Annotated in this window: 65 protein-coding genes (1 of these 65 cut by a window edge); 10 read left to right on the top strand and 55 right to left on the bottom strand. The window is 71.8% G+C overall.

Annotated features, from left to right (window positions below):
- The 3 genes from rplM to ACI797_RS20505 form a co-directional block, all read right to left on the bottom strand.
- Window positions 1–230, bottom strand: partial view of a 50S ribosomal protein L13 gene (gene rplM, locus ACI797_RS20515; protein WP_456539055.1) — the 5' portion only. Its footprint begins 214 nt before the window's first position; the window shows 230 of its 444 coding nt (coding positions 1–230); the start codon lies at window positions 228–230; its stop codon lies beyond the left edge, outside the window.
- A 163-nt stretch (window positions 231–393) separates the two neighbouring features.
- Window positions 394–1590: a DUF7373 family lipoprotein gene (locus tag ACI797_RS20510; protein WP_456860850.1), complete on the bottom strand. Its 1197-nt coding sequence runs from the start codon at window positions 1588–1590 to the stop codon at window positions 394–396.
- 48 nt (window positions 1591–1638) lie between these two features.
- Window positions 1639–2124 (bottom strand): beta-class carbonic anhydrase, encoded by a 486-nt coding sequence (locus tag ACI797_RS20505; protein WP_456860848.1) that lies wholly within the window; start codon window positions 2122–2124, stop codon window positions 1639–1641.
- 94 nt (window positions 2125–2218) lie between these two features.
- Between ACI797_RS20505 and moeA the strand changes: the two genes are divergently transcribed.
- The 4 genes from moeA to ACI797_RS20485 are packed head-to-tail and all read left to right on the top strand — an operon-like array spanning window position 2219 to window position 4726.
- A complete protein-coding gene (gene moeA, locus ACI797_RS20500; protein WP_456860846.1) occupies window positions 2219–3412 on the top strand; it encodes a molybdopterin molybdotransferase MoeA in 1194 nt (397 codons plus the stop codon).
- Window positions 3409–3882 (top strand): cyclic pyranopterin monophosphate synthase MoaC, encoded by a 474-nt coding sequence (moaC, locus tag ACI797_RS20495; protein ID WP_456860844.1) that lies wholly within the window; start codon window positions 3409–3411, stop codon window positions 3880–3882. The genes moeA and moaC overlap by 4 nt, the downstream gene beginning before the upstream one ends.
- The gene (locus ACI797_RS20490; RefSeq protein ID WP_456860842.1) at window positions 3879–4370 is read left to right on the top strand and encodes a MogA/MoaB family molybdenum cofactor biosynthesis protein; all 492 of its coding nucleotides are present in this window, start codon (window positions 3879–3881) and stop codon (window positions 4368–4370) included. The genes moaC and ACI797_RS20490 overlap by 4 nt, the downstream gene beginning before the upstream one ends.
- Window positions 4367–4726: a VOC family protein gene (locus ACI797_RS20485; protein ID WP_456860840.1), complete on the top strand. Its 360-nt coding sequence runs from the start codon at window positions 4367–4369 to the stop codon at window positions 4724–4726. The genes ACI797_RS20490 and ACI797_RS20485 overlap by 4 nt, the downstream gene beginning before the upstream one ends.
- 22 nt (window positions 4727–4748) lie before the next feature.
- Here the strand turns inward: ACI797_RS20485 and fdhD are convergent, their stop codons facing one another.
- Window positions 4749–5582, bottom strand: a complete 834-nt coding sequence (fdhD, locus tag ACI797_RS20480; RefSeq protein WP_456860838.1) for a formate dehydrogenase accessory sulfurtransferase FdhD — start codon at window positions 5580–5582, stop codon at window positions 4749–4751.
- A 42-nt stretch (window positions 5583–5624) separates the two neighbouring features.
- On the opposite strand from fdhD, the gene mobA reads away from it, so the two are divergent.
- Both mobA and ACI797_RS20470 read left to right on the top strand, forming a co-directional pair.
- Window positions 5625–6239 (top strand): molybdenum cofactor guanylyltransferase, encoded by a 615-nt coding sequence (mobA, locus tag ACI797_RS20475; RefSeq protein ID WP_456860837.1) that lies wholly within the window; start codon window positions 5625–5627, stop codon window positions 6237–6239.
- Between the two features lie 10 nt (window positions 6240–6249).
- Window positions 6250–6912, top strand: coding sequence for an NAD(P)H-binding protein (locus ACI797_RS20470; protein ID WP_456860835.1), 663 nt, complete (start codon window positions 6250–6252; stop codon window positions 6910–6912).
- On the opposite strand, the gene truA is transcribed toward ACI797_RS20470, so the two are convergent.
- The 36 genes from truA to rpsL all read right to left on the bottom strand — a co-directional run bounded on the left by truA (window position 6909) and on the right by rpsL (window position 29785).
- On the bottom strand, window positions 6909–7790 hold the full coding sequence (gene truA, locus ACI797_RS20465; RefSeq protein ID WP_456860833.1) for a tRNA pseudouridine(38-40) synthase TruA: 882 nt from the start codon (window positions 7788–7790) through the stop codon (window positions 6909–6911). The genes ACI797_RS20470 and truA overlap by 4 nt on opposite strands.
- Window positions 7762–8592 (bottom strand): 50S ribosomal protein L17, encoded by an 831-nt coding sequence (rplQ, locus tag ACI797_RS20460; protein WP_456860831.1) that lies wholly within the window; start codon window positions 8590–8592, stop codon window positions 7762–7764. The genes truA and rplQ overlap by 29 nt, the downstream gene beginning before the upstream one ends.
- Window positions 8593–8730: 138 nt before the next feature.
- Window positions 8731–9807 (bottom strand): DNA-directed RNA polymerase subunit alpha, encoded by a 1077-nt coding sequence (locus ACI797_RS20455; protein WP_456539067.1) that lies wholly within the window; start codon window positions 9805–9807, stop codon window positions 8731–8733.
- 143 nt (window positions 9808–9950) lie between these two features.
- On the bottom strand, window positions 9951–10577 hold the full coding sequence (gene rpsD, locus ACI797_RS20450; RefSeq protein WP_456539068.1) for a 30S ribosomal protein S4: 627 nt from the start codon (window positions 10575–10577) through the stop codon (window positions 9951–9953).
- Window positions 10578–10612: 35 nt separating this feature from the next.
- Entirely contained in the window at window positions 10613–11020 is a 408-nt protein-coding gene (gene rpsK / locus ACI797_RS20445; protein ID WP_014377968.1) for a 30S ribosomal protein S11, read from the bottom strand.
- Window positions 11021–11119: 99 nt separating this feature from the next.
- Complete coding sequence (gene rpsM, locus ACI797_RS20440; protein ID WP_448626859.1) at window positions 11120–11500, bottom strand: 30S ribosomal protein S13; 381 nt, start codon at window positions 11498–11500, stop codon at window positions 11120–11122.
- A 29-nt stretch (window positions 11501–11529) separates the two neighbouring features.
- On the bottom strand, window positions 11530–11643 hold the full coding sequence (gene rpmJ, locus ACI797_RS20435) for a 50S ribosomal protein L36 (RefSeq protein WP_012950458.1): 114 nt from the start codon (window positions 11641–11643) through the stop codon (window positions 11530–11532).
- A gap of 67 nt (window positions 11644–11710) precedes the next feature.
- On the bottom strand, window positions 11711–11932 hold the full coding sequence (infA, locus tag ACI797_RS20430) for a translation initiation factor IF-1 (protein WP_012950459.1): 222 nt from the start codon (window positions 11930–11932) through the stop codon (window positions 11711–11713).
- A 224-nt stretch (window positions 11933–12156) separates the two neighbouring features.
- On the bottom strand, window positions 12157–13014 hold the full coding sequence (gene map, locus ACI797_RS20425) for a type I methionyl aminopeptidase (RefSeq protein ID WP_456860828.1): 858 nt from the start codon (window positions 13012–13014) through the stop codon (window positions 12157–12159).
- Window positions 13015–13027: 13 nt separating this feature from the next.
- Window positions 13028–13633, bottom strand: a complete 606-nt coding sequence (locus ACI797_RS20420; protein WP_456860826.1) for an adenylate kinase — start codon at window positions 13631–13633, stop codon at window positions 13028–13030.
- On the bottom strand, window positions 13633–14943 hold the full coding sequence (secY, locus tag ACI797_RS20415; RefSeq protein ID WP_456539072.1) for a preprotein translocase subunit SecY: 1311 nt from the start codon (window positions 14941–14943) through the stop codon (window positions 13633–13635). The genes ACI797_RS20420 and secY overlap by 1 nt, the downstream gene beginning before the upstream one ends.
- Before the next feature lie 112 nt (window positions 14944–15055).
- A complete protein-coding gene (gene rplO / locus ACI797_RS20410) occupies window positions 15056–15499 on the bottom strand; it encodes a 50S ribosomal protein L15 (protein WP_456539073.1) in 444 nt (147 codons plus the stop codon).
- A gap of 13 nt (window positions 15500–15512) precedes the next feature.
- The gene (rpmD, locus tag ACI797_RS20405; protein WP_456860823.1) at window positions 15513–15695 is read right to left on the bottom strand and encodes a 50S ribosomal protein L30; all 183 of its coding nucleotides are present in this window, start codon (window positions 15693–15695) and stop codon (window positions 15513–15515) included.
- A gap of 1 nt (window position 15696) precedes the next feature.
- Entirely contained in the window at window positions 15697–16311 is a 615-nt protein-coding gene (gene rpsE, locus ACI797_RS20400) for a 30S ribosomal protein S5 (protein WP_456539075.1), read from the bottom strand.
- Window positions 16312–16345: 34 nt separating this feature from the next.
- A complete protein-coding gene (gene rplR / locus ACI797_RS20395; RefSeq protein ID WP_456860822.1) occupies window positions 16346–16753 on the bottom strand; it encodes a 50S ribosomal protein L18 in 408 nt (135 codons plus the stop codon).
- Entirely contained in the window at window positions 16753–17292 is a 540-nt protein-coding gene (gene rplF / locus ACI797_RS20390; protein WP_456539077.1) for a 50S ribosomal protein L6, read from the bottom strand. Before rplF ends, rplR begins: the two co-directional genes overlap by 1 nt.
- Before the next feature lie 15 nt (window positions 17293–17307).
- Window positions 17308–17712, bottom strand: coding sequence for a 30S ribosomal protein S8 (rpsH, locus tag ACI797_RS20385; RefSeq protein ID WP_456539078.1), 405 nt, complete (start codon window positions 17710–17712; stop codon window positions 17308–17310).
- A gap of 111 nt (window positions 17713–17823) precedes the next feature.
- Complete coding sequence (locus ACI797_RS20380; protein ID WP_113838243.1) at window positions 17824–18009, bottom strand: type Z 30S ribosomal protein S14; 186 nt, start codon at window positions 18007–18009, stop codon at window positions 17824–17826.
- Window positions 18010–18028: 19 nt separating this feature from the next.
- Window positions 18029–18613 (bottom strand): 50S ribosomal protein L5, encoded by a 585-nt coding sequence (gene rplE / locus ACI797_RS20375; protein WP_456539079.1) that lies wholly within the window; start codon window positions 18611–18613, stop codon window positions 18029–18031.
- 5 nt (window positions 18614–18618) lie between these two features.
- A complete protein-coding gene (gene rplX / locus ACI797_RS20370; protein WP_456539080.1) occupies window positions 18619–18987 on the bottom strand; it encodes a 50S ribosomal protein L24 in 369 nt (122 codons plus the stop codon).
- Window positions 18988–18989: 2 nt separating this feature from the next.
- On the bottom strand, window positions 18990–19358 hold the full coding sequence (gene rplN, locus ACI797_RS20365; protein WP_012950472.1) for a 50S ribosomal protein L14: 369 nt from the start codon (window positions 19356–19358) through the stop codon (window positions 18990–18992).
- 176 nt (window positions 19359–19534) lie between these two features.
- Window positions 19535–19843: a 30S ribosomal protein S17 gene (gene rpsQ, locus ACI797_RS20360; RefSeq protein WP_456860817.1), complete on the bottom strand. Its 309-nt coding sequence runs from the start codon at window positions 19841–19843 to the stop codon at window positions 19535–19537.
- The gene (rpmC, locus tag ACI797_RS20355; RefSeq protein ID WP_456539082.1) at window positions 19840–20073 is read right to left on the bottom strand and encodes a 50S ribosomal protein L29; all 234 of its coding nucleotides are present in this window, start codon (window positions 20071–20073) and stop codon (window positions 19840–19842) included. Before rpmC ends, rpsQ begins: the two co-directional genes overlap by 4 nt.
- The gene (rplP, locus tag ACI797_RS20350) at window positions 20073–20489 is read right to left on the bottom strand and encodes a 50S ribosomal protein L16 (protein WP_456539083.1); all 417 of its coding nucleotides are present in this window, start codon (window positions 20487–20489) and stop codon (window positions 20073–20075) included. Before rplP ends, rpmC begins: the two co-directional genes overlap by 1 nt.
- A gap of 5 nt (window positions 20490–20494) precedes the next feature.
- Window positions 20495–21412, bottom strand: coding sequence for a 30S ribosomal protein S3 (gene rpsC / locus ACI797_RS20345; protein WP_456539084.1), 918 nt, complete (start codon window positions 21410–21412; stop codon window positions 20495–20497).
- On the bottom strand, window positions 21412–21885 hold the full coding sequence (gene rplV, locus ACI797_RS20340) for a 50S ribosomal protein L22 (RefSeq protein WP_456860815.1): 474 nt from the start codon (window positions 21883–21885) through the stop codon (window positions 21412–21414). Before rplV ends, rpsC begins: the two co-directional genes overlap by 1 nt.
- 17 nt (window positions 21886–21902) lie before the next feature.
- Complete coding sequence (gene rpsS / locus ACI797_RS20335; protein ID WP_089402109.1) at window positions 21903–22184, bottom strand: 30S ribosomal protein S19; 282 nt, start codon at window positions 22182–22184, stop codon at window positions 21903–21905.
- A gap of 23 nt (window positions 22185–22207) precedes the next feature.
- Window positions 22208–23041 carry a 50S ribosomal protein L2 gene (gene rplB / locus ACI797_RS20330; protein WP_456539086.1) on the bottom strand — a complete coding sequence of 278 codons (834 nt, stop codon included), beginning with the start codon at window positions 23039–23041 and terminating at the stop codon, window positions 22208–22210.
- Window positions 23042–23084: 43 nt separating this feature from the next.
- Complete coding sequence (rplW, locus tag ACI797_RS20325; protein ID WP_456860813.1) at window positions 23085–23387, bottom strand: 50S ribosomal protein L23; 303 nt, start codon at window positions 23385–23387, stop codon at window positions 23085–23087.
- A complete protein-coding gene (rplD, locus tag ACI797_RS20320; protein ID WP_456860811.1) occupies window positions 23384–24349 on the bottom strand; it encodes a 50S ribosomal protein L4 in 966 nt (321 codons plus the stop codon). The genes rplW and rplD overlap by 4 nt, the downstream gene beginning before the upstream one ends.
- A complete protein-coding gene (gene rplC, locus ACI797_RS20315) occupies window positions 24346–25008 on the bottom strand; it encodes a 50S ribosomal protein L3 (RefSeq protein WP_456539089.1) in 663 nt (220 codons plus the stop codon). Before rplC ends, rplD begins: the two co-directional genes overlap by 4 nt.
- Before the next feature lie 15 nt (window positions 25009–25023).
- Window positions 25024–25329 carry a 30S ribosomal protein S10 gene (rpsJ, locus tag ACI797_RS20310; protein ID WP_014742859.1) on the bottom strand — a complete coding sequence of 102 codons (306 nt, stop codon included), beginning with the start codon at window positions 25327–25329 and terminating at the stop codon, window positions 25024–25026.
- Between the two features lie 125 nt (window positions 25330–25454).
- Window positions 25455–26648: an elongation factor Tu gene (gene tuf, locus ACI797_RS20305; RefSeq protein ID WP_456860808.1), complete on the bottom strand. Its 1194-nt coding sequence runs from the start codon at window positions 26646–26648 to the stop codon at window positions 25455–25457.
- An 89-nt stretch (window positions 26649–26737) separates the two neighbouring features.
- A complete protein-coding gene (fusA, locus tag ACI797_RS20300; protein ID WP_456540937.1) occupies window positions 26738–28837 on the bottom strand; it encodes an elongation factor G in 2100 nt (699 codons plus the stop codon).
- A 101-nt stretch (window positions 28838–28938) separates the two neighbouring features.
- Window positions 28939–29409: a 30S ribosomal protein S7 gene (gene rpsG / locus ACI797_RS20295; protein ID WP_456540938.1), complete on the bottom strand. Its 471-nt coding sequence runs from the start codon at window positions 29407–29409 to the stop codon at window positions 28939–28941.
- Window position 29410: 1 nt separating this feature from the next.
- Window positions 29411–29785 (bottom strand): 30S ribosomal protein S12, encoded by a 375-nt coding sequence (gene rpsL, locus ACI797_RS20290; protein ID WP_012950487.1) that lies wholly within the window; start codon window positions 29783–29785, stop codon window positions 29411–29413.
- Between the two features lie 581 nt (window positions 29786–30366).
- Between rpsL and ACI797_RS20285 the strand changes: the two genes are divergently transcribed.
- From ACI797_RS20285 to ACI797_RS20270, 4 genes are read left to right on the top strand one after another with little or no spacing between them, the layout of a single operon-like run.
- Entirely contained in the window at window positions 30367–31320 is a 954-nt protein-coding gene (locus ACI797_RS20285; RefSeq protein ID WP_456860805.1) for a hypothetical protein, read from the top strand.
- Window positions 31321–31344: 24 nt separating this feature from the next.
- On the top strand, window positions 31345–31563 hold the full coding sequence (locus tag ACI797_RS20280; protein WP_456540940.1) for a hypothetical protein: 219 nt from the start codon (window positions 31345–31347) through the stop codon (window positions 31561–31563).
- Window positions 31564–31622: 59 nt separating this feature from the next.
- Entirely contained in the window at window positions 31623–32663 is a 1041-nt protein-coding gene (locus ACI797_RS20275) for an LLM class F420-dependent oxidoreductase (RefSeq protein WP_456860803.1), read from the top strand.
- Window positions 32664–32665: 2 nt separating this feature from the next.
- Complete coding sequence (locus ACI797_RS20270) at window positions 32666–33334, top strand: SIMPL domain-containing protein (RefSeq protein ID WP_456860801.1); 669 nt, start codon at window positions 32666–32668, stop codon at window positions 33332–33334.
- 86 nt (window positions 33335–33420) lie between these two features.
- Here the strand turns inward: ACI797_RS20270 and ACI797_RS20265 are convergent, their stop codons facing one another.
- The 15 genes from ACI797_RS20265 to rplJ all read right to left on the bottom strand — a co-directional run bounded on the left by ACI797_RS20265 (window position 33421) and on the right by rplJ (window position 54315).
- Window positions 33421–37323, bottom strand: coding sequence for a DNA-directed RNA polymerase subunit beta' (locus ACI797_RS20265; RefSeq protein WP_456860799.1), 3903 nt, complete (start codon window positions 37321–37323; stop codon window positions 33421–33423).
- Between the two features lie 91 nt (window positions 37324–37414).
- Window positions 37415–40924 (bottom strand): DNA-directed RNA polymerase subunit beta, encoded by a 3510-nt coding sequence (gene rpoB / locus ACI797_RS20260; protein ID WP_456860797.1) that lies wholly within the window; start codon window positions 40922–40924, stop codon window positions 37415–37417.
- A gap of 395 nt (window positions 40925–41319) precedes the next feature.
- Window positions 41320–42168, bottom strand: coding sequence for a hypothetical protein (locus ACI797_RS20255; protein ID WP_456860795.1), 849 nt, complete (start codon window positions 42166–42168; stop codon window positions 41320–41322).
- A gap of 5 nt (window positions 42169–42173) precedes the next feature.
- Window positions 42174–42929, bottom strand: coding sequence for a hypothetical protein (locus tag ACI797_RS20250; RefSeq protein WP_456860794.1), 756 nt, complete (start codon window positions 42927–42929; stop codon window positions 42174–42176).
- A gap of 53 nt (window positions 42930–42982) precedes the next feature.
- Entirely contained in the window at window positions 42983–44266 is a 1284-nt protein-coding gene (locus ACI797_RS20245; RefSeq protein ID WP_456860792.1) for an MCE family protein, read from the bottom strand.
- Window positions 44263–45516, bottom strand: coding sequence for an MCE family protein (locus ACI797_RS20240; protein ID WP_456860790.1), 1254 nt, complete (start codon window positions 45514–45516; stop codon window positions 44263–44265). Before ACI797_RS20240 ends, ACI797_RS20245 begins: the two co-directional genes overlap by 4 nt.
- On the bottom strand, window positions 45513–46751 hold the full coding sequence (locus tag ACI797_RS20235) for an MCE family protein (RefSeq protein ID WP_456860788.1): 1239 nt from the start codon (window positions 46749–46751) through the stop codon (window positions 45513–45515). Before ACI797_RS20235 ends, ACI797_RS20240 begins: the two co-directional genes overlap by 4 nt.
- Window positions 46751–47782, bottom strand: a complete 1032-nt coding sequence (locus tag ACI797_RS20230; RefSeq protein WP_456860786.1) for an MCE family protein — start codon at window positions 47780–47782, stop codon at window positions 46751–46753. Before ACI797_RS20230 ends, ACI797_RS20235 begins: the two co-directional genes overlap by 1 nt.
- Window positions 47782–48834 carry an MCE family protein gene (locus ACI797_RS20225; RefSeq protein ID WP_456860784.1) on the bottom strand — a complete coding sequence of 351 codons (1053 nt, stop codon included), beginning with the start codon at window positions 48832–48834 and terminating at the stop codon, window positions 47782–47784. Before ACI797_RS20225 ends, ACI797_RS20230 begins: the two co-directional genes overlap by 1 nt.
- Window positions 48831–50210, bottom strand: coding sequence for an MCE family protein (locus ACI797_RS20220; RefSeq protein WP_456860782.1), 1380 nt, complete (start codon window positions 50208–50210; stop codon window positions 48831–48833). The genes ACI797_RS20225 and ACI797_RS20220 overlap by 4 nt, the downstream gene beginning before the upstream one ends.
- A 4-nt stretch (window positions 50211–50214) precedes the next feature.
- Window positions 50215–51081 (bottom strand): MlaE family ABC transporter permease, encoded by an 867-nt coding sequence (locus ACI797_RS20215; protein ID WP_456860780.1) that lies wholly within the window; start codon window positions 51079–51081, stop codon window positions 50215–50217.
- A gap of 1 nt (window position 51082) precedes the next feature.
- Window positions 51083–51898 carry an MlaE family ABC transporter permease gene (locus tag ACI797_RS20210; protein ID WP_456860779.1) on the bottom strand — a complete coding sequence of 272 codons (816 nt, stop codon included), beginning with the start codon at window positions 51896–51898 and terminating at the stop codon, window positions 51083–51085.
- Window positions 51895–53070 carry an ABC transporter ATP-binding protein gene (locus ACI797_RS20205; RefSeq protein ID WP_456860777.1) on the bottom strand — a complete coding sequence of 392 codons (1176 nt, stop codon included), beginning with the start codon at window positions 53068–53070 and terminating at the stop codon, window positions 51895–51897. Before ACI797_RS20205 ends, ACI797_RS20210 begins: the two co-directional genes overlap by 4 nt.
- A 221-nt stretch (window positions 53071–53291) precedes the next feature.
- The gene (gene rplL / locus ACI797_RS20200; protein ID WP_456540956.1) at window positions 53292–53687 is read right to left on the bottom strand and encodes a 50S ribosomal protein L7/L12; all 396 of its coding nucleotides are present in this window, start codon (window positions 53685–53687) and stop codon (window positions 53292–53294) included.
- Window positions 53688–53706: 19 nt separating this feature from the next.
- A complete protein-coding gene (rplJ, locus tag ACI797_RS20195; protein WP_456540957.1) occupies window positions 53707–54315 on the bottom strand; it encodes a 50S ribosomal protein L10 in 609 nt (202 codons plus the stop codon).
- Between the last annotated feature and the right edge of the window lie 463 nt (window positions 54316–54778).

The following is a 54778-nucleotide window of genomic DNA, read 5'->3' as shown; positions in this document are numbered from 1 at the left end:
TGCCGGTAGGCGTTCTTCTGGTCCCGCTTCGACCCGGTCAGGGCGACCTTGCCGGCGTTGACGATCACGACGAAGTCGCCGACGTCCACGTGCGGGGCGTACTGGGGCTTGTGCTTGCCGCGCAGCAGCTGCGCGGTCTGGCTGGCCAGTCGACCGAGCACCACGTCGGTGGCGTCGATGACGTGCCAGGCCCGGGCGACCTCGCCGGGCTTGGGGGTGTACGTGCGCACGGGCTCGTCACCTTTCGTCTGTCGGGTGGAGGCCGGTGGGTTCGCCTCGCCGAGGACGGGAGACGGTGCCGCGCGCGCGAGCACCAGCCGACCCGCGCGCCGATCGGCCACGATACCAGCCGGCGGCTCTCCCCCGCCGGGCGCGGAGAAGGGCGGCCGGCGCTCAGCCGTCGATGCGGTCTCGCTGCGCCGGCAACAGCGAATCCATGGGGCCGTAGTCGTCCGCCCGCGTCAGCCCCGCGACGTCGACGCTGGCCAGGTAGCTGCCGTACCCGACGTAGCAGCGCTGGAAGAAGACGCCGTCCTGCTCGAAGTGGAAGCAAGGCGCCTCGGGGATCGACGGGAGGGTGAAGCGGGTCCCGCCGAAGGCCGCGGTCTCGAGCTCGGCGAACGCGTCGTAGACGGCGTTGGTCTGCGCCGACGACGGGAACGCGTAGAGGGCGACGGCGTAGCTGAGGTCGCCCTCGTCGGACTGCTTCGTGTAGAAGCCCGCGAACCCGTTGGCGCTGAGCAGCTGGCGCTCCCGCACCGGGTCGATGGCGAGCCGCAGGTAGCCCTCGAGGTCGTAGGGGCCCGACTCGTTGCGGAAGTCGCCGGGCGGGTCGAGCGTGTACGCCGACAGGCCCTGCGGGTCGGCCGGCAGCGCGGGCACGTCGGCCTGCGGCGTGGGGGTGAACCCGGCGAGCAGCTGGACCTGGTCGGTGAGCACCTTCTCGACGTCGGCGGCGGCCGCGTCGGCCGTGGTCTCGTGGAACAGGTAGGCGATCATCCGCCCGACCGGCACGAACGCCTGGACGGTGGCCTCGTCGCCCTCCTGCAGCACCACCGCGCCGCCGTCCACCTCGATCGGCGCCTCCTCGTACCCGGCGGCCACCTGGTCGGCGACCAGCTCGTCGGCGGCGAGGACGGCGGCCTCGGGGTCGGAGACCTCCACGGCCATGGTGAGGGTGGCCGGACCCCCCTCCGGCTCGCTGCCGCACTGACCCCACGCGGCGACGAAGCCGTACCGGTCGAGGATGTCGGCGACGGTGCCCGTCCCGAAGTACGCGGCGTCGAGGTCGGCCGCGGTGACCTGCGGACCGGCCGGGAAGCAGCTCTCGGTCCGGCTGGGGAAGCTGATCGGGACGAGCGAGGTGACCGAGGCGATGCGGTGGGACTCGAGCACGGTGCCGACGCCGACCGGCGGCGGCGGGGTGACCTCAAGCGGCGTCTCGGTGGGCGTGGGCCCGGCCTCGGTGGTCGACGGAGCGGCCGTCTCCGCCGGGCTCGCCGTCCCCACGACCGTGCTCGTGCACCCGGTCACCAGCAGCCCGGCGAACAGCGCCGGGACCACGGCCCGCACCCACCCCCGCCCGCTCACGGGCCGCAGCCTAGGCGGCGGATCGGGCGAACAGCGTGGTCGACGCGCTCAGCCGACCTCGGCGAGCTTGCCGGTGTCGACGTCGTAGACGGTGCCGCGCACCTCGCGGGAGAGCAGGTAGGGGCTCTCCCGGATCAGGCGCATCGACTCCCGGACGTCGTCGGCGGGGTCGCGGAACGCGCGCACCGCCCACGGCGGCCGGCGCCCGGTGGCCTGCTCCACCTGGTCGGCGAACGACGTGTCGTCGGTGGCCTGCAGCCCGCACCGGGTGTGGTGGACCAGCAGGATCTCGCGGGTGCCCAGGACGTGCTGGGAGACGGTCAGCGACCGGATGACGTCCTCGGTGATGACCCCGCCGGCGTTGCGGATGACGTGCGCGTCGCCGACCTCGAGCCCGAGCATCTGGAACAGCGGCATGCGGGAGTCCATGCACGCCACGACCGCGACCTTGCGCGCCGGCCGCACGTCCTTAGACCCCGGGAACCGCTCCGCCCACTGGTCGTTGGCCGCCAGCATCCGGTCGATCTCGGACATCAGCACCTCCGTCACTCGCCTGCCGCACCCTAACCACGGGGGGTCCGTGCCTCCCGCCGCACCCCCCGGCGGACGGCTCCCGCAGGATGGGGCCGTGCGCACGGTCGAGGAACACCAGGCGGTGGTGGCCGCCCTGCTGACCCCGCTGCCCGAGGAGGACGTCCACCTCGCGGCGGCGCACGGCCGGGTGCTCGCCCGCGACGTGACCGCGGCGGTGGGCCTGCCGGGCTTCGACAACTCCGCGATGGACGGCTACGCCGCACGCGCCGAGGAGCTGGCGCAGCTGCCGGCGCGGCTGCCGGTCGCCGACGACATCCCGGCCGGGCGCACCGACGTCCGCCCGCTGGCGCCGGGCACCGTGCAGCGGATCATGACCGGCGCTCCCCTGCCGGACGGCGCCGACGTCGTCGTCCCGGTCGAGCTCACCGACCGCGGCACCGACGTCGTCGAGATCCGCGACGCCCCCGCCCGGGGCACCCACCTGCGCACCGCCGGGGAGGACATCCCGGCCGGCGCGGTGGCCCTGGCCGCCGGGAGCCCGCTGGGCGCGGCCCAGCTCGGCCTGGCCGCGGCGGTCGGCCTGACGACCCTGCCGGTGCGGCGCCGGCCGCGGGTGCTGGTGCTCTCGACCGGCAGCGAGCTGGTCGAGCCCGGGCAGCCGCTGCTGCCGGGCCAGATCTACGAGTCGAACTCGCGGCTGCTGGTGGCGGCCGTCGAGGACGCCGGCGGGCAGGCCCGGCGGCTGCACTTCGTGCCCGACGACGTCGACCAGTTCCTGGCCACCCTCCGCGCCGAGCTGGACTCGGCCGACCTGCTGCTCACCAGCGGCGGGGTGAGCGCCGGCGCCTACGAGGTGGTCAAGGACGCGCTGGCCGAGCTGGGCACGGTCGAGTTCGTCAAGGTGGCGATGCAGCCCGGCGGGCCGCAGGGCGCCGGCACCGTGGACGGCGTCCCGATCGTCACGCTGCCGGGCAACCCGGTGAGCTCGTTCGTGTCGTTCGAGGTGTTCGTCCGACCGGCGCTGCGGCGGGCGCTCGGGCACGCGCTGCCCGACCGGCTGCGCGCGCCCGCCCGGCTCACCGCGCCGCTGTCCTCGCCCGCCGGCAAGCGGCAGTTCCTGCGCGGCCGCTACGACGCCGGCCGGGTCTCCCAGGTCGGCGGCCCCGGCTCCCACCTGGTGGCGCACCTGGCCCGGGCGAACTGCCTGGTCGTGGTCCCCGAGGACGTCACCGCGCTGCCCGAGGGCGCCGAGGTGGACGTCGTCCTGATCGAAGGAGCCCTGCAGTGAGCGACGCCCGCTTGACCCACGTCGACGAGACCGGCGCCGCCCGGATGGTGGACGTGTCGGAGAAGGCGGTCACCACCCGGGTGGCGACGGCGGCGGGACGGGTGCTGGTCAGCCCCGAAGTGGTCGCGCTGCTGCGCGGCGAGGGCGTGCCCAAGGGCGACGCGGTGGCGGTCGCCCGGATCGCCGGCATCGCCGGGGCCAAGCGCACGCCGGACCTCGTGCCGCTGTGCCACCCCATCGCGCTGCACGGCGTCACGGTCGACCTCGAGGTCACCGACGACGGCGTGGAGATCACCGCCACCGCCCGCACCGCCGACCGCACCGGCGTGGAGATGGAGGCCCTCACCTCGGTGGCCGTGGCCGGGCTGACGATGATCGACATGGTCAAGGCGGTGGACCCCCGCGCGGCGATCACCGACGTCCGGCTGCTGGCCAAGAGCGGCGGCAAGAGCGGGGAGTGGCGCCGGTGAGCGAGCTGCCGGCGGACGCCCGGGCGCTGGTGCTGACCGCCTCCAACCGGGCCTTCGCCGGGGTGTACGAGGACCGCAGCGGGCAGGCGCTGGCCGCGGGGTTGCGGCAACTCGGGTTCGACGTGGAGGGTCCGCACGTGCGCCCGGACGACCTCGGCGAGCTCGAGGCGGTGCTGCGCGCGGCGGTCGACGCCGGCTTCGACGTCGTCCTCACCACGGGGGGGACCGGGCTCTCCCCCACCGACGTCACGCCCGAGGCGACCCGCCGGGTGCTCGAGCGCGAGGCGCCGGGGCTGGCCGAGGCGGTGCGGCGGTACGGGGCCGGGAACGTGCCCACCTCGGTGCTGTCGCGGGGCGTCGCCGGCACCGCCGCGCGCACCCTGATCGTCAACCTGCCGGGCTCGACCGGCGGGGTGGAGGACGGCCTCGCCGTGCTGGGCCCGCTGCTCCCCCACGTCGTGAGCCAGCTCCGTGGAGGTGACCATTGATCGGCCGTCTCGAGAAGACCGTGCTCGACTGCCCGGACCCGCGCGCGCTCGCCGCGTTCTACGCCGAGGTGCTCGGCATGCGGGTGAACGAGGACGGCGACGACTGGGTCGTCATCGGCCGGGAGCCCGGGATGCGGGAGCTGGCGTTCCAGCGCGCGGACCCCTACGAGCCCCCGCGCTGGCCCGACCCGGCGCGCCCGCAGCACGAGCACCTCGACATCCGGGTGGACGACGTCGACAGCGCGGAGCGGGCCGTGCTGGCCCTCGGCGCCCGCAAGCTGCCGGCGCAGCGCGAGGCCGGCTTCCGGGTGTTCGCCGACCCCGCCGGCCACCCCTTCTGCCTGGTCTTCGGCTAGGCAGCCCGTCGCTCCCGGGTGCCTAGCTCTCGGGCAGCACGACCCGCTCGGGCCGCGCGTACACGTTGCAGCCGTCGCCGCGCAGGAATCCGACCAGCGTGATGCCGACGTCGGCGGCGAGCTCCACGGCGAGCGACGACGGCGCCGACACCGCGGCCAGCACCGGGACGCCGGCCATGGCCGCCTTCTGGGTCAGCTCGAAGCTCGCCCGGCCGCTGACCATGAGCACGTGCCCGGCCAGCGGCAGCCGGGCGGTGCGCACGGCGTCCCCCACCACCTTGTCGACGGCGTTGTGCCGGCCGACGTCCTCGCGCAGGGCGACGAGCTCGCCCTCGGCGGTGAACAGCCCGGCCGCGTGCAGCCCGCCCGTCTTGTCGAACACCTGCTGGGCCGCGCGCAGCCGGTCGGGCAGCGCCAGCAGCACCTCCAGCGGCAGGCGGAGGCCGTCGCCGGCCACGTCGAAGCGGGTCCGCGTGCGGATCGCGTCGATGCTGGCCTTGCCGCACACGCCGCACGAGCTCGACGTGTAGAAGTTGCGGTCCAGCGCCGTGTCCGGCGCGGCCACGCCGGGGGCCAGGTCGACGTCGACGACGTTGTAGGTGTTGCGGCCCTCGGCGTCGACGGAGTTGCAGTAGCGGAGGCCGGCGAGGTCGTCGGCGGAGGCGATCACGCCCTCGGTGAGCAGGAACCCGTGGACCAGGTCGAAGTCGTCGCCGGGGGTGCGCATGGTGACCGCCAGCGGCGTGCCGCCGAGCCGGATCTCCAGCGGCTCCTCGGCCGCGACGGTGTCCGGCCGCGTCGAGGAGACCGGCCCGCGGATGCGCAGCACCGGTGTGCGGCTGGTGACTCGTCCCACGCGGGGAACGGTACCCACCCGCGAGGCCCTACCGTGCAGGTCATGGACGGGTCCGTTCCGCTGCCGCCGTACGCGGCGGTGGTGCTCGCCGGCGGCCGCGCGGCCCGGCTGGGCGGGCAGGCCAAGCCGCAGCTCGACGTCGGCGGGCGCAGCATCCTGGCCGCCGTCCTCGCCGCGGTCGCCGACGCCGATCCGCGGGTCGTCGTCGGCCCTCCGCAGCCCGTGCCGGCCGGGGTGGTCGTCGTCCGGGAGGAGCCGCCGCGCGGCGGTCCGGTGGCGGCGCTGCGGGCCGGCCTTGCCGCGGTGCCCACCGACGTCGTCGCCGTCCTCGCCGGCGACCTGCCGTTCCTCACGGCCGGGCTGGTCCGCTCGCTGCGCGAGCGGCTCACCGGCGACGGCGTCCTCGTCGTGGACGACACCGGCCGCGACCAGCTCCTGCTCGGGGTCTGGCGGACGGCGGTGCTGCGCGCCGCGGTCGCCGACGTCGCGGGGCCCACCTCGATGCGCAAGGTGCTCAGCCCGCTGGCGGTGCGGCGGTTCCGGCCCCCGACCGTGCCCGGCGTGCCCCCGCCGTGGACCGACTGCGACACCCCGGCCGACCTCGCCCGGGCCCGCGAGGCGGCCGCGCGGTTGGGCCGGGCCCGCCGACCGGAGTAGGAAGGGCGGCATGCGCGTCGTCGTCGCCGGAGCCCACGGGCAGGTCGCCCGCCGCCTCGGCCGCCTGCTGTCCGTCCGCGGCGACACCGTGGTGGGGATCGTCCGCAACCCCGACCACGCCGCCGACCTGGAGGCCGACGGCGTGCAGCCCGCGGTGCTCGACCTCGAGCGGGCCTCGCCGGACGACGTCGCCGAGGTGCTGCGGGGCGCCGACGCGGTGGTGTTCGCCGCCGGGGCCGGGCCGGGTAGCGGCGCCGCCCGCAAGCACACCGTCGACCACGGCGCCGCCGTCCTGCTGGCCGACGCCGCCGAGCGGGCCGGGGTGCGGCCGTACCTGCTGGTCTCCTCGATGGGCGTCGAGCAGGCGCGCGGGGGGACGCCGGCCGGGATGGACCCGGTGTTCGCCGTCTACCTGCAGGCCAAGCTGCGGGCGGAGGACCAGATCCTGCCGCGCCCCGGTCTGGACACCACGATCGTCCGGCCCGGGCGGCTGACCGACGAGCCCGGCACCGGCCGGGTCACCCTCGCCCACGGGGTCGAGTTCGGCGACGTGCCGCGGGACGACGTCGCGGCGGTGCTGGCCGAGATCCTGCGCACGGGCAAGGTCAACGACGTCGTGGAGCTGGTGGGCGGCGACACCCCGGTGGCCGAGGCGGTCGCCGCGCTGCCCTAGTCGCGGCGGGCGCGGGTGACCGTCGCCCGGGCGGCGAGCATGTCGTCGGGCGGGTAGTCGACGCGCAGCAGGGTGAGCCCGCCGGCCGGGGCGACGGGCACCTCGTCGGCCCGCGCCGTGCGCGTCAGCAGGCCGGCCGGCCAGTCGGCGGGGCGCCGCCCCTCCCCCACGGCGAGCAGGGCGCCGACGAGGCTGCGCACCATCGAGTGGCAGAAGGCGTCGGCGGAGGCGTGCACCAGCACCAGGTCGCCGTCCCGCTCGACCGACAGGGCCAGCAGGGTGCGCACGGTCGTGGCACCGTCCCGGCGGCGGCAGAAGGCGGCGAAGTCGTGCTCGCCGAGGAGCAGGGCGGCGGCCCGCGCCATCGCCCGGTCGTCCAGCGCGCGTGGCCAGCCGACGGTGTCCGCCCGGCGCAGCGGTGACGGGCCGCCCGGGGCGTCGGTGAGCCGGTAGGCGTAGTGCCGGGCGAGCGCGGCGAAGCGGGCGTCGAAGTCGGGGGGCGCCGCGACGACGGCGGAGACGGCGATGTCGGGCGGCAGGAGGCCGCGCAACCGCCGCAGGAGCTTCCCGCGCTGCTCCTCCCAGGCCGCCTGCGGGACGTCGGCCGAGGCGACCTGGCCGGTGGCGTGCACGCCGGCGTCCGTGCGGCCGGCGACGGTCAGCGCGACCGGCGTCCGCAGCACGGTGGCGAGGGCCTGCTCCAGCTCGCCCTGCACCGTCCGCTGACCGGGCTGGCGCGCCCAGCCGTGCAGCGCCGTGCCGTCGTAGGCGATGTCGAGCCGGACGCGGACGAGCCCGCCACCGTGACCGGTGGCGGGCTCGTCGGGGTGGTGCGAGGTGATCAGCGGATCACTTGGGGTCGGGCGCGGACTCGCCACCCGGGGCGTGCGTGCCGGCGGTGGCGGCGTCGCCGAGCTCGGCGGCCTCCACCTCGGCGGCGGCCGCGGCGGCCACCTCGGGCGAGACGTTGTCGCTGTCGACGACGGCGAGGTTCTGCGCCGACGGCTCGGCCTCGACGTCGCCGTCGTCCTGCCGCTCGCCGTCGGGGTTGAAGACGTCGGCGACGATCTCCTGCGCCTCCTCGTCCACCTCCCCGTCGGTGACGGCCGGCGAGGTGTCGCCGCCGGGGCCGGTGTCCTCGCCGGTGCCCTCGGTGTCGGTGACCTCGGTGTCGGTGACCTCGGTGTCGGTGATCTCGTCGGCGTCGGCGGTCTCGACCGCGTCGGCGGTGACCTCACCGGACGCGGCGGCCGCGCCGGCGCCGGAGGCGAAGCGGGTGCCGCGGGCGCGCTCGGCCTCGCCGACCGCCTGCTGGCCCACGGTCAGGGCCTCGACCAGCTCGATGACCGCCATGGGGGCGTTGTCGCCCTTGCGGTTGCCCACCTTGGTGATCCGCGTGTAGCCACCGGCGCGGTTCTCGTAGCGCGGCCCGATCTCGGCGAACAGGTGGTGGACGACGTCCTTGTCGCGGATGACGGTCATCACCTGGCGCCGGGCGTGCAGGTCACCGCGCTTGGCGAAGGTCACCAGCTTCTCGGCGAACGGACGCAGCCGCTTCGCCTTCGCCTCGGTGGTGGTGATCCGCCCGTGCTCGAACAGCGACGTGGCCAGGTTGGCCAGCATCAGCCGCTCGTGCGAGGGGGACCCGCCGAGGCGGGGGCCCTTGGTGGGGGTGGGCATTGTCGGTCTCTCCTCGAGCGGCCGGGCGGGCAGTGCCCGGCTGCGGTCCGTTGCTGCAGTGCGTCGCTGTTCAGTGTGGCGGGCCGGGAGACCCGGCCGGGCAGCGGGGGTGGTCCGCCGCTGCCCGGCCGTGCAGCGTCAGAGCTGCTCGGTCTCCTGGTACGCGGTGTCGTCGTACTGCGCGTCCCCGTAGGGGCTGCCGTACTCGGCGGTGCCGTGGTACGCGTCGGTCTCGTAGCCCTCGTCGTAGCTCTCGACCGAGGTGGGGATGAACCCGGGCGGGCTGTCCTTGAGCGCGAGACCCATCGCCGCGAGCTTCATCTTGACCTCGTCGATGGACTTGGCCCCGAAGTTGCGGATGTCGAGCAGGTCCGCCTCGGAGCGGGTGACGAGCTCACCGACGGTGTGCACGCCCTCGCGCTTGAGGCAGTTGTAGGACCGGACGGTGAGGTCCATGTCCTCGATCGGCATCGAGAAGTTCGCGATGTCCGCGGCCTCGGCCGGGCTGGGGCCGACCTCGATGCCCTCGGCGTCGATGTTCAGCTCGCGCAGCAGGCCGAACAGCTCGACCAGCGTGGAGCCGGCGCTGGCGATCGCGTCCCGGGGGGCGATCGACGGCTTGGTCTCGACGTCGACGACGAGGCGGTCGAAGTCGGTCCGCTGCTCGACACGGGTCGCCTCGACGGCGTAGGTGACCTTGAGGACCGGCGAGTAGATCGAGTCGACGGGGATGCGGCCGATCTCCTGGCCGGGCTGCTTGTTCTGCGGCGCCGGCACGTAGCCGCGACCGCGCTCGACGACCAGCTCGATCTCCAGGCGGCCCTTGCCGTTGAGGGTCGCGATGTGCAGGTCGGGGTTGTGCACCTCGACACCGGCCGGCGGCGCGATGTCCGCGGCGGTGACCTCGCCCGGGCCCTGCTTGCGCAGGTACATGGTCACCGGCTCGTCGGAGTCGGAGCTGACGACCAGGCCCTTGAGGTTGAGGATGATCTCGGTGACGTCCTCCTTGACGCCCGGCACGGTGGTGAACTCGTGCAGGGTGCCCTCGATCCGGATGCTGGTGACGGCCGCACCGGGGATCGAGGACAGGAGCGTCCGCCGCAGGGAGTTGCCGAGGGTGTAGCCGAAGCCCGGCTCGAGCGGCTCGATCACGAACCGCGAGCGCTGCTCGGAGATGGTCTCCTCGGTCAGCGTGGGGCGCTGTGCGATGAGCATGGGACTGCTTCTCCTTCAGGTCCTCCGGCGCCCGCCATATGACGCCGTGAGGGGGGTGGTGCGGGCACCGGCGGGCATCTGTCCGCCCGCCGGCGCCGGACCTGCGGCAGGAGCCGGAGCCCCTGCCGCAGGCCGACGAGCTGCTACTTGGAGTAGAGCTCGACGATCAGCTGCTCCTGGACCGGGGTGTCGATGACCTGCCGGGCCGGGACGCTGTGCACGAGGACGCGCAGCTGGCTGCTGATGACCTCGAGCCACGGCGGCACCGGGCGCTCACCGGCGCGGGCCTGGGCGATCTCGAAGGGCACCATGCGGCGCGACTTCTCGGCGACCTCGATGATGTCGTTCTCGCTCACGCGGTACGACGGGATGTCGACCTTGCGGCCGTTGACCCGGATATGCCCGTGGCGGACCAGCTGGCGGGCCATGTCGCGGGACTCGGCGAAGCCGGCCCGGTAGACCACGTTGTCCAGCCGCGACTCGAGGATCTGCAGCAGGACCTCACCGGTCTTGCCCGTCTTGCGGTTGGCCTCTTCGTAGTAGCCGCGGAACTGCTTCTCGAGCACGCCGTAGATGCGGCGGGCCTTCTGCTTCTCGCGCAGCTGCAGCAGGTACTCGCTGTCCTTGCTGCGGCCCCGGCCGTGCTCGCCCGGCGGGTACGGCCGGATCTCGATCGGGCACTTCGGGGACTCGCACTTGCTGCCCTTGAGGAACAGCTTCATCTTCTCGCGCCGGCACATGCGGCAGTCGGCACCGGTGTAGCGGGCCACTTCGGGTTCTCCTCGTTCGTCTCGTCAGTGGCCGGTCAGACCCGGCGACGCTTCTTCGGGCGGCAGCCGTTGTGCGGCTGCGGGGTGACGTCCTGGATCTGGCCCACCTCGAGGCCGGTGGCCTGCAGCGAGCGGATCGCGGTCTCCCGGCCCGAGCCCGGGCCCTTGACGAAGACGTCGACCTTGCGCATGCCGTGCTCCTGCGCCTTGCGGGCGGCGTTCTCCGCGGCCATCTGCGCCGCGAACGGCGTGGACTTGCGCGAGCCCTTGAAGCCGACGTGGCCGGCGGAGGCCCAGCTGATCACGTTCCCGTTGGGGTCGGTGATCGACACGATCGTGTTGTTGAACGTGCTCTTGATGTGCGCGGCGCCGTGGGCGACGTTCTTCTTCTCCTTGCGGCGGACCTTCTTGGCGCCGGCCGCAGCGCGAGCCCTGGGAGGCATGAGTCTTTTCCGTGTCCTTCTGACGAATGGCCAAGAACAGCGCGCCGCGCGCGGTCGCTCCCGCCCTCTCGGGGTAGCTGCGACCGCGCGCGTGGCGGCTTACTTCTTGCCGGCCTTCTTCTTGCCGGCGATGGTCTTGCGCGGGCCCTTGCTCGAGCGCGCGTTGGTGCGGGTGCGCTGGCCGTGGACCGGCAGCCCGCGGCGGTGGCGGAGCCCCTGGTAGCAGCCGATCTCCACCTTGCGGCGGATGTCGGCGGCCACCTCGCGGCGGAGGTCACCCTCGACGCGGAAGTGCTCGTCGATGTAGTCGCGGAGCCTCAGCAGGTCCTCGTCGCCGAGGTCCTTGACGCGCAGGTCGGGGCTGACGCCCGTCGCGGCCAGGGTCTCCTTGGCGTGGGCCTTGCCGATGCCGTAGATGTACGTGAGCGCGATCTCCATCCGCTTCTCGCGGGGCAGGTCGACGCCGGCCAGTCGTGCCATGTTCTAGGTACTCCCAGTCCTGTTCCGACTCAGCCCTGGCGCTGCTTGTGCCGGGCGTTGTCGCAGATGACCATGACCCGGCCGTGCCGGCGGATCACCTTGCACTTGTCGCAGATCTTCTTCACCGACGGCTGGACCTTCACCGGTGCCGCCCCTCATTCCTTCTGATCGGGCCACCCTCGCGCGCCGCGGTGCGCGGCGCGCCGGTGGTCACTTGTAGCGGTAGACGATGCGACCGCGGGTCAGGTCGTAGGGCGAGAGCTCCACGACCACGCGGTCCTCGGGCAGGATGCGGATGTAGTGCTGACGCATCTTGCCGCTGATGTGGGCGAGCACCCGGTGCCCGTTCTGCAGCTCGACCCGGAACATCGCGTTGGGCAGCGGCTCGACGACGCGACCCTCGACCTCGATGGCCCCGTCCTTCTTCGCCATGCCCGACACGGCCTCCTGATTCGATCTGCGCCCACGCCGGAACCCGGCGGTGGACGCGCGGTGGTTTGCAGAACTGGTGGTGCCTGACGTCCTCGCGAGGGCGCCCTGCGTCACGCGGCCACAGCACGACGACAGAGCGGCGCGAACGCCACAGGCCACTGTACCCCGCTGCCCCAGCCGTCACCAACCCGGGTCGGGGGTGACGAGCAGCGCAGCGACTTCCGTCAGCGACGGACCGTGACGCCGTGGGGCGCCAGCCCCGCGGCCCCGCCGTCCTCGGCGGTGAGGACCCACGGGCCCTCGGGGGTGATCGCCACCGTGTGCTCGAAGTGCGCGGCGCGCGAGCCGTCCTTGGTGACGACCGTCCAGCCGTCCTCGAGCTCGGCGGTCGCCGGGTCGCCCACGGTGACCATCGGCTCGATGGCGAGCACCAGCCCGGGCACCAGCTTGGGGCCGCGGCCGGGGCGGCCGTAGTTGAGGACGTGCGGGTCCTGGTGCATCTCGGTGCCGATGCCGTGGCCGCCGTAGTGGTCGACGATCCCGTACGGGTGCGCCTCGGCGGTGATGACCTCCTCCACGGCGTGGCTGATGTCGGTCAGCCGGCCGCCGGCGACGGCCCGCGCCAGGCCCGCCCACATCGACCGCTCGGTGACGTCGAGCAGCGCCGCGTCCTCCGGCGAGGGCTCCCCCACCGTCACCGTGACCGCCGAGTCGCTGTGCCAGCCGTCGAGGATCGCGCCGCAGTCGATGGAGATGTTGTCCCCCTCGGCCAGCCGGCGGTCGGGGTTCGGGATCCCGTGGACGATCTCGTCGTTGATCGACGCGCAGATGGTGCCGGTGAACCCGTGGTAGCCGAGGAAGTTTGGCACCGCGCCGTGGGAGCGGATGTAGTCCTCGGCGACGGCGTCCAGCTCCTTGGTGCTCACCCCGGGGCGGACGGCGGCCTTGACCGCCTGCAGCGCCCCGAAGGTGATCAGCCCGGAGGCGCGCATGAGCTCGATCTCGTGCGGTGTCTTGATCTGGATCATGCGTCCACTCCACTTCGCCAGCAGCGGGATGCGGGCCAGGAGCTCGTTACCCATTCCCGCGCTGCCCTCAGTCTGCGCGCAGCTGCGCGCCGTCCGACCGACCCAGCGCGGCCATCGCGCGGGCGGTGACCTCCTCGATCTCGCCGATGGCGTCGATCCGCGAGAGGAGGCCTTCGGACTCGTAGAACCCGGACAGCGGGGCCGTCTGTTCCCGGTACACCTCGAGCCGGTGGCGGACGGTCTCCGGCTTGTCGTCATCCCGCTGCACCCACTGGCCGTCGACGAGCATGCGCCGCCCGGACAGCCGGCGGACCAGCTCGTCCTCGTCGACGACGAGCTCGAGCACGCGGTCGAGGGCGCCACCGAGCTCGACGAGCGAGGCGCGCAGCTGCTCGGCCTGCGGGATGGTGCGGGGGAAGCCGTCGAGCAGGAACCCGGCCTTGGCGTCGGGCTCGGCCAGCCGGTCGCTGACCATGGCCACGGTGATCTCGTCGGGGACGAGGTCGCCGGCGTCCATGTAGACCTTGGCCTGCCGACCCAGGTCGGTCTTGCCGCTGACGTTGGCGCGGAAGATGTCGCCGGTCGAGATGGCCGGGACGCCGAGCCGCCCCGCGATGATCTGCGCCTGCGTGCCCTTGCCGGCCCCCGGCGGCCCGAGCAGGACGACGCGCACTACTTCAGGAACCCTTCGTAGTTGCGCTGGTTCAGTTGCGTCTCGATCTGCTTCACCGTCTCCAACCCCACTCCGACCATGATGAGCACCGCGGTCCCGCCGAACGGGAAGTTCTGGTTCTGCCCCTGCTGCGTGATGGACAGGAAGAAGTTCGGCAAGACTGCCACGAGCCCGAGGTAGATCGAACCCGGGAGGGTGATCCGGGAGAGCACGTACTGCAGGTACTCGGCCGTCGGCCGGCCGGGACGGATGCCGGGGATGAAGCCGCCGTAGCGCTTCATGTCGTCGGCCCGCTCCTCCGGGTTGAAGGTGATCGACACGTAGAAGTACGTGAAGAACACGATCAGGCCGAAGTACAGGGCGATGTGGAACGGGCTGCTCTGGTCGATGACGTAGGTCTCGAAAAACTGCCGGACCGGGCCGGTCTCGTCGCCCTGCAGCTGGGTGATCAGCTGCGGCAGGTACAGCAGGGACGACGCGAAGATGACCGGGATGACGCCGGCCTGGTTGACCTTGAGCGGCAGGTAGGTGGAGGTGCCGCCGTACATGCGGCGGCCGACCATGCGCTTGGCGTACTGCACGGGGATGCGCCGTTGCGCCTGTTCGACGTAGACGACCGCACCGATGATCAGCAGGGCCAGCAGGCAGATGAGCGTGAAGACCAGCACGCCGCGGGTCTGCAGGATCGAGCCGCCCTCGGCCGGGATCCGCGCCGCGATCGAGGTGAAGATCAGCACGGACATGCCGTTGCCGATCCCCTTCTCGGTCAGCAGCTCGCCGAGCCACATGATGACGGCGGTGCCGGCGGTCAGCGCGGTCACCAGGATGACCGTCGTCCACACCGAGTCGTCGGGGATGATCTCCTGCTGGCACTCGGGGAACAGCTGGCCGCTGCGGGCCAGCGCGATGATGCCGGTGCTCTGCAGGATCGCCAGGGCGATCGTCAGGTAGCGGGTGTACTGAGTCAGCTTCTGCTGGCCCGACTGCCCTTCCTTCTTCAACTGCTCGAACCGCGGGATGACCACCACCAGCAGCTGGATGATGATGCTGGCCGTGATGTACGGCATGATCCCGAGCGCGAACACCGACAGGCGCAGCAGCGCCCCGCCGGAGAACAGGTTCACCAGCGAGTAGACGTCGCGCTGGGCGCCCTGGCTGGCGGCGTCGAGGCAGCTGTTGATCGCGGCGACCGACACACCGGGACCGGGCACGCTCGCGCCCAGGCGGTACACGGCGATGATCGCCAGGGAGAACAGCAGCTTGCGCCGGAGGTCTGGCGTCCGGAACGCCGCGGCGAACGCCTGCAGCACGTGCCCTCCCCTGGTCGGTCGTTCGAGATTAGCAACGTGCCCGGCCACTCCTGTGGAAGGCCGGGCAGCACGTGACCCCGAGGCGGGAGAGCCGCCCCGGGGTCACCGTGGTTCAGATGAGGGTGGTGCTGCCCCCGGCAGCGGCGATCTTCTCGGCGGCGGACGACGAGAAGCCGTGCGCGTGCACGTGCACCTCGATGCCGCCCAGGTCGCCGGTGCCGAGCACCTTGACCGGCTGGCCGCGGCGGACCGCGCCCGCCTCGGCCAGGCTGTCGGGGTTGATCGAGCCGCCGTTCGGGAACAGCGCCGCGATCCGGTCGAGGTTGACGACCTGGAAGACGACCTTGTTCGGGTTCTTGAACCCGGACAGCTTCGGCAGCCGCATGTGCAGCGGCGTCTGGCCACCTTCGAAGCGGGCGGAGACGTTGCCCCGCGCGCCGGTGCCCTTCGTGCCGCGGCCGGCGGTCTTGCCCTTGGAGCCCTCACCGCGACCCACGCGGGTCTTGGGGGTGTGGGCGCCCTTGGCCGGGCGCAGGTGGTGGACCTTGAGAGTCATCGTGATTCCCTGCTCAGCTGATCTCTTCGACGCGCACCAGGTGCGGCACCGTCGCGACCATCCCGCGGATCTCGGGACGGTCCTCCTGCACGACCGAGTCGTTGATCCGCTTCAGGCCCAGGGACCGCAGCGTCTGCCGCTGGTTGGGCTTGGTGCCGATCGCCGACCGGATCTGGGTGACCTTCAGCTGCGCCATCTCAGACCCCCTGGCCCGCACGCGCGCGCAGCATGGCGGCCGGAGCGACGTCCTCGAGCGGCAGACCGCGGCGGGCCGCGATCTCCTCGGGGCGCACGAGGTCCTTCAGCGCCTGCATCGTGGCGTGCACGATGTTGATCGGGTTCGACGAGCCCAGGCTCTTGGAGAGCACGTCGTGGATGCCCGCGCACTCCAGGACGGCGCGCACCGGGCCACCGGCGATGACACCGGTACCGGGGCTGGCCGGCTTGAGCAGCACGACGCCGGCCGCCGCCTCACCCTGCACGGGGTGCGGGATGGTGCTGGCGATGCGGGGCACCTTGTAGAAGTGCTTCTTGGCCTCCTCGACGCCCTTGGCGATGGCCGCGGGCACCTCCTTGGCCTTGCCGTAGCCGACGCCCACGGTGCCGTCGCCGTCGCCCACGACCACCAGCGCGGTGAAGCTGAAGCGCCGACCGCCCTTGACGACCTTGGACACGCGGTTGATGGCCACCACGCGCTCGATGAAGTTGCTCTTCTCGGCGGGAGCGCCTCCCTGGCCCCGCCCGCCGTCACGACGGTCGCGGCGGTCGTTGCCGCCGCCGGCGCCGCCGCCGCGTCGCTGTGGTCCTGGCATCAGACGTCCCTCTCGATCAGTTCAGAAGCGTTCATCAGAAGTCCAGCCCGCCCTCGCGGGCGCCGTCGGCCAGGGCGGCGATCCGCCCGGCGTAGCGGTTGCCACCGCGGTCGAAGACGACCGCGGTGATGCCGGCCGCCTGGGCGCGCTCGGCGACCAGGGCGCCGACCTTGCGGGCGAGGGCGGACTTGTCGCCCTCGCTGCCGCGGATGTCGGCGTCCAGCGTCGAGGCGCTCACCACGGTGCGGCCGACGGTGTCGTCGACGACCTGCACGTGGATGTGCCGCGAGCTGCGGTTGACCACCAGACGGGGGCGCTCCGGCGTGCCGGAGACCCGCTTGCGCAGCCGGGTGTGGCGACGCAACCGCGAGACGCGGCGCGCGGTGCTGACGTCGGTGCCGACGGGCTTGTGCACCCGCGCGGTCTTCTCTGCCTGAGCCATCACTTACCCGTCTTCCCGACCTTGCGCTTCACGACCTCGCCCTGGTACCGCACACCCTTGCCCTTGTAGGGGTCGGGCTTGCGGAGCTTGCGGATCTTGGCCGCGACCTCGCCGACCTGCTGCTTGTCGATGCCCTCGACCCGGAACCGGGTGGGCGCCTCGACCGTGAAGGTGATGCCCTCGGGGGCCTTCACCGGCACCGGGTGGCTGTACCCCAGCGCGAACTCCAGGTCCGACCCGCGGGCCTGGACGCGGTACCCCACGCCGACGATCTCCAGGGTCTTGCTGTAGCCCTGGGTGACGCCGGTGATCATGTTGGCGATGAGCGTCCGGGACAGGCCGTGCAGGGCACGGCTGTCGCGCTCGTCGTCCGGCCGCTTGACCAGGAGGGTGCCGTCCTCACCGCGCTCGACGGTGATCGGGGCCGCGACGGTGTGCGAGAGGGAACCCTTGGGGCCCTTCACGTTCACCGTGCGGCCGTCGATGGCGACGTCCACACCACCGGGCACCGGAATCGGCAGTCGTCCGATCCGTGACATCTTCGCTCGCTCCTCTTACCAGACGTAGGCGAGGACTTCCCCGCCCACGCCCTTCTTGGTCGCCTGCTTGTCGGTCAGCAGCCCGCTGGAGGTGGAGATGATCGCCACCCCGAGGCCGCCCAGGACCTTGGGCAGGGAGTTCGACTTGGCGTACACCCGCAGACCGGGCTTGGAGACCCGCCGGACGCCGGCGATGCTCCGCTCGCGGTTGGGGCCGTACTTCAGGTCGACGACGAGCTCCTTGCGGACGGTGCCGTCCACCTCGACCTCGTTGACCTTCCAGCCGGCGATGTAGCCCTCCTGCTGGAGGATCTCGGCGATGTGCGTCTTCAACTTCGACGACGGCATGGTCGCGGAGTCGTGGTACGCGGAGTTCGCGTTGCGGAGCCGCGTCAGCATGTCCGCGATCGGGTCGGTCATCGTCATGACGGTGTGGTGCCTCTCTCGCCGCGGTTCCGCGTGCGCCGGGTCTCTCGGGACTTGGCGCGGGGCCTGTCGGCGATCAGTACTGCTCGAACAGTGAGGTGGTGCTTACCAGCTGGACTTGCTCACGCCGGGGAGCTCCCCGGCGTGCGCCATCTCCCGCAGGCAGATCCGGCACAGGCCGAACTTGCGGAAGACCGCGTGCGGACGCCCGCAGCGCTGGCAGCGGGTGTAGCCGCGGACCGCGAACTTCGGCTTGCGGGCCGCCTTGTTGATGAGAGCCTTCTTGGCCATCGGTATCTCCTGCCCCGGCTCAGCGGGTGGTCGTGACGACGGGCTGGCCGGCGAAGGGGAAGCCGAGCTGGCGGAGCAGCTCGCGACCCTCCTCGTCGGTCGTGGCGGTGGTGACCAGTGTGATGTCCATGCCGCGCGGCCGGTCGATCTTGTCCACGTCGATCTCGCGGAACATCGACTGCTCGGTCAGGCCGAACGTGTAGTTGCCGTTGCCGTCGAACTGCTTGGCGTTCAGGCCGCGGAAGTCACGGATGCGGGGCAGGGCGAGGGACAGCAGGCGGTCGAGGAACTCCCACATGCGGTCGCCGCGCAGGGTGACCTTGGCGCCGATCGGCATGCCCTCGCGCAGCTTGAACTGCGCGATGGACTTGCGGGCCCGCACGACGGCCGGCTTCTGGCCGGTGATGGCGGTGAGGTCGCGGACCGCGCCGTCCATCAGCTTCGCGTCACGGGTCGCCTCGCCGACGCCCATGTTGACCACGATCTTGGTCAGCCGCGGGATCTGCATGACGTTCTGGTAGCCGAACTCCGACTGCAGCGCCGGCACGATCTCCGCGCGGTAGCGCTCGAGCAGCCGGGGCAGCTCACGGGTGGGTGCGCTCATGGTCCTCAGAGATCCTTACCGGTGCGCCGCGAGACCCGGACCTTGCGGCCTTCTTCGTCGATGCGGTAGCCGACCCGGGTCGGCTTGTCCTCGGAGTCGATCACCATCACGTTGCTCACGTGGATGGGCGCCTCCTGCGTGACGATCCCGCCCTGCTGGGCACCGCGCTGGCTGGTGCTGATGCGCGTGTGCTTCTTGATCCGGCCGACGCCCTCGACGAGCACCTTCTGGATCTGGGGGTAGGCGGCGATGACGCGGCCCTTGGCGCCCTTGTCCTTGCCGGACAGCACCAGGACGGTGTCGCCCTTCTTGACCTTCATGGACGGCGCCTTGGCGCGGCTGGTCGCGGCCTTCTGCTTCTTCGTGACGGCCATGGTCACAACACCTCCGGGGCGAGCGAGATGATCCGCATGAAGCGCTTGTCGCGCAGCTCGCGGCCGACCGGGCCGAAGATGCGGGTCCCGCGCGGGTCGCCGCTGTCGCGGATGATCACCGCGGCGTTCTCGTCGAATCGGATGTAGGAACCGTCCGGACGACGCCGCTCCTTCACCGTGCGGACGACGACCGCCTTGACGACGTCGCCCCGCTTCACACCGGCCCCGGGCAGCGCGTCCTTCACGGTGGCGACGATGACGTCACCGATGCCCGCGTAGCGTCGCCCGGAACCGCCGAGCACCCGGATGCAGAGGATCTCCTTTGCCCCGGTGTTGTCGGCGACTCGCAGTCGCGACTCCTGCTGGATCACGTCCCTACTCCTATGTCTTCGTACTTCTGCTGTAGGCCCTGGGGCCGCGGCTGCGCGTCGGGGGCCGACGTTCCGCCGCTCTCGTCACGCGCAGACGGCCGGAGGCGAACCGCCCCGGCCGTCGGGTCCGTGGAAGGCCGGCCCGAGGTGGGCCGACCGTCCACGGTACCTGGTCCTTACTTGGCCTTCTCGAGGACCTCGACCAGCCGCCACCGCTTGGTGGCCGACAGCGGCCGGGTCTCCATGATCTGCACGCGGTCGCCGACGCCCGCGACGTTCTGCTCGTCGTGGGCCTTCAGCTTGCTCGTGCGGCGGAGGACCTTGCCGTAGAGGCCGTGCTTCACGCGGTCCTCGACCTCGACGACGATGGTCTTCTCCATCTTGTCGCTGACCACGAGGCCCTCGCGGACCTTGCGGTAGCCACGGCCGGCCAGGCCGGGGCCCGTCGCGACGGACTCGTTCACAGGCGTCTCGGGGCTGCTCATGCCACACCCTCGTTCGGGGCGACGGACAGACCGAGCTCGCGCTCGCGCATGATCGTGTAGATCCGGGCGATGTCGCGGCGCACCGTCTGCAGTCGCCGGTTGTTGTCCAGCTGGCCGGTGGCCACCTGGAAGCGGAGGTTGAACAGCTCTTCCTTCGACTCGCGCAGCTTGGAGGCCAGCTCGTCGGCGGAGAGCTCACGCAGCTCCGGAGCGGTCAGACCGGCAGCCATCACACCTCTCCTTCACGCGTGATGAAGCGGCACTTCATCGGCAGCTTGTGGATCGCGCGGCGCATGGCCTCGCGGGCCACCGGCTCGGCGACGCCGGACAGCTCGAAGAGCACGCGACCGGGCTTCACGTTGGCCACCCACCACTCCGGGGAGCCCTTGCCGGAACCCATGCGGGTCTCGGCCGGCTTCTTGGTCAGCGGGCGGTCCGGGTAGATCGAGATCCAGACCTTGCCGCCACGGCGGATGTGCCGCGTCATGGCGATACGGGCCGACTCGATCTGCCGGTTGGTCACGTAGGCCGGCTCCAGCGCCTGGATGGCGTAGTCACCGAAGTTGATCTCGGTGCCGCCCTTGGCGCGCCCGGAGCGGCTCGGGTGGTGCTGCTTGCGGTGCTTGACCCGCCGAGGGATCAGCATGGGGATCAGGCCTCCGTGTTCTCGGCACCGGCCGACTCGGCGGCGGCGGTGCCCTCGGCGCCGGCGGCCTCGCCGACGCTCTGCGCGGGTGCGACGTCGCCGGAGGTGGCGGCGACGGCGCTGGTGGTGTCGACCTCGGGCGCGGCCGGGGCGTCGGTGGACTCCGCCGCGGCGCGACCGGCCTCGGTGCCGCCGGCGGTGGTGCCGGACGAACCCGAGCGGCGCGGGCGCTGCGAGCGCTCGCGGCGCTGCTGCCGGGCGGCCAGGGCCTCGAGGGCCTCGCGCTCGGCGCGGGAGCCGCTCACGTCGCCCTTGTAGATCCAGACCTTGACGCCGATGCGGCCGAAGGTGGTCCGGGCCTCGTACAGGCCGTAGTCGATGTTCGCGCGCAGCGTGTGCAGCGGCACACGACCCTCGCGGTAGAACTCCGACCGGCTCATCTCCGTGCCGCCGAGGCGGCCGGAGCACTGCACCCGGATGCCCTTGACCTGCGGGCTGCGCTGGGCCGACTGCATGGCCTTGCGCATGGCGCGGCGGAAGCTCACGCGGCTGGAGAGCTGCTCGGCGACGGCCTGGGCGACCAGCTGCGCGTCGGCCTCGGGGTTCTTCACCTCGAGGATGTTGAGCTGGACCTGCTTGCCCGTCAGCTTCTCGAGCTCACCGCGGATGCGGTCGGCCTCCGCGCCGCGGCGGCCGATGACGATGCCCGGCCGGGCGGTGTGGATGTCGACGCGGACGCGGTCGCGGGTGCGCTCGATCTCCACCTTGGAGATGCCGGCCCGCTCCATGCCCTTGCTCATGAGCTTGCGGATGGCCACGTCTTCCTTGACGTAGTCCTTGTACAGCTTGTCGGCGTACCACCGGGACTTGTAGTCGGTGGTGATGCCGAGCCGGAACCCGTGCGGGTTGACCTTCTGACCCACTAGCGGGTCCCTCCCCTCGTGTTGCTCTTACGGCCGGTCTGCTGGGTGGCCGGCCCCGACTGGCCGGTGTCCCGCCGCGCCTTGCGCGACTTGGACGCCAGCTCCGGGCTGACGGTCACCTCGCTCACCTCGACGGTGATGTGGCTGGTCCGCTTGTTGATGCGGTACGCGCGCCCCTGGGCACGCGGGCGGATCCGCTTCATCGTCGGGCCCTCGTCCACGAACGCGGCGCTGACCACCAGGGCCTGCGGGTCGAGCCGCAGGTTGTGCTCGGCGTTGGCCACCGCGCTGGCGACGACCTTGGCCACCGGCTCGCTGGCGGCCTGCGGCGCGAAGCGCAGCAGGGCGAGCGCCTCGTCGGCGGGCAGGTAGCGGATCAGCTCCACCACCCGGCGGGCCTTCATCGGGGTCACGCGGACGAACCGGGCCGTAGCCCGGGCGACCGGTGCCTCCTGTCCCAACTGGGAAGTCATGGTGATCTCTCTCTACCTCAGCCGCGCCGCGACCGGCGGTCGTCCTTGACGTGCCCACGGAACGTGCGCGTGGGCGCGAACTCGCCGAGCTTGTGCCCGACCATCGCCTCGGTCACGAACACCGGGACGTGCTTGCGGCCGTCGTGCACGGCGATCGTGTGCCCGAGCATGTCGGGGATGATCGTCGAGCGCCGCGACCAGGTGCGGATGACGGTCTTGGTGCCCTTCTCGTTCTGCGCGTCCACCTTCTTGAGCAGGTGGTCGTCGACGAACGGGCCCTTCTTCAGGCTGCGTGGCATCTCTGTCGGACTCCTCTACCCGCTCAGCGCTTCTTGTTGGCGCGCCGGCGGCGCACGATCATGGCGTCGGAGGCCTTGCGCTTGCGCGTGCGGCCCTCGGGCTTGCCCTTCGGGTTGACCGGGTGGCGACCACCGGAGGTCTTCCCCTCACCACCGCCGTGCGGGTGGTCGACCGGGTTCATGGCGACACCGCGGACGGTCGGGCGCTTGCCCTTCCACCGCATGCGGCCCGCCTTGCCCCAGTTGATGTTCGACTGCTCGGCGTTGCCCACCTCGCCGACGGTCGCGCGGCAGCGCACGTCGACGTTGCGGATCTCCCCCGACGGCATGCGCAGCTGCGCCAGCCGGCCCTCGCGGGCGACGAGCTGGACGCTGGTACCGGCCGAGCGGGCGATCTTCGCCCCGCCGCCCGGACGCAGCTCGATGGCATGAACAACGGTGCCGACGGGGATGTTCCGCAGCGGCAGGTTGTTGCCCGGCTTGATGTCGGCCGAGGGGCCGCACTCGACGGTGTCGCCCTGCTTGAGCCGGGCCGGCGCGAGGATGTAGCGCTTCTCGCCGTCGGCGTAGTGCAGCAGCGCGATCCGCGAGGTGCGGTTCGGGTCGTACTCGATGTGCGCGACCTTGGCCGGCACCCCGTCCTTGTCGGCCCGGCGGAAGTCGATCACCCGGTAGGCGCGCTTGTGCCCGCCGCCCTGGTGCCGAGCCGTCACCTTGCCGTGGACGTTGCGCCCGCCGCGGCCGTGCAGCGGCCGGACCAGCGACTTCTCGGGGTGGTCGCGGGTGACCTCGGCGAAGTCGGCGACGCTCGAGCCACGCCGGCCCGGCGTCGTCGGCTTGTACTTGCGGATAGCCATTACTGGTTCCCTTGTGTCCTTCGTCCCTGGTCGCTCAGGCGCCTCAGGCGCCCGGGCCGCCGAAGATCTCGATGCGGTCGCCCGGCGCGAGCGACACGATGGCGCGCTTGGTGTCCTTGCGCTTGCCCATCCGGTTGCCGCGGCTGCGCTTGCGCTTGCCCTGACGGTTGACCGTGTTCACGCCGAGGACCTTCACGTTGAAGACCTGCTCGACAGCGATCTTGATCTGCGTCTTGTTCGCCTCGGGGAGGACCAGGAACGTGTACTGGTTCTCGTCCAGGAGGCCGTAGCTCTTCTCGGAGATGACCGGGGCGAGCAGGACGTCCCGGGGGTCGCGGACGCTCATGCCTTCTCCTCGGTGCTCGCGTCGGTGGTGCCGTCCTCGGTGGGCGCGGTGGCGTCGGCACCGGCGTTGGCGGCCTCGGCCTGCGCGGCCGGGGCCGCGGCGGCCTCCTCGGCGGTGGCCGGGGCGGCGTCCTCGGGGGTCGCGGCCCTCGGCTGCGCCCCGTCGGTGGCGGCCCTCGTCGCCGCGGCCGGCTCGGCCGGCGCCTCGCCGAGGTCGAGGTCGGTGGTGCCCTCGCCCTCGATCGACGGGATGGCGCCGGGGATGTGCGGTGTGGTCAGGTCGGGCTTGTCGACGCCGGCGTCCCGACCCCGGGCCGGGCCGGCGACGAACTCGGCGAGCGCGGCCTCGGTGAAGACCACGTCGTCGGCGTTGAGGACGTCGTAGGTGTTCAGTTGGCCGGCCTCGAGCAGGTGCACCCGCGGCTCGTTGCGCAGGCTGACCCAGTTGAGGACGTCGTCCCGGTCGAGGACGACGAGCACCTTCTTGGCGTCGGTGACGGCGCTGAGCGTGGCGATGGCGGCCTTGGTCTTCGGGGCGTCCCCGTCGACGAAGGTGCTCACCACGTGCACGCGGCCCTCGCGGGCCCGGTCGGAGAGGGCACCGCGCAGGGCGGCGGCCTTCATCTTCTTGGGCGTCCGCTGGCTGTAGTCGCGCGGCTGCGGGCCGTGGACGGTGCCACCGCCCTCGAACTGCGGCGCGCGGGTCGAGCCCTGGCGGGCGCGGCCGGTGCCCTTCTGCCGGTACGGCTTGGCGCCACCGCCGCTGACCTGACCACGCGTCTTGGTCGCGTGGGTGCCCTGGCGGGCCGCGGCCAGCTGGGCCACGACCACCTGGTGGATCAGGGCGACGCTGGCGGTCGTGTCGAACAGCTCACCGGGCAGCGTCGCGGTGCCGGAGGTCTCCCCCGCCGGCGTGCGGACGTCGACCGTGCGGTCGGTCCGGCTCTGCGTTGCGCTGGTCACTTCTCACTCCCCACGGGGCCGCCCTTGACGGCCGAACGGACGAGCACCAGGCCGCCCTTCGGGCCGGGGATGGCGCCCTTGATCAGCAGCAGACCGCGCTCGGTGTCCACCTTGTGGACGTTGAGCGACAGGGTCGTGGTCTTCACCGCACCCATGCGGCCGGCCATGCGCAGGCCCTTGAACACGCGGCCCGGGGTGGACGCGCCACCGATGGAGCCGGGCGAACGGTGCTTGCGCTGCGTGCCGTGCGCGGCGCCGAGGCCGCGGAAGCCATGGCGCTTCATGACACCGGCGGTGCCCTTGCCCTTGCTGGTGCCGATGACGTCGACCTTGGCCACGCCGTCGAACACCTCGGCGGTCAGCTCCTGGCCGACCTCGTAGGTGGAGGCGTCCTCGGTGCGCAGCTCGACCAGGTGCCGGCGCGGGGTCACACCCGCCTTGGCGAAGTGCCCGCCCTCGGGCTTGTTCACCTTGCGCGGGTCGATCTCGCCGAACCCGAGCTGGACGGCCGAGTAGCCGTCGCGCTCCGGGGTGCGCACCTGGGTGACCACGCACGGCCCGGCCTTGACGACGGTCACCGGCACGATGCGGTTGTTCTCGTCGAAGACCTGGGTCATGCCCAGCTTCTCTCCGAGGAGGCCGCGGAATGTGCTCGCCATGTCTGCTGAAAGCCCTTACTGGATGTTGACGTCGACCGAGGCCGGCAGGTCGATGCGCATGAGCGCGTCGACCGTCTTCGGTGTCGGGTCGAGGATGTCGATGAGGCGCTTGTGCGTGCGCATCTCGAAGTGCTCGCGCGAGTCCTTGTACTTGTGCGGCGAGCGGATGACGCAGTACACGTTCTTCTCCGTCGGCAGCGGCACCGGGCCGACGACGCGCGCACCGGTCTTGGTCACCGTGTCGACGATGCGCCGCGCCGAGGCGTCGATCGCCTCGTGGTCGTAGGCCTTCAGCCGGATGCGGATCTTCTGTCCCGCCATCGCTGTTCTTCGCTCCTGCCGATCGGTATGTCTGTCGCTGGGGTGGGTCCGGGTGGACCGGGCTGGGTCCTGTGGACCCGGGAGACGGGCGGCGGCCGGGAGGGCCGCCGCCCGTCTGCGGGGTGCTACTTGATGATCTTCGTGACGCGACCGGCGCCGACGGTGCGGCCACCCTCACGGATGGCGAACCGCAGGCCCTCCTCCATGGCGATCGGCTGGATCAGCTCGACCGTCATCTCGGTGTTGTCGCCCGGCATGACCATCTCGGTGCCGGCGGGCAGGGTCACGACGCCCGTGACGTCCGTGGTCCGGAAGTAGAACTGCGGACGGTAGTTGTTGAAGAAGGGCGTGTGACGGCCACCCTCGTCCTTCGAGAGGATGTAGACCGAACCCTCGAAGTTGGTGTGCGGGGTGATCGAACCCGGCTTCACGACGACCTGACCGCGCTCGACGTCCTCGCGCTTGATGCCGCGGAGCAGGAGGCCGACGTTGTCACCGGCCTGGCCCTGGTCGAGCAGCTTGCGGAACATCTCGACGCCGGTGACGGTGGTCTTGGTCGACGACGGGCGGATGCCGACGATCTCGACCTCCTCCGACACCTTGACGATGCCGCGCTCCACGCGACCGGTCACGACGGTGCCGCGGCCGGTGATGGTGAAGACGTCCTCGACGGGCATGAGGAACGGCTTGTCGATCTCGCGCTGCGGCTCGGGGATCGCCGTGTCGACGGCGTTCATGAGCTCCATGAGCTTGTCGGCCCACTCGGCGTCGCCCTCGAGGGCCTTGAGCGCCGAGACGCGGACCACGGGGACGTCGTCACCCGGGAACTCGTACTCGGAGAGCAGCTCGCGGACCTCCAGCTCGACGAGCTCGAGGATCTCCTCGTCGTCGACCATGTCGGCCTTGTTCAGCGCCACGACGATGTAGGGGACGCCGACCTGGCGGGCCAGGAGGACGTGCTCCTTGGTCTGCGGCATCGGGCCGTCGGTGGCGGCGACCACGAGGATGGCGCCGTCCATCTGCGCCGCACCCGTGATCATGTTCTTGATGTAGTCGGCGTGACCGGGGCAGTCAACGTGCGCGTAGTGCCGCGCCTCGGTCTGGTACTCGACGTGGGCGATCGAGATCGTGATGCCGCGGGCCTTCTCCTCGGGCGCCTTGTCGATCTGGTCGAAGGCCGACGCCTCGTTGAGGTCCGGGTACTTGTCGTGCAGCACCTTGGTGATCGCGGCAGTCAGCGTGGTCTTGCCGTGGTCGATGTGCCCGATGGTGCCGATGTTGACGTGCGGCTTGGTCCGCTCGAACTTGGCCTTGGCCACTGGGTTCCTCTCCTCGTGGTGACGCAGGTGGTGCGTGCTCTAGGGGTGGGCGGTGCGCGGGGGCCGGCGGGACGTGCCCGCCGGCGGGGTCATTCGCCGGTGGCCTTGGCGATGATCTCCTTGGCCACGTTCTGCGGGACCTCGGCGTACGAGTCGAACACCATGGTGTAGCTCGCCCGCCCCTGGGTGCGGCTGCGCAGGTCGCCCACGTAGCCGAACATCTCCGAGAGCGGGACCAGGGCCCGGACGACGCGGGCGCCGGAGCGCTCCTCCATCGCCTGGATGATCCCGCGCCGGGAGTTCAGGTCGCCGATGACGTCACCCATGTAGTCCTCGGGCGTGACGACCTCGACGGCCATGAGCGGCTCGAGCAGGGCCGGGTCGGCCTTGCGCGCGGCCTCCTTGAAGACCATCGAGCCGGCGATCTTGAAGGCCATCTCCGAGGAGTCGACCTCGTGGTACTGGCCGTCGACCAGGGTGGCCTTGATCCCGACCACGGGGTAGCCGGCGAGGATGCCGTACTGCATGGCGTCCTGGATGCCCTGGTCGACCGAGGGGATGTACTCCTTCGGCACGCGGCCACCGGTGACGGCGTTCTCGAACTCGTAGGTGGCCGAGTCACCGCTGATGGGCAGCGGCTCCAGGGTCACCTGGACCTTCGCGAACTGGCCGGAGCCACCGGTCTGCTTCTTGTGCGTGTAGTCGTACTTCTCGACCTTGCGGCGGATCGTCTCGCGGTAGGCCACCTGCGGCTTGCCGACGTTGGCCTCGACCTTGAACTCGCGCCGCATGCGGTCGACCAGGATCTCCAGGTGGAGCTCGCCCATGCCGGAGATGACGGTCTGCCCGGTCTCCTCGTCCTGGTGGACGCGGAAGGTCGGGTCCTCCTCGGCCAGCTTCTGGATGGCCGTGGACAGCTTCTCCTGGTCGGCCTTCGTCTTCGGCTCGATCGCGACGTCGATGACCGGGTTCGGGAAGGTCATCGACTCGAGGATCACCGGGTGCTGCGGGTCGGACAGCGTGTCACCCGTGGTGGTCTGCTTCAGGCCCACGACGGCGACGATCTGCCCGGCGCCCACGCCCTCGCGCTCCTCGCGCTTGTTGGCGTGCATCTGGTAGATCTTGCCGATCCGCTCCTTGCGGTCCTTGGTGCTGTTGAGCACCGGGGACCCGGAGGAGACCTTGCCCGAGTAGACGCGGACGTAGGTCAGCTTGCCGAGGTGCTGGTCGGTCTGGATCTTGAAGGCCAGGCCGGAGAACGGCTCGCTCTCGTCGGCGTGCCGGACGACCTCGGTCTCGCCGTCCAGCGCGGTGCCGACGATCGCCTCGATGTCCAGCGGGCTGGGCAGGTAGTCGACGACCGCGTCGAGCAGGGGCTGGACGCCCTTGTTCTTGAACGCGGTGCCGGTGAGGACCGGGTTGACCTGGCCGGCGATGGTGGCCTTGCGGATGGCGGCCTTCAGCGTCTCGACCGTGATGTCCTCGCCACCGAGGTAGGACTCCATGAGGGCGTCGTCGGTGTCGGCGACGGCCTCGAGCAGCTTCTCCCGGTACTCGGCGGCCTGGTCGGCGAGCTCGGCCGGGATCTCCTCGACCGCGTAGTCCTCGCCCATCTGGGTCTCGCCGCGCCACGTGAGCGCGCGCATCCCGACCAGGTCGACGACGCCGATGAAGTCGGCCTCGGCACCGATCGGCAGCTGCAGGACCACGGGGTTGGCGCCCAGCCGCTCGACCATCATGTCGACGCAGCGGAAGAAGTCGGCACCGGTGCGGTCGAGCTTGTTGACGAAGCACATCCGCGGGACGCCGTACTTCTCGGCCTGCCGCCACACCTGCTCGGTCTGCGGCTCCACGCCGGCGACGCCGTCGTAGACCGCGACCGCACCGTCGAGCACCCGCAGCGACCGCTCCACCTCGACGGTGAAGTCGACGTGCCCGGGGGTGTCGATGATGTTGATGTCGTGGCCGTTCCAGGAGCACTTCGTCGCGGCGGACGTGATGGTGATGCCGCGCTCCTGCTCCTGCTCCATCCAGTCCATCGTGGCGGCGCCGTCGTGGACCTCACCGATCTTGTAGTTGATACCGGTGTAGAAGAGGATGCGCTCGGTCGTCGTGGTCTTGCCGGCGTCGATGTGCGCCATGATCCCGATGTTGCGGGTCTTGGCGAGCTGGGCCTGGGTGTCGGCCATGTCCTTACTCCTCTTGCTGTCAGTCCACGTGCGGGGTGTCCGTGCGCGGGTGCCGGGGGTGTCCCGGCGTTCCCGCGGTCAGCGGGGCCGCTGGACCTGCGTCACCAGCGGTAGTGCGCGAAGGCCTTGTTCGACTCGGCCATCTTGTGGGTGTCCTCGCGGCGCTTGACCGCCGCACCCAGACCGTTGCTCGCGTCGAGCAGCTCGTTCATCAGGCGCTCGGTCATCGTCTTCTCCCGACGGGCCCGGCTGTACTGGATGAGCCAGCGCAGGCCGAGGGTGGTGCTGCGGGAGGCGCGGACCTCGACCGGGACCTGGTAGGTCGCACCACCGACGCGGCGGCTGCGGACCTCGAGGGCCGGCTTGACGTTGTCCAGCGCACGCTTGAGCGTCACGACCGGGTCGGTGTCGGTCTTCGCCCGGCAACCCTCGAGGGCGCCGTAGACGATCGACTCGGCGACCGAGCGCTTGCCGTCGACGAGAACCTTGTTGATCAGCTGCGTCACCAGCGGCGACTGGTAGACCGGGTCGGCGACCAGCGGACGGCGCGGCGCGGGGCCCTTGCGCGGCATGTCAGCTCTTCTCCTTCTTCGCGCCGTACCGGCTGCGAGCCTGCTTGCGGTTGCGGACACCCTGGGTGTCCAGCGAGCCGCGGATGATCTTGTAGCGGACGCCGGGGAGGTCCTTCACACGGCCGCCGCGCACGAGCACCATCGAGTGCTCCTGCAGGTTGTGGCCGACGCCCGGGATGTAGGCGGTCACCTCGATGCCGCTGGTGAGGCGGACACGGGCGACCTTGCGCAGCGCCGAGTTGGGCTTCTTCGGCGTCGTCGTGTAGACGCGCGTGCACACGCCACGGCGCTGAGGGGAACCCTTCAGCGCCGGGGTCTTGGTCTTCTCGACCTTGTCCTCGCGGCCCTTGCGGACCAGCTGGTTGATCGTGGGCATGAGCGGCCTGGATCTCCTACCTGCGCTGGGTCGTGCTCTGGAAGTCGTGCTGTGCTGTGGTGCTCGGTGGTGCCGGCCCTGCTCGGGTCGTGACCGGCGCCAGGCCGCCCTGCATCGTCCGGCCCACGCGGTCGGGCGTGTCGCCCTTCCCCGGAACCGGCCGCTGTCGACGGACCGGATCGGTCGCCCCTCGCGACTCGGCGCCGCCTCCCCGGCCTCGACCGGGGGGACCCCGGTGTCCGTGAGGACACCCAGGCGCACCGCGAACGGGAGCAGGCCCAGGACACCCTGGGCACGGCTGACCACGATACCCGCGCCGAAGAGGCCGGTGCAAACCGGGTCCCCTTGTCGACCGGGACCCGCGCCCGCACCCGCCGGAGCGGGCCTCGCCGGGGTCAACGCACGGCACCCCGGACGCCTTCCCGGATGCGGGAGGACGTGGCCGGCTGTGGCGCAGCTCTCCCCCGGGCCGCGACGACAGTACCCCTCCGCCGGGCCGCGTGGGGCGGAGGTGGGCGGGACTGTCGGACCCCCGCCGTAGCGTTCGAGTCGTCCGATCCCGTTCCGGCACCGGAGGTCTCGTGCTCCTCGACTCGGCCCGCGAGCTCAAGGCCCGCATCCTCGCCGGCGTCCGCGCCGTCCCGGCCGCGCGCGAGGCCGGGGCGCCCCCCGGGCTCCGGGTGGCCGTCGGCCTGGCGCCGGAGGGGAAGGGGCGCGCACGGGTCGCGGTGCGCCTGGGCTCGGCCGCCGACCGCGAGCTGCTCCCCGACCTGGGCGCCGCCGCGGCGGCCGAGGTGGAGCTGCGCGTCATCGGCCCGGTGCGCCCCCTCTCCTCCCCCGCGCCCGGCGAGCTGCAGGCCCGCGTGCGGCCGCTGCGGCCGGGCCTGTCGGTCGCGCACCCCTCCGTCACAGCGGGAACCCTGGGCGGCTTCGTCCGGCTGGACGGCCGGCTGGCGGTGCTGTCGAACAACCACGTGCTCGCGGCGAGCGACGCGGCGGCCATCGGCGACCCGGTGCTGCAGCCGGGGCCCGCCGACGGTGGCGTCGAGACCGACCGGATCGCGACCCTGGCGGCCTTCCACCGCTTCACCGAGGAGCCGAACCCGGTGGACGCCGCGGTGGCCGTGCTCGACGGCGGCGTCGAGGCCGAGCCGGGCGACCTGCCCGGCGGCCCGCTGGACGGCGTGGTGGCGGCGAGCGCCGACATCGATCCCGACGAGCTGGTCGAGAAGGTGGGGCGCACGACCGGGCACACGCGGGGCCGGGTGTCCGCCGTGGAGGTCGACGGGGTCGCCGTCCAGTACGACGAGGCGGTGCACGTCTTCGACGACCAGGTCGAGATCGAGGGGCTGACCGGCGCGTTCAGCGCCGGGGGCGACAGCGGCTCGGTGATCTGGCGCAGCAGCGACCGGGCGCCCCTGGCCCTGCTCTTCGCCGGCAGCGAGCAGGGTGGCAGTGCCGGCGGCGGGGTGACCTTCGCCAACCCGCTGGCCACGGTGCTCGACCTGTTCGGGGTGCAGTGGGTGTCGTCCTGACGCGCTGAGGGGCACCATGGGTGCGTGAGCCCCGATCGAGCGACCGCGCGCGCGGCCAAGAGCGCCCTCGCCCAGCGCCTGTCCGCCGAGCCGGCGGTCGTCGGGATCGGGCTGTCGCGCGCCGCCGGCGGCTACGTGCTCAAGGTGAACCTGGCCGACGCCGCGGCGGCCGGCCGGGTCCCCGGTGTCGTGGACGGCGTCCGGGTGGTCACCGAGGTCGTCGGGGCCGTCCGCCCGCTGTGAGCTCCCGCTACGGTCGCTGAGGACGCCGACGAGGGCGTCCCGAGACCGAGGGAGTGCACGTGCGCATCGGCATCCAGGCCAGCTACGCCGGGGGGTTCCAGCAGACGGCGGCGGAGATCCGCGACCTGGAGGCCGCCGGACTCGACGTCGCGCTGGTCTCGGAGGTCTACACCTTCGACGCGGTCAGCCAGCTGGGCTACCTGGCGGCGGTGACCGAGCGGGTGCAGCTGATGAGCGCCATCTTCCCCATCTACAGCCGCACGCCGGCCCTCACCGCGATGACCGCGGCCGGGCTGGACTTCGTCAGCGACGGCCGCTTCATCCTCGGCCTGGGCGCGTCCGGTCCGCAGGTCATCGAGGGCTGGCACGGCCTGCCCTACGACGCGCCGCTGCAGCGCACCCGCGAGGTCGTCGAGATCTGCCGGCAGGTGTGGCGGCGCGAGCGGCTGGAGCACCACGGCAAGAAGTACGACATCCCGCTCCCGGCGGAGCAGGGCACCGGCCTGGGCAAGCCGCTGAAGCTGATCAACCACCCCGTGCGCGAGCGCATCCCGGTGATGCTGGCCGCCATCGGGCCCAAGAACGTCGAGCTCGCCGCCGAGATAGCCGAGGCCTGGCAGCCCATCTGGTTCCACCCCGAGCGGGCGGCGGACATGTGGGGCGAGTCCGTCGCGGCGGGCAAGGCCAAGCGGGATCCCGCGCTGGGCGAGCTGGACATCGTCGTCGGCGTGCCGGTGGCGATCGGCGAGGACGTCGACGCGCTGCACGACGCCGTCAGGCCGCACCTGGCGCTCTACGTCGGCGGCATGGGCGCGCGCGGCAAGAACTTCTACAACGACCTCGCCGTCCGCTACGGCTACGAGGCGGAGGCACGGGAGGTGCAGGACCTCTACCTGTCGGGCAAGAAGGACGAGGCGGCCGCCGCGCTGCCCGAGGAGCTGGTGCGGGCCGTGTCGCTGATCGGTTCGGAGTCCTACGTCGCCGAGCGGGTCGCCGCGCTGGCCGAGGCGGGGGTGACGACGCTCAGCCTGCAGCCGCTGGACGACAGCCCGGAGGGCCGGCTGCGCACCGTCGAGACGATGCGCCGCATCGCCGGCTGACGATGACCACGCCCGGCGTCCCCACCGTCGCCGTCCGGGGGTCGTGGACCGGCGAGGTGCCGCCGGAGCTGGCCCGCGTGCGGATCGCCGTCGGCGCCCGGTCCGGCGACCGGGCGCAGGCGCTGCGCGACCTCACCCGGCGGATCGAGGAGGTCCGGACAGCGCTCGGCGGCTACGGCGCGGCCGTCGAGGCGGTCGAGGCGGGGGCGCTGTGGGCGCGGCCGCAGTTCAAGGACGGCCGGCCCCGGGAGCGGGTCACCGGGTACGTCGCCGGGTCGCAGCTGACCGTGGTCGTCGTCGACCACTCCGTGCTGGGCGACCTGCTGCTGCGGTTGGCCGACCGGGAGATGCTCGCCCTCGAGGGCCCGTTCTGGGAGCTGCGCCCCGGCAGCGACGCGCACCGGCGGGCGCGAACGGAGGCGGTGCGGGACGCGCGGCGCCGGGCCGAGGAGTACGCCGCCGCCCTCGGCACGCGGCTGACCGGCCTGGTGGAGCTGGCGGACGAGGGGATGCCGGGCCACGAGGGGTTCGCCATGGCGCCGGCGATGTTCAGCCGGGCAGCGCACGACAGCGTCGCCGACGAGGTGCACTTCGAGGTGGAGCCGGTGCCGCAGCGGGTGCACGCCGCCGTCCTGGCCCGCTTCACCTGCACCCAGCCCGACCTGGGCTGACGAACGCGGAAGGGCCCGCAGGCGCGAAGCCTGCGGGCCCTTCTCGTGAGGTGCTGGAGCGGCCGCCCCCCTGCAGGGGGTGTCTTTCAGCCGCGCCAGTCGTACTCCTCCAGGCGCACGGCCTCGCCGGTGCCCTGGCCGAAGACGTCGGGGCTGTAGTACTGCCCGTCGTCGTAGCCGGCCATGGTGTAGACCGCGGCCCGGGCCTCCTCGGTCGGCTCGACCGTGATGTTCCGGTAGCGGCTGATGCCCGTGCCCGCCGGGATCAGCTTGCCGATGATCACGTTCTCCTTGAGCCCGAGCAGGCTGTCGCTCTTGCCCTGGATCGCGGCGTCGGTGAGCACCTTGGTCGTCTCCTGGAAGGAGGCGGCCGACAGCCACGACTCGGTGGCGAGCGAGGCCTTGGTGATGCCCATCAGGACCGGACGGGCCGAGGCCGGCTCGCCGCCCTCGGCGACGACGCGGCGGTTCTCGGTCTCGAACAGCGTCCGCTCGACCAGCGCACCCGGCAGGAACTCCGTGGCACCCGAGTCGATGATGGTCACCCGCTTGAGCATCTGGCGGATGATCACCTCGATGTGCTTGTCGTGGATCGACACGCCCTGGCTGCGGTAGACCTCCTGGACCTCGCGGACCAGGTGCAGCTGCACCTCGCGCGGGCCCATGATCCGCAGCACCTCGTGCGGGTCCACCGCACCCTCGGTCAGCTGCTCGCCGACCTCGACGTGGGAGCCGTCCTCGACCCGCAGCCGCGACCGGCGCGACAGCTTGTCGTAGACGACCTCGTCGGAGCCGTCGTCCGGGGTGATGGTCAGCTTGCGGAACTGCTCGCCGTCCTCGATCCGGACCGTGCCGGCCAGCTCGGCGATCGGGGCCTTGCCCTTGGGGACGCGGGCCTCGAAGAGCTCCACCACACGCGGCAGACCGTGGGTGATGTCCTCACCCGCGACACCACCGGTGTGGAAGGTGCGCATCGTCAGCTGGGTGCCGGGCTCGCCGATGGACTGGGCGGCGATGATGCCGACCGCCTCGCCGACGTCCACCAGCTTGCCGGTCGCGAGCGACCGGCCGTAGCAGGTGGCGCAGGTGCCGAGCAGCGACTCGCAGGTCAGCACGCAGCGGACCTTGACCTCGGCGACACCGGCGTCGATCAGCTGACCGATGAGGACGTCGCCCAGGTCGGCACCGGCCTGCGCGACCAGCGTGCCGTCCTCGGCCACCACGTCGGCGGCCAGGGAGCGGGCGTAGACGCCCGTCGCCACGTGCGGGTCGCGGGTGAGCTGACCGTCGATCACCGTGCCGATCGGCATGATGACGCCGCGGTCGGTGCCGCAGTCCTCCTCGCGGATGATGACGTCCTGCGAGACGTCGACCAGCCGGCGGGTGAGGTACCCGGAGTCGGCGGTCCGCAGCGCGGTGTCGGCCAGACCCTTGCGGGCACCGTGCGTGGAGATGAAGTACTCCAGCACGGACAGACCCTCCCGGAAGTTGGCCTTGATCGGCCGCGGGATGATCTCGCCCTTCGGGTTCGCCACCAGACCGCGCATACCGGCGATCTGGCTGATCTGCATCATGTTGCCTCGGGCACCCGAGTTGACCATGACCCAGACCGGGTTGGTGGTCGGGAAGTTGTCCACCATCGCCTGGCTGACCTCGGCCCGCGCGCGGGTCCAGATCTCGATGAGCTCCCCACGACGCTCGGCGTCGGTGATGACGCCGCGCTCGTACTGGCGCTCGATCTTGCGCGCCTCGTCCTCGTGCCGGTCGAGGATCTCCTGCTTGGCCGGCGGGGTGACGACGTCGTCGATCGCGATCGTGACGCCGGCCCGGGTGGCCCAGTGGAAACCGGCCGACTTGAGGGCGTCCAGCGTCGCCGCCACGTGCACCTTGGGGTAGCGCTCGGCGAGGTCGTTGACGATCGCCCCGAGCTCCTTCTTCGGCACCTGGTAGTTGACGAAGCGGTAGTCCTCGGGCAGGGCCTCGTTGAACAGCACGCGGCCCAGGCTGGTCGAGACCATGGCCGGGGCACCCGGCGTCCAGTCCTCCGGCTGCTCCCACGGCTCGTTCACGCCGTTGTCGACGCCGAAGACCTCGTCCAGGCGGATGAGGGCCCGCTCCTGCAGACCCAGCACGCCCTTGTCGTAGGCCATGATCGCCTCGGCCGTCGACGCGAACGCCGCCGGCTGAGCGCCGTCGGCCTCGCTGCGGCTCGGCACCAGGGTCGTCAGGTGGTACAGGCCCAGCACCATGTCCTGGGTCGGCGCGGTGATCGGACGACCGTCGGCCGGGCTCAGGATGTTGTTGCTGGACAGCATGAGGATGCGGGCCTCGGCCTGCGCCTCCGCCGACAGCGGCAGGTGCACGGCCATCTGGTCACCGTCGAAGTCCGCGTTGAACGCGGTGCAGACGAGGGGGTGGATCTGGATGGCCTTGCCCTCGACCAGCTGCGGCTCGAAGGCCTGGATGCCGAGGCGGTGCAGCGTCGGCGCCCGGTTCAGCAGCACCGGGTGCTCGGTGATGACCTCCTCCAGCACGTCCCAGACGACGGGACGGGCGCGCTCCACCATCCGCTTGGCGGACTTGATGTTCTGCGCGTGGTTGAGGTCGACCAGCCGCTTCATGACGAACGGCTTGAACAGCTCCAGCGCCATCTGCTTGGGCAGACCGCACTGGTGCAGCTTCAGCTGCGGGCCGACGACGATGACCGACCGGCCGGAGTAGTCGACGCGCTTGCCGAGCAGGTTCTGGCGGAACCGGCCCTGCTTGCCCTTGAGCAGGTCGGACAGCGACTTCAGCGGACGGTTGCCCGGCCCGGTGACCGGACGGCCGCGGCGGCCGTTGTCGAACAGCGCGTCCACGGACTCCTGGAGCATCCGCTTCTCGTTGTTCACGATGATCTCGGGCGCGCCGAGGTCCAGGAGCCGCTTCAGCCGGTTGTTCCGGTTGATGACGCGGCGGTACAGGTCGTTCATGTCGCTGGTCGCGAAGCGGCCACCGTCGAGCTGCACCATCGGGCGCAGGTCCGGCGGGATGACCGGGACGCAGTCCAGCACCATGCCCATGGGCGAGTTGCGGGTCTGCTGGAACGCCGCGACGACCTTGAGCCGCTTGAGGGCCCGCAGCTTGCGCTGGCCCTTGCCGGTGCGGATCGTCTCGCGCAGCGAGGCGGCCTCGGCGTCGAGGTCGAAGTCGGCCAGCAGCTTCTGCAGCGCCGCGGCACCCATGCCGCCCTCGAAGTACTCGCCGAAGCGGTCGCGCAGCTCGCGGTAGAGGCCCTCGTCGGCGATGAGCTGCTTCACCTCGAGCTTGCGGAAGGTGTCCATCACCTCTTCGAGGCGGTCGATCTCCCGCTGCGCCCGGTCGCGGATCTGGCGCATCTCGCGCTCGCCGCCCTCGCGCACCTTGCGGCGCACGTCGGACTTGGCACCCTCGGCCTCGAGCTCGGCCAGGTCGGCCTCGAGCTTCTGCTGGCGGGCCTCGACGTCGGCGTCGCGGCGGTTCTCCAGCTGGCTCTTCTCCGCGCTGATCTCGGCCTCGACGGTCGGCAGGTCGCGGTGGCGCGACTCCTCGTCGACCGAGGTGATCAGGTAGGCGGCGAAGTAGATGATCTTCTCGAGGTCCTTGGGCGCCAGGTCGAGCAGGTAGCCCAGGCGCGAGGGGACGCCTTTGAAGAACCAGATGTGGGTGACCGGCGCGGCCAGCTCGATGTGGCCCATCCGCTCACGACGCACCTTGGCGCGGGTGACCTCGACGCCGCAGCGCTCGCAGATGATCCCCTTGAAGCGGACGCGCTTGTACTTGCCGCAGTAGCACTCCCAGTCCCGGGTGGGACCGAAGATCTTCTCGCAGAAGAGCCCGTCCTTCTCGGGACGCAGCGTGCGGTAGTTGATGGTCTCGGGCTTCTTCACCTCACCGTGCGACCACTGGCGGATGTCCTCGCCGGTGGCCAGCCCGATGCGGAGCTCGTCGAAGAAGTTGACGTCGAGCAAAGTGGTGACCCCTTCCAGGGGCTAGTTCTCTTCTCTGACCAAGTGGGTGGCCGGCCGGCCCCGGGAGCCCGGGGCCGGCCGGCGGGACGGTTTAGACGTCCTCGACGCTCGACGGCTCGCGGCGGGAGAGGTCGATGCCCAGCTCCTCCGCGGCCCGGAAGACCTCGTCGTCGGTGTCGCGCAGCTCGATCGCCTGCCCGTCGCCGGAGAGCACCTCGACGTTGAGGCAGAGCGACTGCAGCTCCTTGAGCAACACCTTGAACGACTCCGGGATGCCCGGCTCGGGGATGTTCTCGCCCTTGACGATCGCCTCGTAGACCTTGACGCGACCCAGGATGTCGTCGGACTTGATGGTCAGCAGCTCCTGCAGCGCGTAGGCCGCGCCGTAGGCCTGCATCGCCCAGCACTCCATCTCGCCGAACCGCTGGCCACCGAACTGGGCCTTACCACCCAGCGGCTGCTGCGTGATCATCGAGTAGGGGCCGGTCGACCGGGCGTGGATCTTGTCGTCGACCAGGTGCAGCAGCTTGAGGATGTAGACGTAGCCCACCGAGATCGGCTCCGGGAACGGCTCCCCGGACCGGCCGTCGAACAGCCGCGCCTTGCCGGTCGGGGCGACCATGCGGTCGCCGTCGCGGTTCGGGATCGTCGAGCCGAGGAGGCCGACGATCTCGTCCTCCTTGGCGCCGTCGAACACCGGGGTCGCGGTGCGCGTGCCGGGGTCGGCCGAGCGCGCGGAGGCCGGCAGGTTCCCCGCCCACTCCGGGTCGCCCTCGATCTGCCAGCCGGACTTGGCCACCCACCCGAGGTGGGTCTCCAGCACCTGGCCGACGTTCATCCGGCCCGGGACGCCGAGCGGGTTGAGCACGATGTCGACCGGGGTGCCGTCCTCGAGGAACGGCATGTCCTCGACCGGCAGGATCTTCGCGATGACGCCCTTGTTGCCGTGGCGGCCGGCGAGCTTGTCACCGTCGGAGATCTTGCGCATCTGGGCCACGTAGACCCGGATCAGCTCGTTGACGCCGGCGGGCAGCTCGTCGCCGTCCTCGCGCGAGAACACGCGGACGCCGATGACCTTGCCGGACTCACCGTGCTTGACCTTCAGCGACGTGTCGCGGACCTCGCGGGCCTTCTCGCCGAAGATCGCGCGCAGCAGCCGCTCCTCGGGGGTCAGCTCGGTCTCGCCCTTCGGCGTCACCTTGCCGACGAGGATGTCGCCGGGGACGACCTCGGCACCGATGCGGATGATGCCGCGCTCGTCGAGGTCGGCGAGGACCTCCTCGGAGACGTTCGGGATGTCCCGGGTGATCTCCTCGGCGCCGAGCTTGGTGTCGCGGGCGTCGACCTCGAACTCCTCGATGTGGATCGAGGACAGGACGTCGTCCTGCACGAGGCGCTGCGACAGGATGATCGCGTCCTCGTAGTTGTGGCCCTCCCACGGCATGAAGGCGACGAGCAGGTTCTTGCCCAGCGCCATCTCGCCCTGGTCGGTGCACGGCCCGTCGGCGATGACCTGGCCGACCTCGACCCGCTGACCCTCGTCGACGACCGGGGTCTGGTTGATCGAGGTGCCCTGGTTGGAGCGGCGGAACTTCAGCAGCCGGTAGGTCTGCCGGGTGCCGTCGTCGGCCATGACGGTGACGTAGTCGGCGGTGGAGTCCTCGACCACACCGGCCTTCTCGGCCACCACGACGTCGCCGGCGTCGACCGCGGCGCGCAGCTCCATGCCGGTGCCCACGAGCGGGGCCTCCGAGCGGAGCAGCGGCACGGCCTGGCGCTGCATGTTCGCGCCCATGAGCGCGCGGTTGGCGTCGTCGTGCTCGAGGAACGGGATCATGGCCGTCGCGACCGAGGTCATCTGGCGCGGCGAGACGTCCATGTAGTCGACGTTCTCCGGGGAGAGGTAGTCGACCTCACCGCCCTTGGTGCGGACCAGGACGCGGTCCTCGGCGAAGCGGCCCTGGGCGTCCAGCGGCGAGTTCGCCTGGGCGACGACGAAGCGGTCCTCCTCGTCGGCGGTCAGGTAGTCGATCTGGTCGGTGACGACGCCGTTCTCGACCCGGCGGTACGGGGTCTCGATGAAGCCGAAGGCGTTGACCCGGCCGTAGGCCGACAGCGAGCCGATCAGGCCGATGTTCGGGCCTTCCGGGGTCTCGATCGGGCACATCCGGCCGTAGTGGCTCGGGTGCACGTCGCGGACCTCCATGCCGGCCCGCTCACGGGACAGACCACCCGGGCCCAGCGCCGACAGGCGGCGCTTGTGGGTCAGGCCCGCGAGCGGGTTGGTCTGGTCCATGAACTGGGACAGCTGGCTGGTGCCGAAGAACTCCTTGATGGAGGCGACGACCGGCCGGATGTTGATCAGGGTCTGCGGCGTGATCGCCTCGACGTCCTGGGTCGTCATCCGCTCGCGGACGACGCGCTCCATGCGGGAGAGGCCGACCCGGATCTGGTTCTGGATCAGCTCGCCCACGGTGCGCAGGCGGCGGTTGCCGAAGTGGTCGATGTCGTCGACGTCGTGGTCCGGCTCGCCGGCGTGCAGCCGGACGACGTACTCGATCGTGGCGACGATGTCGTCCTCGCTGAGCACCGTGGTGCCCTGCGCGACCTCGAGACCCAGCTTCTTGTTGACCTTGTAGCGGCCGACCTTCGCCAGGTCGTAGCGCTTCGGGTTGAAGAAGAGGTTCTCCAGCAGCGCCTGGGCGCTCTCCCGCGTCGGCGGCTCACCCGGCCGCAGCTTGCGGTAGATGTCGAGCAGCGCCTCGTCCTGGCCGGCGATGTGGTCCTTCTCCAGGGTGGCGAGGACCGTGGGCGACCACTGGAAGTGCTCGCGGATGCGGTCCTCGGTCCAGCCGAGGGCCTTGAGCAGCACGGTGACCGGCTGGCGGCGCTTGCGGTCGATGCGCACGCCGACGGTGTCGCGCTTGTCGACGTCGAACTCCAGCCACGCACCGCGGCTGGGGATGACCTTCGCGCTGAAGACGTCCTTGTCCGACGTCTTGTCCAGCGTCTTGTCGAAGTAGACGCCGGGGCTGCGGACCAGCTGGGAGACGACGACGCGCTCGGTCCCGTTGATGACGAAGGTGCCCTTGTTCGTCATGATCGGGAAGTCGCCCATGAACACCGTCTGGCTCTTGATCTCGCCGGTGGTGTTGTTCATGAACTCGGCGGTGACGAACAGCGGCGCCGCGTAGGTCATGTCCTTGTCCTTGCACTCCTCGAGGGACGCCTTGACGTCCTCGAAGCGCGGGTTGGAGAAGGACAGCGACATCGAGCCGCTGAAGTCCTCGATCGGGCTGATCTCCTCGAGGATCTCGGCGAGGCCGCCGACGGCGGTCTCCTGCTCCTCGGGCGAGAGGGTGGCCCGCCACTCGGGGCTGCCGATGAGCCAGTCGAACGAGGCGGTCTGCAGCGCCAGCAGATCCGGCACCTCGAGGGGCTCGTGGATCTTGGCGAAGGAGACGCGGAGCGGAGCGCCGGGGATCTTCTGGAGATCGGTCTCGCCGGTACGGGTACCGGGCTGGGGCTCCTGCGGGGCGGTGCGGGTGGTGCCGGACTCGGTGGTGCTGGCGGAAATGCTGGTGGGGCGAGAGCCTGCCAAGATGCGTCCTTCCAAGGACTCACGACGTGCGGCCGGTGGGTGCGGGGTTTCGTCCTGGGTCGAAAGTCGGTAACGGCTGGCTGTCCGCGTTCTCCTGTCCAGTGGTCGTCCCGGGTGACCCGGGATTCCCGGGCACCCCTGGTGACCCGTCTCGGCGGGCAGGCAGTCAGGGGGCAGCGCAACAGGAGACCCTACCCCTGCTCGCGCGCGCTGTCCACGTCGGGTGCCTGGTTCGCGACCAGCGCCACACCCGGGACGACAGACACGCCCTGCGCGCAGGGGTCTCTCGGGCCGTTCGTGGCAGCCATGATGCCAAATCCCGGGCCGTTGCGGCACTGCCACGCCAGAAAGGACCCGGTCCTTCTCCTCCGGGCGCGCCTCCGGACCGGGCCCGATCAGGCGGTGGTCAGCAGCGTGAGCTCGTCGATCTTCCAGTCCCCGTCGGCCCGGACGACGTGCACGCGGACGGTCTGGGTGCAGGCCTGGGCGCCGTCGGCGGTCACCTCGCACTCGGAGCCCTCGGGCGCGGCCTGCTCCCCGCTGTTCACCGACTCGACGACGTAGCGGCCGAAGACGACGAGCGTCGCGGAGTCCTGCGCGTCGTCGATCTGCTGCAGTCCCACGTCGAGGACCTCGTAGCTGGTGGTCGCCGACACCTGCTCGTAGGTGTCGATGATCCCGCCCTGCGACAGGTCCTGCTCGTACTGGTCGCGCAGGTCACCGGTGAGGACGGCGAGCTTGGCCTCGACGCTGCCGTCGGAGTCGCGGTAGTCGTAGGCGTAGAGCGCCTCGACGTTCTCGCGGGTGGCGGCGAAGACCCCCGGGTCCACGTAGGCCGGCTCGCTGCGCTGCCAGAACAGGAACCCGGCGGCGGCCGCGGCGAGCAGGCACAGGACGGCGAGGGTTAGGGCGAGGCCGCGACCGCGGCGGCGCGGGGCCGGCCGATCGACGACGGCGGTGGGGCGTGCGGAGCGGCGGGCGGCCGGCTTCGCACCGGTGCGGGACGCTGGCCGGGCAGCGGCCTCCACGGCTGCCGTCGCCGGGCCCTTCGCCGGCGCGGTCGACGCCGTTCGCCCCGGCCGCGGCCGGGGCGCGGGCACCGCGCGCGCGGTCCGCTCGGCCGCGGTGTCCGGCTCCTCGCGGTCGCGGCGGCTGCCGGCGACGCGCGGCCGCGGGCTCGGGCGCGCGGCGGCACCCGGGCGGGGCCGCGGCGACGGGCGGGGGCGGTCCTCGGAGTCGGTCACGTCGGTCACCTCCCGGTCAGCCCGGAGAGCAGCCAGCGGCCGTCCTCCTTCGCCAGCTCGACCTCGACCCGGTACCGGACGACCTGGGCCTGCTCGGCGGCGTTGGTCTTCTGGGTCGACTGGATGACCAGCAGCACGGTGCCGCGCTCCGCGTCGGCGCGGGTGACGGCGGCGCCGACCACCTCGGTCTGCACGACGGCCTCGGAGTCGGTCAGCTGCTGCCGCGAGGAGTCCAGCTGCTGCACGGTCTCCTCGCGCAGGTCGCCGGTGGTGATCCGGCGTGCCTCCTCGATGTCGTCGTCGATGGTCACGTAGTCGAAGGAGGTCAGGTCCACCACACCGGAGCGGGCGGCCTGCAGCACGTCCACGTAGTCGTCGGTGCGCACCGGCGACTCCTCGGGCCGGGTCGTCCAGAGCCAGACGACCGCACCGAGCAGCAGGACGAGCAGGACGGCGAGCACAGGGACGAGCGGGAGGGAGAGCCGGCGGCCCCGGTCGTCGTCGTCCTCGTCCTCGTCCTCGGTGGTGGCCTCCTCCACGCCCTCGTCGGGCTCGGGGTCGGCCACCCGCGGCCGGCGCCGCGGCCGACGGCGCGGCGCGGCGTCCTCGGCGGCGTCCTCGACCTCGTCGGTGGTCCCGGTCCCGGGGGCGCTCGTCCTCGCCTCCTCGACGTCCGGCGCCCGCTCGGCCGTGCCGCCGGGGACCGCGGTGTCCCCGCCGACGTCCTCGGCCAGCGTGCGGCCCCGCGCCTCGCTCGTCACCCGCGTCATCCTCCCGGTCGTCCGTCCGTCCGGCCCGTCGTCCCCACCGTGGCTCACCCGATCGTGCGGGCGAACGGGGTGGCCGACAGGATCCCCCCGAGCACCTCGTCGACGACCCCGCCGACGACCCCGGCCCCGGACTCCCCGCCGGCCGCGAAGCCGCCCTGGGCGCCGGGCGAGCCGACGCCGCCGCTGCGCCCGATGTTCTGCTCGCCGCGGATGTTCGACCCCGTCTCGTCCACGCCGTCACCCGGGTTCGGGTCCACGCCGTCGACGACGTCGCAGGACACCGCGCCGGTGTCCACACCGGCGACCGAACCGGGGCTCGGCGTCGATCCCGTCGAGACGTAGCCGCTGGTGCAGGCCCGGGGGTCGTCCATGTTGAGCACGAACCCGAAGTGCGCCCGCATCGTGCCGCCGTCGTTGCGGACGACGGTGAACCCGCCGGAGACGACGTCGGGGTAGGTGACGAGCAGCTGCTCGACGCCGTCCAGCCGCGGGATCGTGATCCCGTTGAGGACGTCGAGGTTGCGCACCAGCGGGCCCAGGCCCGGGCCGGCGTTCTCGATCAGCTGCTGCAGCGCGTCGCCGGCGTCGGGGGCGTTGACCACGAGGCTGCGCAGGTCGGGGTCCATCGCGACGAGCGTGTCGGTGAGCAGCCGCAGGTCGGTCGCCCACTGCTGGATCGCCGAGCGGCTGGCGTTCTGCGTGTCGAGCACGGTCTGCCCGTCGGTGATCAGCTGCAGCGTCTGCGGCAGGGACTGCTCCGCCCGGGTCAGCAGCAGGTCGCCGTTGTCGATCAGCCGCCCCAGGTCGTCGCCGGCGCCGTCGAAGGCCCGCCCGAGCTCGTCGACGACGATCCGCAGGTTCTCGACGTCGAGGGAGTTGACCAGCTCGTCCACGTCCAGCAGCAGCTGCTCGACCGGGATCGGGATGGCGGTGCGCTCCACGGGGATGACCGAGCCGTCCTCCAGGAACGGGCCCTCGGCGTCGTCGGGGCGCAGGTCGACGTACTGCTCCCCCACCGCGCTGCGGTTGGCCACGACCGCCTCGGTGTCGGCCGGGATGCGCTCGGCCTCGGGGTCGATGGTCAGCGTGACCCGCACGCCGTCGTCGACCAGCCGCATGTCGGTCACCCGGCCGACGGAGACGCCGCGGTAGGTGACCTCGGCGTTGACGAAGATGCCGCCGGAGTCGGAGAAGTCGGCCTCGACGTCGTAGCCGCTGCCGAGCACGACCCGGTCGAGGCCGACGTAGTTGAAGCCCAGGTAGGCCATGCCGAGCACGGCGAGGGTGGCGAAGGCGATCAGCTTGATCTTCGTCTGTCGCGTGATCACCGCGTCACCCCCGGGATGGCGGGCAGCCCCGGCAGGCCGGCGGCCCCGGTCACGCCGCCCACGACGTCCCCGACCAGGTCGGTCGGCAGGCCCGGCAGGTCCAGGACCGTCGTCGTGGTGGTCGTCGTCCCGCCCTGGTTGGCCGGCGGGGTGCCCGCCTGGCCGCAGGTGTCGCCGAGCAGCTCCTGCGGCTGGATCTTCAGCGCGCCGGTCACCGGGTCGACGACGTAGCGGCAGAGGATCTCGCGCAGGTCGAGGTTCAGCGTCGCGGTCATGTTGGTGAACAGGCCGTAGCCCCCGGTGCGCGAGTCGGGCCGGTACTGCAGCGCCGACAGCGAGCTGGCCGGGAAGGGGTAGGTCAGCAGCAGGTCCAGCGAGCCGGTGAGGTCGGAGCCGGCCGCGGCCAGCTGGCTGAGGATCGGCTGCAGCAGCTCGAGGTCGCGGACGGTGTTCTGCCCGGCCTCGTTGATGATCCGGGTACCGACGTCGCCCAGGCGGTCGAGGCTCTGCAGCATCGAGACCAGCAGGTCCTCCTGCTCGTTGAGCACGTCCAGGCCGGGGCCGATGGTGTCCAGCGCCGTCTCGATCGTGCCGGTGCGCTCGGCCAGGGTGGCGGCGAGGGCGTTGACGCTGTCCAGCGCCCGGTTGATCTCCTCGCGCTGCTGGTCGAGACCGCCGATGAAGACGTCGAGCTGGTCGAGGGTGGCCTTGAGCTCCTCCTCGCGGCCCTGCATCGCCTCGCCCAGCTCGTGGGTGATCGTCTGCAGCTGGGCCAGGCCGCCGCCGTTGAGCACCAGCGACAGGGCGCCGAGCAGCTCCTCGACCTCGACGTTGCGGTTGGTCCGGTCGAGGGTGATCAGCGAGCCGTCCTCGAGCATGCCCTGCGCCGGCTCGCTGCCGGGGGCGGCGAGCTCGACGTACTTCTCCCCGAGCAGCGAGGACTGCTGGATCATCGCCACCGCGTTCGCCGGCAGGTCGACGTCGCCGTTGACGACGACGGTCACCACCGCCGTCCAGTCGTCGGACAGCTCGATCTCGGTGACCCGGCCGACCGGGACGTCGGCGACGCGGACGCCGGACTGCGGCACCAGGTCGAGGACGTCGGCGAACTGGATCTGCACCGTGTACGGGTCGTCGCCGACGTCGGCGCCGCCCGGCAGGTCGAAGGAGTACGCGCCGCGGAACCCGCAGCCCGACAGCAGCACCAGCCCGGCGGCCAGCGCGCCGGCCCGGCGCACCGCCCCGGTCACCGGGCACCCCCCACCGACGGCAGCCCCGGCAGCGAGCCGCCGGACGGGGCCGCCCCGGTGCCGCCGCCGAAGATGCCGGTGAGCAGCTCCTGCAGGTCGGAGATGCCGTTGCCGTCGAGGTCGTCGAGCGCGCCGTCGGCGTCCGCGTCGCCGGAGAGCAGCCGGGCGCAGATCTGCTCCAGCGGCGGCAGGCTCAGCAGCGAGGTGGCGTCGTCGAGGTCGATCCCGGCCAGCTGCAGCCGCCCGGTCTGGGCGAGCACCTGGCACACGAGGACGTCGGCGTTCGTCGCCCCCAGCGAGTTGTCGCGGGTGTCGAGCGTGCCGTAGTCGGGGTTGTAGGCGTGCGCCAGGTTGCCCAGCGCGGCGGGCGCGACGTCGAGCACCTCGGCCAGCGCGTCGCGCTGCTGCACCAGGGTGAGCGTCACGTCGGCCAGCCGGTTGACGTTCGTCGAGAGCAGCGCGGTGTTCTGCTGCACGAACGTGGCCACCTTCCCGAGGGCCTGGCTCAGCAGCGCGACGGCGGCGGCGAGGTCCTCCCGCTCGCCGGCCAGTTGCTCGGCCACCGCGGCCAGGTTGTCGTTGAACTGCCGCACCTGGGTGTCGACGGTGGCCAGCGCCGTGGTGAACGTCTGCAGGTCGTCCAGCGAGCTGAACAGGTCGTCGCGGTTCTCCGCGAGGACCTCCACCGCCTCGGAGAACCCGGCGACGGTGCGGTTGAGGGCCTCGCCGTTGCCGTCGAGGTTGGCCGCGCCGGTGTCGATGAGGCCCGACAGCGCGCCGTCGGCGTTGGCGCCGGTGGGCCCGAGCGCGACCGACAGGTCGTCGAGCGCGCCGTAGACCGCGTCGAGCTCCACGGGCACCGCCGTGCGGTCGAGCGGGACCACGGCGCCGTCCTCCATCGTGGCGCCGCCGTCGTAGACCGGCGCGAACTGCACGTACCGGTCGGAGACGAGCGAGGGCGCCAGCACGGCCGCGTCGGCCTCGGCCGGGATGTCGTAGTCCTCGTCGATCTCCATGTCCACCCGCACCTGGTCGCCCATGGGGACCACGGCGGTGATCGTGCCGACCGGGATGCCGAGGATCCGCACGTCGGAGCCCTCGTACAGGCCCACCGCCGCGGAGAAGTAAGCGGTGACCCGGTAGGAGCCGACCGGGCGGAGGACGGCGAACCCGATCGCCAGGAGCAGGACGCCGGCGGCCGCGATGGCGACGCCGCGCTGCAGGGTGCCGGTCATCAGTTGCCCCCCGTGCTGCAGCCGATGGGCAGCGGGGTCTGGGGCGCGCCGCCGCAGACCACGGAGCCGAGGATCCCGGGCAGCAGGTTCTCGACGAAGCTGTCGAACCAGCGCCCGTTGCCCAGGGTGTTGGTGAAGACGCGGACGAACGGGGCCAGGTTGGCCACCGTCTCGCCCAGCGCCGCCCGGTTGCGCGACAGGATGTCGGTGACCGTCGACAACTGCTGCAGCGCCGGCGTGAGCGCCTCGCGGTTGTCGGCGACCAGCCCCGAGAGCTGGGTGGCCAGCTGCTGGGTGGTCGTCAGGATCGAGTCGATCAGCTGCCGCCGCTCCTGCACCTCCTGGAGCAGCACGTTGGAGTCGACGATCAGCCGGGTGAACTCGCCGTTGCGGTCGGCCAGCACCTGGGTCACCTGGCGGGTCGCGGCGAGCAGGTCGCGCAGCTGCTGGTCCCGCGAGGCGATCGTGTCCGACAGGCGGGCCAGGCCCTCCAGGGACGTGCGGACCTCGTCGGGGGTGTCGGCGAAGGTCTGCGAGAGCACCTCGAACGAGCTGGCCAGCTGGCCGGTGTCGATCTGGTCGATGGTGGTGGACAGGTCGGCGAACGCCTCGACCACGTCGTACGGCGAGGCGGTGCGCTCCAGCGGGATGGGCTGGTCGGGGTCGAGCTCGGAGGTGCCGCGGGGCACCAGCGCCAGGTACTTGGCGCCGAGCACGGTCTCGATCCGGATGGCCGCCTCGGAGGTGTCGCCGACGAAGGTGTCCTCCACCCGGAACTCCACCTGCACGGCGCCGTCGGCGAGCGACAGGCTCTCGACCTGCCCGACCTTGACGCCGGCGACGCGCACCGGGTCGTCGGGCTGCAGCCCGGCGGCCTCGGAGAACTGCGCGGTGTAGACGGTGCCGCCACCGATCAGCGGCAGCGACTGCGCGTTGAACGCCAGCAGCACCAGCGCGGCGATCACGGTCAGGCTGATCGCGCCGATGACCACGGGGTTGCGGTCGCGGAACGGCTTGCTCCGGCGGGCCATCAGCTGCACCCCGCCTCTCCGTTGTCCAGGCCGCCGGCCGGCACCGTGATGCCGTTCGTGGTGCTGGGGCCGGAACCGGGGAGGACGACGAAGCCGGACGCCCCGCAGAGGAAGAAGTTGAACCAGCTGCCGTTGACCGCCGTCCGGGTGACGAGGTCGAGCTTGGTGGGGGCGAGCTGGAGGAAGCCCTCCAGCACGTCACCGGTGTCGGCGACGTTCCCGGCGAGCACCCCCAGCTGCTGGATGTCGGCGGCCAGCGGCGGGCGGGCCTGCTCGAGCAGCCCGCTGGTGGTGGCCGCGAGCGTGTCGATGGTCTGCAGCGAGTCGAAGATCGCGTCCCGGTCCACCGCCAGGCCGGTGACGAACTGCTGCAGGCTGATGACCAGGTCGTTCAGCTGCTGGTCGCGCGCGGCGACGCTGCTCATGACGGTGGTCAGGTTGTCGATGACGCTGCCGATCACCGCGTCCTTGTCGGCCAGGGAGGACGACAGCGACGCGACGTGGCCGAGCAGGCTCTCGACGGTGCCGCCCTCGCCCTGGAAGACCTGGATGATCTCGAAGGACAGCCGGTTCACGTCGGCCGGCGAGAGCGCCTGGAACAGCGGCTGGAACCCGCCGAACAGCGTGGTGAGGTCCAGCGCCGGGTGGGTGCGGTCCAGCGGGATGACCTCGTCCTCCGACAGCGTGCGCCCGGCCGACCCCTCCCCCTCGGTGAGCGCCACGTACCGCTGCCCGACCAGGTTGCGGTAGCGGATGGTCGCCTCGACCGCGGCCGGCAGCGGCACGTCGCGGGACACCTCCAGCTCGATCTCGGCCACCGGGCGGTCGGTGCCGTCGGCCAGGCCGATGCCGGTGACCTGGCCGACGCGGACGCCGGCGATGCGCACCTCGTCGCCCTCGACGAGTCCGGCGACGTCGGTGAACTGGGCCCGGTAGGTCACCTGCTCGCCGTAGCCGGCGTTGGTGATCGTCGTGACCAGCACGTAGCTGGCCAGGACGGTGACCAGGGCGAAGACGGCCAGCTTGGTCAGCGGCCCCGCGAGGCTCCTCACTGGACGACCACCTCCGTCCCGCGCAGGAGGGGCGCCAGCTGGGAGGCGGACAGGTCGGAGACGTCGTCGGCGGCGACGCCGGTCTGGTAGCCGAGGATGCTCTGCACGAAGTCCAGTTCCGCGGTGGATCCGGCGAGTCCGGCGCCCACCGACCGGCCCGCGGTCGGGTTGGGCTCACCGGCGCCCGTCGGGACGTCGTCCGGCCCCGAGCCGCCGAGGCACTCGGGGTTGCCGGAGACCGGGTCGTCGGTGGAGTCGACGCCGTCCGCCGGCGGGGTCGGGCAGTAGTACTCGCCCTGCGCCGCCGCGGCGATGATCGCGTCGATGTCGTCCAGCCCCTGGCAGTCGGGGCCGGACTGGTCGTCGTAGGACGGCTGGTCGCCGGGCACGTAGGGGTTGCGCGGGGGGAGGACCACCGAGATGTTCAGGTTCAGCGCCGGGTCGCCGTCCCCGCCGAAGGCCTCGGTGATCATCGGGTTGAACCGGGTCAGGCCGTCGAGCAGGCACGGGTACACCGGGGAGTACTCGGCGAAGACGCCCAGCACCGGCAGCGAGGTCTCGGCCAGCGAGATGAGGTTGCGCTCGTTGGCCTCGAGGAACTGCGCCACGGTCACCGACGAGCTGCCGACGACGGTGAACGTGCGCCGCAGCTGCTCGGCCTGGTCGACGATCGTCGTGTTGGTGACGGCCAGGTTGTCCAGGACGGCGAGCAGGTCCTCGGCCGCCCCGCTGTAGGTGTCGGCGACGTCGGCGATGCCGGAGATGTCGGCCTGCAGCTCGGGCAGCACGGTGTTGAGCTCGCCGACGTAGCTGCCGACGTCGGCGAGGTTCTCGCCCAGCGCGTCACCCCGTCCGCGCAGCGCGTCGGCGACCGCGCCGAGCGTGTACGACAGCTGCTGCGGCGGCACCGCCCGCAGCAGGGGCAGCAGGTCGTCGATGACCCGCTGCAGCTCGATGGCGTTCTCGGTGCGGTCCTGCCCGATGACGGCGCCGTCGGCCAGCGGCTCGGCCGAGGGGTTCTCCGGCGGCACCAGGCTGACGAACCGCTCGCCGAACAGCGTCTTGGGCAGCAGCCGGGCGGTGACGTCGGCCGGGATCTGCGCCAGGTGCTCGGGGTCGATCGCCAGCTCGATGGTCGCGCCCTCGAGGTCGGCGCGGACCTCGCGCACCTCGCCGACGATGACGCCGCGGACCTTGACGTCGGACGCCTCCTGCAGCTGGTTGCCGGCGGTGTCGGTCTGCAGCGTCACCGTGGCGACGTCCGTGAACGCCTTGTTGTACTGCGCCACGGCCAGCCCGAGGAGGGCGGTCAGGACGACGAGGAACGCGACGCCCTGCAGGCGCCGCCGGACCGTCCTCGCTCGCTTCGAGGTCACGCGCTCACCCCGCGATCCGCACTGTCGTGGTGGAACCCCAGATGGCCAGGGAGAGGAACAGGTCGATGACGTTCACCGCGACGATGGAGAACCGCACCGCGCGGCCGACGGCCAGACCCACGCCCGCGGGGCCGCCGCTGGCGCGGTAGCCGTAGTAGCAGTGGGTCAGGATGATCACGACGGAGAAGACCAGCACCTTGACGAACGACCACAGCACGTCCTGCGGTGGCAGGAAGAGGTTGAAGTAGTGGTCGTAGGTCCCCGCTGACTGCCCGTACGCCTGCGTGGCGATGGTCCTCGTCGCGAAGTAGCTGGTGAGCAACCCGAGCACGTAGAGCGGGATGACGGCGATGAAGCCGGCGACGATGCGCGTCGTGACGAGGAACGGCAGCGACGGCACGCCCATGACCTCGAGGGCGTCGATCTCCTCGTTGATCCGCATCGCGCCGATCTGCGCGGTGAACCCGCAGCCCACCGTCGCCGACAGCGCCAGGCCGGCGACCAGCGGCGCGATCTCGCGGGTGTTGAAGTACGCGGAGAGGAAGCCGGTGAACGCCGAGGTGCCGAGCTGGTCCAGCGCGGCGTAGCCCTGCAGGCCGACCTCGGTGCCGGTGAAGAACGACAGGAAGGCGATGACGCCGACGGTGCCGCCGATGACCGCGAGCGCGCCCGTGCCGAAGGTGACCTCGGCGAGCAGCCGCATCGTCTCCTTCTTGTAGCGGCGCAGCGTCCGCGGCGTCCAGGCCAGGGCGCGGCCGTAGAAGCTGAGCTGGTCCCCGAGGTCGTCGAGGGTCTCCAGCGGCTTGCGGCCGACCCGGCGGAGGCGGCGGAACCGGAGGCGGATGCGGTCCGCGGGCGAGAGCAGTGCCACGTCACTGCCCCTTCGGCGGGACGAGCTGGAAGTAGATCGCCGTGATCACGAAGTTCACCGCGAACAGCAGCAGGAACGTGATGACGACGGACTGGTTCACGGCGTCGCCCACGCCCTTGGGCCCACCTCCGGCGCGCAACCCCTTGTACGAGGCGACGATCGCCGCGATCAGCCCGAAGATCAGCGCTTTGATCTCACCGGACCAGAAGTCGGCCACCTGGGCGAGGGCGCTGAACGAGGCCAGGTACGCGCCGGGGGTGCCGCCCTGGAGGATGACGTTGAAGAAGTAGCCACCGGCCACGCCGACGACGCTGACCAGCCCGTTGAGCAGGACGGCGACGATCATCGCGGCGAGCACCCGGGGGACGACGAGGCGCTGGATCGGGCTGATGCCCAGCACCTCCATGGCGTCGATCTCGTCGCGGATCTTGCGCGCGCCCAGGTCGGCGCAGATGGCCGAGCCGCCGGCCCCGGCGATGAGCAGCGCGGTGACGATCGGGCTGGCCTCGCGCAACACGGCCAGCACCGACGCCGACCCGGTGAACGACTGCGCGCCGAGCTGACGGGTCAGCGAGCCCAGCTGCAGTGCGATGACCGCGCCGAACGGGATCGCGACCAGCGCCGTGGGCAGGATGGTCACGCTGGCGACGAACCAGGTCTGCTGCACGAACTCGCGCAGCTGGAACGGCCGCTTGGGCAGCGCCCGGAGGACGTCGAGGGCGAAGGCGAAGAGATTGCCGCTGGCCGCCAGCGGCCGGGTCGGCGAGAACGTGCCGTCGAAGAGGCCGGGGGCCCCGGGCTTGCCGGAGGCCGTCATCCCTCGCCCCGCGAGCCGGCCCACCAGGGACGACGCGCGCCCGCTCCGGCGGGCTCGGCGACCGGCTCGCCCACCGGGTCGGCCTGCGGTGCGGCGTCGGGCTCGGGCGCCCAGTGCCGGCCCCGCGGCCCGGGCGTGGGCTGGTACGTGCCGGCGTCGGCGTGGGCCAGCAGGTCCTCGGGCAGGGAGGCGCGGATCGCGTCGGCGGTGTCCTGGTCGAACTGGTGGAGCATGCGCACGACCCGCTCCTGGCGGCGCCGCTGCGCCTTGCGCTCGGGCAGGCCGGGGGTCGGGTCGAGCTGCGGCGGGACGGCGTCCCCACCGGTGGCGCCCTTCGGGCCGACGCCGTTGTGCTGGTCGCCGCCGCGCGCCTCGAGCGCCGCCATCTCGGCCTCGACCTGGGCGACGTCCTTCTCCTCGCTCATGCCGATCGGGCCCTCCCGGCGACCGTTGAGGAACTGCCGGACCACCGGCTCCTGGCTGGTGAGCAGCTGCTCGCGCGGGCCGAACATCGCCAGGTGGCGGCGGAAGAGCAGGCCGAGGTTGTCGGGCACGGTGCGGGCGGTGCCGATGTCGTGCGTGACGATGAGGAACGTGGCGTCGATCTGGGCGTTCAGGTCGACGATCAGCTGGTTGAGGTAGGCGACGCGGACCGGGTCGAGGCCGGAGTCGGGCTCGTCGAAGAGGATGATCTCGGGGTCGAGCACCAGGGCGCGGGCCAGGCCTGCGCGCTTGCGCATGCCGCCGGAGATCTCGCCGGGCAGCTTCCCCTCGGCGCCCTGGAGACCGACCATCTCCATCTTCTCGAGGACGATGCCGCGGACCTCGGTCTCGCTCTTGCGCGTGTGCTCGCGCAGCGGGAAGGCGATGTTGTCGAAGAGGTTCATCGAGCCGAACAGCGCACCGTCCTGGAAGAGGACGCCGAACAGCTTCCGGATCTCGTACAGCTCGTGCTCGCTGCAGCGGACGATGTCGGTGCCCTCGATGACGATCGAGCCCTCTTCGGGCTTGAGCAGGCCGACCAGCGACTTGAGGAACACCGACTTGCCGGTGCCGGAGGGGCCGAGCAGCACGGAGATCTCACCGGGCGGCAGGGTCAGCGAGACGTCGCTCCAGATGTTCTGGCTGCCGAAGGACTTGGTCAGACCCTGGACCTCGACCGCGACGCCCACGAACGCCCTCCCCTGCTCCGGCCCCGGCGCCGGTCCCCGCCACTGGCTCTACTCGTCAGTAACGACCGCCCATCGTGGGGGTTACGCAGGTCACGCAGCAAATCGAAGCTGTCACCCAGGCGAGCGACGCGCGGGAACGCCGCAGGGGCCGCCCTCCGGACGGAGGACGGCCCCTGCGGGACCGCGGTGGTGCGTTCCCCGGCGTCAGGCCGGGGACTGCGTCACTTGACGGTGACGGTGGCGCCGGCGCCCTCGAGGGCGGCCTTGGCCTTCTCCGCGGCGTCCTTGGCGACCTTCTCCAGGACCGGCTTCGGCGCGCCGTCGACCAGGTCCTTGGCCTCCTTGAGGCCGAGCGAGGTCAGGCCGCGCACCTCCTTGATGACCTGGATCTTCTTGTCGCCGGCGCTCTCGAGGATGACGTCGAACTCGTCCTGCTCGGCAGCGGCCTCGGCGGCACCGCCGTCGCCGCCACCGGCGGCCGGGGCGGCCGCGACGGCGACCGGGGCAGCGGCGGTGACCTCGAAGGTCTCCTCGAACTGCTTCACGAAGTCGGACAGCTCGAGCAGCGTCATCTCCTTGAACGCGTCGAGCAGCTCCGTGGTGGACAGCTTGGCCATGGTTCTCTCCTTCTCGGGGTCAGTCGGTGCTGGCCGCGGCGTCGGCCGGGGCAGCGTCGGTGTCGGGGGTGGTGTCAGCAGCGGCGGGGGCCTCGTCGGCCGCAGGCGCGCCCTCGGCGGGCTTCTTCTCCTGCAGCGCGGCGGCCAGGCGGGCGACCTGCGACAGCGGGGCCTGGAAGAGGCCGGCGGCCTTGGTCAGGTTGCCCTTCATCGCGCCGGCCAGCTTGGCCAGCAGGACCTCGCGCGGCTCGACGTCGGCGAGGCGGCTGACCTCGCGCGCGTCGACCGTGCGACCGTCGACCACGCCGCCCTTGACGACCAGCAGCGGGTTCGCCCGGGCGAAGTCGCGGATGGCCTTGGCGGCGCTCACCGGGTCGCCCTCGATGAAGGCGATCGCGGTGGGGCCGTTGAGCAGCGGGCCCAGGTCGGAGAAGCCGACCTCGTCCGCCGCCCGCTTCGTCAGGGTGTTCTTGACGACGGCGTAGCTGCTGCCCTCACCGAGGGAACGGCGCAGCTGGGTCAGCTGCGCCACGGTCAGCCCGCGGTACTCGGTGAGCACGGCCGCGCTGGACTTCTGGAACCGCTCGGTGATCTCGTCGATCACGGCGGCCTTCGCCTGCGTGGGCATGGGCCTCCTCTCGTCTGTCGGGCGACCACTGGCACCGACGACGGAGCGATCTGCCGGGCCCGGAAAGACGAGACGCCCCGGCGCAGGCGCACGGGGCGAGGACGGGACGCACGCGGCGCCCGTCGTTCGGACCGTCCTCCTGCGCGGGCCGCCCGGGGATCCGGGACCTTCGATCGCACGCGGACGTGCGACGACCAGCGGTCTTGGGGGGAACGTCGACAAGGGTACACGCCCGCGACAGCGGCCCGCCGCGGGCCCGGGCCGGCCGCCGAGGCCACGTGATCTCGGCGCTCCGGGGGCCGTCGAGCGCCCGAGATCACGGGATCTCGGCACAGCGGGCGCCGCCTGCATGCGAAAGGGCCCCGGCGCGCGGGGGGGGGGGGGGGCCCTGTGCGGGTGGAACTAACCCCGCTGTATCGTTCAACCTCACTTTTAGGGTGAGGTTAGGGTACACCCCGAATAC

It is taken from the genome of Geodermatophilus sp. SYSU D00691 (assembly GCF_054050275.1).
This window is presented reverse-complemented; position numbering and strand designations above follow the sequence as displayed.

What these genes read in the sequence shown, in the direction of transcription:
- ACI797_RS20505 (WP_456860848.1), bottom strand. Translation starts at nt 2,124, where the DNA reads ATGTCCGAGATCGACCGGATGCTGGCGGCCAACGACCAGTGGGCGGAG.
- mobA (WP_456860837.1), top strand. Translation starts at nt 5,625, where the DNA reads ATGGACGGGTCCGTTCCGCTGCCGCCGTACGCGGCGGTGGTGCTCGCC.
- ACI797_RS20470 (WP_456860835.1), top strand. Translation starts at nt 6,250, where the DNA reads ATGCGCGTCGTCGTCGCCGGAGCCCACGGGCAGGTCGCCCGCCGCCTC.
- rplQ (WP_456860831.1), bottom strand. Translation starts at nt 8,592, where the DNA reads ATGCCCACCCCCACCAAGGGCCCCCGCCTCGGCGGGTCCCCCTCGCAC.
- ACI797_RS20455 (WP_456539067.1), bottom strand. Translation starts at nt 9,807, where the DNA reads ATGCTCATCGCACAGCGCCCCACGCTGACCGAGGAGACCATCTCCGAG.
- rpsK (WP_014377968.1), bottom strand. Translation starts at nt 11,020, where the DNA reads ATGCCTCCCAGGGCTCGCGCTGCGGCCGGCGCCAAGAAGGTCCGCCGC.
- rpsM (WP_448626859.1), bottom strand. Translation starts at nt 11,500, where the DNA reads ATGGCACGACTGGCCGGCGTCGACCTGCCCCGCGAGAAGCGGATGGAG.
- infA (WP_012950459.1), bottom strand. Translation starts at nt 11,932, where the DNA reads ATGGCGAAGAAGGACGGGGCCATCGAGGTCGAGGGTCGCGTCGTCGAG.
- map (WP_456860828.1), bottom strand. Translation starts at nt 13,014, where the DNA reads ATGGGTAACGAGCTCCTGGCCCGCATCCCGCTGCTGGCGAAGTGGAGT.
- rplO (WP_456539073.1), bottom strand. Translation starts at nt 15,499, where the DNA reads ATGACTCTCAAGGTCCACCACCTGCGCCCGGCCAAGGGCGCCCACACC.
- rpmD (WP_456860823.1), bottom strand. Translation starts at nt 15,695, where the DNA reads ATGGCGCAGCTGAAGGTCACCCAGATCCGGTCGGCGATCGGCACCAAG.
- rpsE (WP_456539075.1), bottom strand. Translation starts at nt 16,311, where the DNA reads ATGCCAGGACCACAGCGACGCGGCGGCGGCGCCGGCGGCGGCAACGAC.
- rplR (WP_456860822.1), bottom strand. Translation starts at nt 16,753, where the DNA reads ATGGCTCAGGCAGAGAAGACCGCGCGGGTGCACAAGCCCGTCGGCACC.
- rplF (WP_456539077.1), bottom strand. Translation starts at nt 17,292, where the DNA reads ATGTCACGGATCGGACGACTGCCGATTCCGGTGCCCGGTGGTGTGGAC.
- rpsH (WP_456539078.1), bottom strand. Translation starts at nt 17,712, where the DNA reads ATGACCGACCCGATCGCGGACATGCTGACGCGGCTCCGCAACGCGAAC.
- ACI797_RS20380 (WP_113838243.1), bottom strand. Translation starts at nt 18,009, where the DNA reads ATGGCCAAGAAGGCTCTCATCAACAAGGCGGCCCGCAAGCCGAAGTTC.
- rplE (WP_456539079.1), bottom strand. Translation starts at nt 18,613, where the DNA reads ATGAGCGCACCCACCCGTGAGCTGCCCCGGCTGCTCGAGCGCTACCGC.
- rplX (WP_456539080.1), bottom strand. Translation starts at nt 18,987, where the DNA reads ATGGCCGTCACGAAGAAGCAGAAGGCCGCGACCAGCCGCGCCAAGGCG.
- rpsQ (WP_456860817.1), bottom strand. Translation starts at nt 19,843, where the DNA reads ATGAGCAGCCCCGAGACGCCTGTGAACGAGTCCGTCGCGACGGGCCCC.
- rpmC (WP_456539082.1), bottom strand. Translation starts at nt 20,073, where the DNA reads ATGGCTGCCGGTCTGACCGCTCCGGAGCTGCGTGAGCTCTCCGCCGAC.
- rplP (WP_456539083.1), bottom strand. Translation starts at nt 20,489, where the DNA reads ATGCTGATCCCTCGGCGGGTCAAGCACCGCAAGCAGCACCACCCGAGC.
- rplV (WP_456860815.1), bottom strand. Translation starts at nt 21,885, where the DNA reads ATGACTTCCCAGTTGGGACAGGAGGCACCGGTCGCCCGGGCTACGGCC.
- rpsS (WP_089402109.1), bottom strand. Translation starts at nt 22,184, where the DNA reads ATGCCACGCAGCCTGAAGAAGGGCCCGTTCGTCGACGACCACCTGCTC.
- rplB (WP_456539086.1), bottom strand. Translation starts at nt 23,041, where the DNA reads ATGGCTATCCGCAAGTACAAGCCGACGACGCCGGGCCGGCGTGGCTCG.
- rplW (WP_456860813.1), bottom strand. Translation starts at nt 23,387, where the DNA reads ATGAGCGTCCGCGACCCCCGGGACGTCCTGCTCGCCCCGGTCATCTCC.
- rplC (WP_456539089.1), bottom strand. Translation starts at nt 25,008, where the DNA reads ATGGCGAGCACATTCCGCGGCCTCCTCGGAGAGAAGCTGGGCATGACC.
- rpsJ (WP_014742859.1), bottom strand. Translation starts at nt 25,329, where the DNA reads ATGGCGGGACAGAAGATCCGCATCCGGCTGAAGGCCTACGACCACGAG.
- fusA (WP_456540937.1), bottom strand. Translation starts at nt 28,837, where the DNA reads ATGGCCGACACCCAGGCCCAGCTCGCCAAGACCCGCAACATCGGGATC.
- rpsG (WP_456540938.1), bottom strand. Translation starts at nt 29,409, where the DNA reads ATGCCGCGCAAGGGCCCCGCGCCGCGCCGTCCGCTGGTCGCCGACCCG.
- rpsL (WP_012950487.1), bottom strand. Translation starts at nt 29,785, where the DNA reads ATGCCCACGATCAACCAGCTGGTCCGCAAGGGCCGCGAGGACAAGGTC.
- ACI797_RS20270 (WP_456860801.1), top strand. Translation starts at nt 32,666, where the DNA reads ATGACCACGCCCGGCGTCCCCACCGTCGCCGTCCGGGGGTCGTGGACC.
- ACI797_RS20235 (WP_456860788.1), bottom strand. Translation starts at nt 46,751, where the DNA reads ATGACCGGCACCCTGCAGCGCGGCGTCGCCATCGCGGCCGCCGGCGTC.
- ACI797_RS20230 (WP_456860786.1), bottom strand. Translation starts at nt 47,782, where the DNA reads ATGGCCCGCCGGAGCAAGCCGTTCCGCGACCGCAACCCCGTGGTCATC.
- ACI797_RS20210 (WP_456860779.1), bottom strand. Translation starts at nt 51,898, where the DNA reads ATGACGGCCTCCGGCAAGCCCGGGGCCCCCGGCCTCTTCGACGGCACG.
- rplL (WP_456540956.1), bottom strand. Translation starts at nt 53,687, where the DNA reads ATGGCCAAGCTGTCCACCACGGAGCTGCTCGACGCGTTCAAGGAGATG.
- rplJ (WP_456540957.1), bottom strand. Translation starts at nt 54,315, where the DNA reads ATGCCCACGCAGGCGAAGGCCGCCGTGATCGACGAGATCACCGAGCGG.